The organism is Ramlibacter sp., from assembly GCF_013697775.1.
Classification (GTDB): Bacteria; Pseudomonadota; Gammaproteobacteria; order Burkholderiales; family Burkholderiaceae_C; genus Ramlibacter.
The window spans coordinates 1-50,989 of record NZ_JACCWG010000360.1; the positions used below are offsets into that span (position 1 = coordinate 1).

53 protein-coding genes and 1 tRNA gene are annotated in these 50,989 nt (G+C 67.2%); 33 read left to right on the forward strand and 21 right to left on the reverse strand.

What is annotated here, in order from left to right; all coding sequences use genetic code 11:
* Positions 1-194 precede the first annotated feature (194 nt).
* From mobC to H0U68_RS18125, 15 genes are all read left to right on the forward strand, one after another.
* Positions 195-542, forward strand: a complete 348-nt coding sequence (mobC, locus tag H0U68_RS18055; protein ID WP_296358106.1) for a plasmid mobilization relaxosome protein MobC — start codon at positions 195-197, stop codon at positions 540-542.
* Positions 539-1,921: a relaxase/mobilization nuclease domain-containing protein gene (locus tag H0U68_RS18060; protein ID WP_296358107.1), complete on the forward strand. Its 1,383-nt coding sequence runs from the start codon at positions 539-541 to the stop codon at positions 1,919-1,921. The genes mobC and H0U68_RS18060 overlap by 4 nt, the downstream gene beginning before the upstream one ends.
* Before the next feature lie 37 nt (positions 1,922-1,958).
* On the forward strand, positions 1,959-2,969 hold the full coding sequence (locus tag H0U68_RS18065; protein ID WP_296358108.1) for a hypothetical protein: 1,011 nt from the start codon (positions 1,959-1,961) through the stop codon (positions 2,967-2,969).
* Positions 2,970-3,012: 43 nt separating this feature from the next.
* Positions 3,013-3,981 (forward strand): zincin-like metallopeptidase domain-containing protein, encoded by a 969-nt coding sequence (locus H0U68_RS18070; protein WP_296358110.1) that lies wholly within the window; start codon positions 3,013-3,015, stop codon positions 3,979-3,981.
* Between the two features lie 278 nt (positions 3,982-4,259).
* The gene (locus H0U68_RS18075) at positions 4,260-4,385 is read left to right on the forward strand and encodes a hypothetical protein (protein WP_296358111.1); all 126 of its coding nucleotides are present in this window, start codon (positions 4,260-4,262) and stop codon (positions 4,383-4,385) included.
* A gap of 29 nt (positions 4,386-4,414) precedes the next feature.
* Positions 4,415-5,431, forward strand: a complete 1,017-nt coding sequence (locus H0U68_RS18080) for a site-specific DNA-methyltransferase (RefSeq protein ID WP_296358113.1) — start codon at positions 4,415-4,417, stop codon at positions 5,429-5,431.
* On the forward strand, positions 5,428-5,886 hold the full coding sequence (locus H0U68_RS18085; RefSeq protein ID WP_296358115.1) for a BglII/BstYI family type II restriction endonuclease: 459 nt from the start codon (positions 5,428-5,430) through the stop codon (positions 5,884-5,886). The genes H0U68_RS18080 and H0U68_RS18085 overlap by 4 nt, the downstream gene beginning before the upstream one ends.
* A gap of 1 nt (position 5,887) precedes the next feature.
* Positions 5,888-7,192, forward strand: coding sequence for a hypothetical protein (locus H0U68_RS18090; protein ID WP_296358117.1), 1,305 nt, complete (start codon positions 5,888-5,890; stop codon positions 7,190-7,192).
* A complete protein-coding gene (locus tag H0U68_RS18095) occupies positions 7,192-9,018 on the forward strand; it encodes a DEAD/DEAH box helicase (protein ID WP_296358119.1) in 1,827 nt (608 codons plus the stop codon). The genes H0U68_RS18090 and H0U68_RS18095 overlap by 1 nt, the downstream gene beginning before the upstream one ends.
* On the forward strand, positions 9,015-9,872 hold the full coding sequence (locus H0U68_RS18100) for a DUF3883 domain-containing protein (protein ID WP_296358121.1): 858 nt from the start codon (positions 9,015-9,017) through the stop codon (positions 9,870-9,872). The genes H0U68_RS18095 and H0U68_RS18100 overlap by 4 nt, the downstream gene beginning before the upstream one ends.
* 2 nt (positions 9,873-9,874) lie before the next feature.
* The gene (locus H0U68_RS18105; RefSeq protein WP_296358123.1) at positions 9,875-11,434 is read left to right on the forward strand and encodes an SH3 domain-containing protein; all 1,560 of its coding nucleotides are present in this window, start codon (positions 9,875-9,877) and stop codon (positions 11,432-11,434) included.
* The gene (locus tag H0U68_RS18110) at positions 11,431-11,967 is read left to right on the forward strand and encodes a hypothetical protein (protein ID WP_296358124.1); all 537 of its coding nucleotides are present in this window, start codon (positions 11,431-11,433) and stop codon (positions 11,965-11,967) included. Before H0U68_RS18105 ends, H0U68_RS18110 begins: the two co-directional genes overlap by 4 nt.
* 109 nt (positions 11,968-12,076) lie before the next feature.
* On the forward strand, positions 12,077-12,550 hold the full coding sequence (locus tag H0U68_RS18115) for a hypothetical protein (RefSeq protein WP_296358126.1): 474 nt from the start codon (positions 12,077-12,079) through the stop codon (positions 12,548-12,550).
* Positions 12,551-12,552: 2 nt separating this feature from the next.
* Complete coding sequence (locus tag H0U68_RS18120) at positions 12,553-13,515, forward strand: hypothetical protein (RefSeq protein WP_296358127.1); 963 nt, start codon at positions 12,553-12,555, stop codon at positions 13,513-13,515.
* Between the two features lie 54 nt (positions 13,516-13,569).
* Positions 13,570-15,318 (forward strand): P-loop NTPase fold protein, encoded by a 1,749-nt coding sequence (locus tag H0U68_RS18125; RefSeq protein ID WP_296358129.1) that lies wholly within the window; start codon positions 13,570-13,572, stop codon positions 15,316-15,318.
* 233 nt (positions 15,319-15,551) lie between these two features.
* On the opposite strand, the gene H0U68_RS18130 is transcribed toward H0U68_RS18125, so the two are convergent.
* Positions 15,552-16,460, reverse strand: coding sequence for an inositol monophosphatase family protein (locus tag H0U68_RS18130; RefSeq protein WP_296358130.1), 909 nt, complete (start codon positions 16,458-16,460; stop codon positions 15,552-15,554).
* A gap of 123 nt (positions 16,461-16,583) precedes the next feature.
* Between H0U68_RS18130 and H0U68_RS18135 the strand changes: the two genes are divergently transcribed.
* Positions 16,584-17,339 carry an RNA methyltransferase gene (locus tag H0U68_RS18135; RefSeq protein WP_296358132.1) on the forward strand — a complete coding sequence of 252 codons (756 nt, stop codon included), beginning with the start codon at positions 16,584-16,586 and terminating at the stop codon, positions 17,337-17,339.
* A 32-nt stretch (positions 17,340-17,371) separates the two neighbouring features.
* Positions 17,372-18,142 (forward strand): serine O-acetyltransferase, encoded by a 771-nt coding sequence (gene cysE / locus H0U68_RS18140; protein WP_296358134.1) that lies wholly within the window; start codon positions 17,372-17,374, stop codon positions 18,140-18,142.
* A gap of 22 nt (positions 18,143-18,164) precedes the next feature.
* Here the strand turns inward: cysE and mog are convergent, their stop codons facing one another.
* Together mog and yjgA are read right to left on the reverse strand one after the other, a co-directional pair.
* Complete coding sequence (mog, locus tag H0U68_RS18145) at positions 18,165-18,770, reverse strand: molybdopterin adenylyltransferase (protein WP_296358204.1); 606 nt, start codon at positions 18,768-18,770, stop codon at positions 18,165-18,167.
* Positions 18,760-19,383, reverse strand: a complete 624-nt coding sequence (yjgA, locus tag H0U68_RS18150; protein WP_296358136.1) for a ribosome biogenesis factor YjgA — start codon at positions 19,381-19,383, stop codon at positions 18,760-18,762. Before yjgA ends, mog begins: the two co-directional genes overlap by 11 nt.
* Positions 19,384-19,441: 58 nt before the next feature.
* Between yjgA and pmbA the strand changes: the two genes are divergently transcribed.
* Entirely contained in the window at positions 19,442-20,821 is a 1,380-nt protein-coding gene (gene pmbA, locus H0U68_RS18155) for a metalloprotease PmbA (RefSeq protein WP_296358137.1), read from the forward strand.
* A 15-nt stretch (positions 20,822-20,836) separates the two neighbouring features.
* Here the strand turns inward: pmbA and H0U68_RS18160 are convergent, their stop codons facing one another.
* Together H0U68_RS18160 and rpsU are read right to left on the reverse strand one after the other, a co-directional pair.
* Positions 20,837-21,289 (reverse strand): GatB/YqeY domain-containing protein, encoded by a 453-nt coding sequence (locus tag H0U68_RS18160; protein WP_296358138.1) that lies wholly within the window; start codon positions 21,287-21,289, stop codon positions 20,837-20,839.
* A gap of 113 nt (positions 21,290-21,402) precedes the next feature.
* Entirely contained in the window at positions 21,403-21,615 is a 213-nt protein-coding gene (gene rpsU, locus H0U68_RS18165; protein ID WP_104301834.1) for a 30S ribosomal protein S21, read from the reverse strand.
* A 266-nt stretch (positions 21,616-21,881) separates the two neighbouring features.
* On the opposite strand from rpsU, the gene H0U68_RS18170 reads away from it, so the two are divergent.
* Positions 21,882-22,280, forward strand: a complete 399-nt coding sequence (locus tag H0U68_RS18170) for a response regulator (RefSeq protein WP_296358147.1) — start codon at positions 21,882-21,884, stop codon at positions 22,278-22,280.
* Positions 22,281-22,299: 19 nt separating this feature from the next.
* Here the strand turns inward: H0U68_RS18170 and H0U68_RS18175 are convergent, their stop codons facing one another.
* The 4 genes from H0U68_RS18175 to H0U68_RS18190 are packed head-to-tail and all read right to left on the reverse strand — an operon-like array spanning position 22,300 to position 24,526.
* The gene (locus H0U68_RS18175; protein ID WP_296358149.1) at positions 22,300-23,526 is read right to left on the reverse strand and encodes an NAD(P)/FAD-dependent oxidoreductase; all 1,227 of its coding nucleotides are present in this window, start codon (positions 23,524-23,526) and stop codon (positions 22,300-22,302) included.
* Positions 23,527-23,575: 49 nt separating this feature from the next.
* Positions 23,576-23,701 carry a hypothetical protein gene (locus H0U68_RS18180; protein WP_296358151.1) on the reverse strand — a complete coding sequence of 42 codons (126 nt, stop codon included), beginning with the start codon at positions 23,699-23,701 and terminating at the stop codon, positions 23,576-23,578.
* Positions 23,701-24,030: a hypothetical protein gene (locus H0U68_RS18185; RefSeq protein WP_296358152.1), complete on the reverse strand. Its 330-nt coding sequence runs from the start codon at positions 24,028-24,030 to the stop codon at positions 23,701-23,703. Before H0U68_RS18185 ends, H0U68_RS18180 begins: the two co-directional genes overlap by 1 nt.
* Positions 24,031-24,082: 52 nt before the next feature.
* Complete coding sequence (locus tag H0U68_RS18190; protein WP_296358154.1) at positions 24,083-24,526, reverse strand: VOC family protein; 444 nt, start codon at positions 24,524-24,526, stop codon at positions 24,083-24,085.
* A gap of 116 nt (positions 24,527-24,642) precedes the next feature.
* On the opposite strand from H0U68_RS18190, the gene H0U68_RS18195 reads away from it, so the two are divergent.
* A complete protein-coding gene (locus H0U68_RS18195) occupies positions 24,643-25,302 on the forward strand; it encodes a TetR/AcrR family transcriptional regulator (RefSeq protein ID WP_296358156.1) in 660 nt (219 codons plus the stop codon).
* Positions 25,303-25,315: 13 nt separating this feature from the next.
* Here the strand turns inward: H0U68_RS18195 and cobA are convergent, their stop codons facing one another.
* From cobA to H0U68_RS18245, 10 genes are all read right to left on the reverse strand, one after another.
* Positions 25,316-26,089 carry a uroporphyrinogen-III C-methyltransferase gene (cobA, locus tag H0U68_RS18200; protein WP_296358158.1) on the reverse strand — a complete coding sequence of 258 codons (774 nt, stop codon included), beginning with the start codon at positions 26,087-26,089 and terminating at the stop codon, positions 25,316-25,318.
* A gap of 5 nt (positions 26,090-26,094) precedes the next feature.
* A complete protein-coding gene (ybiB, locus tag H0U68_RS18205; protein ID WP_296358159.1) occupies positions 26,095-26,997 on the reverse strand; it encodes a DNA-binding protein YbiB in 903 nt (300 codons plus the stop codon).
* Between the two features lie 45 nt (positions 26,998-27,042).
* On the reverse strand, positions 27,043-29,829 hold the full coding sequence (locus H0U68_RS18210; protein ID WP_296358161.1) for a nitrate reductase: 2,787 nt from the start codon (positions 29,827-29,829) through the stop codon (positions 27,043-27,045).
* Complete coding sequence (gene nirD / locus H0U68_RS18215; protein WP_296358162.1) at positions 29,826-30,215, reverse strand: nitrite reductase small subunit NirD; 390 nt, start codon at positions 30,213-30,215, stop codon at positions 29,826-29,828. Before nirD ends, H0U68_RS18210 begins: the two co-directional genes overlap by 4 nt.
* Positions 30,212-31,000 (reverse strand): type IV pili methyl-accepting chemotaxis transducer N-terminal domain-containing protein, encoded by a 789-nt coding sequence (locus tag H0U68_RS18220; protein WP_296358164.1) that lies wholly within the window; start codon positions 30,998-31,000, stop codon positions 30,212-30,214. The genes nirD and H0U68_RS18220 overlap by 4 nt, the downstream gene beginning before the upstream one ends.
* 2 nt (positions 31,001-31,002) lie before the next feature.
* Positions 31,003-33,483 carry a nitrite reductase large subunit NirB gene (nirB, locus tag H0U68_RS18225; protein WP_296358166.1) on the reverse strand — a complete coding sequence of 827 codons (2,481 nt, stop codon included), beginning with the start codon at positions 33,481-33,483 and terminating at the stop codon, positions 31,003-31,005.
* Positions 33,480-34,289 carry an ABC transporter ATP-binding protein gene (locus H0U68_RS18230; RefSeq protein WP_296358168.1) on the reverse strand — a complete coding sequence of 270 codons (810 nt, stop codon included), beginning with the start codon at positions 34,287-34,289 and terminating at the stop codon, positions 33,480-33,482. The genes nirB and H0U68_RS18230 overlap by 4 nt, the downstream gene beginning before the upstream one ends.
* 14 nt (positions 34,290-34,303) lie before the next feature.
* Entirely contained in the window at positions 34,304-35,191 is an 888-nt protein-coding gene (ntrB, locus tag H0U68_RS18235; protein ID WP_296358170.1) for a nitrate ABC transporter permease, read from the reverse strand.
* 10 nt (positions 35,192-35,201) lie between these two features.
* Positions 35,202-36,449: a CmpA/NrtA family ABC transporter substrate-binding protein gene (locus tag H0U68_RS18240; protein ID WP_296358172.1), complete on the reverse strand. Its 1,248-nt coding sequence runs from the start codon at positions 36,447-36,449 to the stop codon at positions 35,202-35,204.
* Between the two features lie 258 nt (positions 36,450-36,707).
* Positions 36,708-37,340, reverse strand: a complete 633-nt coding sequence (locus tag H0U68_RS18245; RefSeq protein WP_296358174.1) for an ANTAR domain-containing protein — start codon at positions 37,338-37,340, stop codon at positions 36,708-36,710.
* 151 nt (positions 37,341-37,491) lie between these two features.
* Between H0U68_RS18245 and tsaD the strand changes: the two genes are divergently transcribed.
* Both tsaD and H0U68_RS18255 read left to right on the forward strand, forming a co-directional pair.
* Positions 37,492-38,538, forward strand: a complete 1,047-nt coding sequence (gene tsaD, locus H0U68_RS18250; protein ID WP_296358176.1) for a tRNA (adenosine(37)-N6)-threonylcarbamoyltransferase complex transferase subunit TsaD — start codon at positions 37,492-37,494, stop codon at positions 38,536-38,538.
* Between the two features lie 36 nt (positions 38,539-38,574).
* Positions 38,575-38,973: a DUF1294 domain-containing protein gene (locus H0U68_RS18255; protein WP_296358178.1), complete on the forward strand. Its 399-nt coding sequence runs from the start codon at positions 38,575-38,577 to the stop codon at positions 38,971-38,973.
* 51 nt (positions 38,974-39,024) lie between these two features.
* Here the strand turns inward: H0U68_RS18255 and H0U68_RS18260 are convergent, their stop codons facing one another.
* Positions 39,025-39,405 (reverse strand): Hsp20/alpha crystallin family protein, encoded by a 381-nt coding sequence (locus H0U68_RS18260; RefSeq protein ID WP_296358180.1) that lies wholly within the window; start codon positions 39,403-39,405, stop codon positions 39,025-39,027.
* 136 nt (positions 39,406-39,541) lie between these two features.
* Here H0U68_RS18260 and H0U68_RS18265 point away from each other — a divergent pair, with 136 nt between their 5' ends.
* Entirely contained in the window at positions 39,542-40,810 is a 1,269-nt protein-coding gene (locus H0U68_RS18265) for a branched-chain amino acid ABC transporter substrate-binding protein (RefSeq protein WP_296358182.1), read from the forward strand.
* Between the two features lie 9 nt (positions 40,811-40,819).
* Here the strand turns inward: H0U68_RS18265 and H0U68_RS18270 are convergent, their stop codons facing one another.
* Entirely contained in the window at positions 40,820-42,256 is a 1,437-nt protein-coding gene (locus H0U68_RS18270) for a PLP-dependent aminotransferase family protein (protein ID WP_296358184.1), read from the reverse strand.
* A gap of 102 nt (positions 42,257-42,358) precedes the next feature.
* On the opposite strand from H0U68_RS18270, the gene H0U68_RS18275 reads away from it, so the two are divergent.
* The 10 genes from H0U68_RS18275 to H0U68_RS18320 form a co-directional block, all read left to right on the forward strand.
* A complete protein-coding gene (locus H0U68_RS18275) occupies positions 42,359-43,495 on the forward strand; it encodes a pyridoxal phosphate-dependent aminotransferase (protein ID WP_296358186.1) in 1,137 nt (378 codons plus the stop codon).
* Positions 43,496-43,525: 30 nt separating this feature from the next.
* The gene (locus H0U68_RS18280) at positions 43,526-44,683 is read left to right on the forward strand and encodes a pyridoxal phosphate-dependent aminotransferase (RefSeq protein WP_296358188.1); all 1,158 of its coding nucleotides are present in this window, start codon (positions 43,526-43,528) and stop codon (positions 44,681-44,683) included.
* A 102-nt stretch (positions 44,684-44,785) separates the two neighbouring features.
* The gene (rpsO, locus tag H0U68_RS18285; RefSeq protein WP_296358190.1) at positions 44,786-45,049 is read left to right on the forward strand and encodes a 30S ribosomal protein S15; all 264 of its coding nucleotides are present in this window, start codon (positions 44,786-44,788) and stop codon (positions 45,047-45,049) included.
* A 187-nt stretch (positions 45,050-45,236) separates the two neighbouring features.
* A complete protein-coding gene (gene pnp, locus H0U68_RS18290; RefSeq protein WP_296358192.1) occupies positions 45,237-47,603 on the forward strand; it encodes a polyribonucleotide nucleotidyltransferase in 2,367 nt (788 codons plus the stop codon).
* 13 nt (positions 47,604-47,616) lie between these two features.
* Positions 47,617-48,603 carry an NAD(P)H-quinone oxidoreductase gene (locus H0U68_RS18295; RefSeq protein WP_296358194.1) on the forward strand — a complete coding sequence of 329 codons (987 nt, stop codon included), beginning with the start codon at positions 47,617-47,619 and terminating at the stop codon, positions 48,601-48,603.
* 13 nt (positions 48,604-48,616) lie between these two features.
* Positions 48,617-49,378 (forward strand): triose-phosphate isomerase, encoded by a 762-nt coding sequence (tpiA, locus tag H0U68_RS18300; RefSeq protein ID WP_296358196.1) that lies wholly within the window; start codon positions 48,617-48,619, stop codon positions 49,376-49,378.
* Positions 49,379-49,412: 34 nt separating this feature from the next.
* Positions 49,413-49,844 carry a preprotein translocase subunit SecG gene (secG, locus tag H0U68_RS18305; protein WP_296358198.1) on the forward strand — a complete coding sequence of 144 codons (432 nt, stop codon included), beginning with the start codon at positions 49,413-49,415 and terminating at the stop codon, positions 49,842-49,844.
* A 129-nt stretch (positions 49,845-49,973) separates the two neighbouring features.
* Positions 49,974-50,058: transfer RNA gene (locus tag H0U68_RS18310), tRNA-Leu, on the forward strand.
* A 62-nt stretch (positions 50,059-50,120) separates the two neighbouring features.
* Positions 50,121-50,492 (forward strand): NADH-quinone oxidoreductase subunit A, encoded by a 372-nt coding sequence (locus tag H0U68_RS18315; RefSeq protein WP_296358200.1) that lies wholly within the window; start codon positions 50,121-50,123, stop codon positions 50,490-50,492.
* Between the two features lie 30 nt (positions 50,493-50,522).
* Positions 50,523-50,989 (forward strand): NADH-quinone oxidoreductase subunit B (locus H0U68_RS18320; protein WP_296358202.1); only part of this gene is annotated, 467 nt, incomplete at its 3' end.

The following is a 50,989-nucleotide window of genomic DNA, read 5'->3' on the forward strand; positions in this document are numbered from 1 at the left end:
GCCCGAGGCAGTCGCCGCCTCTTTCGCTTGGCGCGCCCTATCGGGCAGGCCATCCGCATTTCACTTGGACCACTTGACATCAAGGCACGGCTTTGGGAGGAATGCTTGGGTGAGGTAAGCAGCAAGCTATGTTCTTCCCCCGTTTTCAACGGGCTCAGAACGCTTGGTCTGCCGACCACAGGAGAACCCAAGCCATGCCCCGTCCGCTCAAAGCCAGCCGCGAATTGCGGCAGCGGTTCGACCTCTACCTCGACGAGCGCGAGGTCGATCAAATCCGTGCCAGCGCCCAAGCCGCCCGCCTGCCCATGTCCACCTTCCTGCGGCGTGTGGCCCTGCGCCAGCAGATCACGGTGCCGCCATCGGCGGGAAACCTTGACCGCTGGCGCGAGCTGGCGCCTTTGGCCAACAACCTCAATCAGATTGCGCGCGCCTGCAACGCCGGCTTGCTGCCGGAGGGGATAGACCCGGTCGTCAGCCAGCTTGCCGAGCAGGTGCGCCTTTTGCGGTTGGAGCTGCTGGGCCTGCAAGGGGATCGACCGTGATCGGCAAGATTGCCGCCAAGGGGCGCAGCTTCCGAGGGCTGTCGGCCTACCTCCTGCGGCGCGGCAGGGGCCGCATTGTGGCCGGTGTGATGTCGGGACGCACACCCCGCGAGCTGGCCAGCGAGTTCGGCATATTGCGCCGCCTCAATCCCAAGCTGACAAAAGCAGTAGCTCACCTGATGCTCAGTCCCGCGCCAGACGATCCACCGCTCACAGACGAGCAGTGGCAGGCCATCGCCGAGCACTACATCGGCGCAATTGGCTTTTCCAATGCGCCATGGGTTGCCGTCGTCCACCAGGACACCGACCACCAGCACATGCACCTGATGGCCTGCCGCATCGGGTTCGACGGCAAGACCATCTCGGACGCCAACGACTTCCGCAAGTCCGAAGCCGTGGTGCGCCAGATCGAGGCGCAGTTCGGGCTGGCCGCCGTGCCGTCGCCCGATGGCTTCAAGCCCACACCGAGCAGGCGCGCCAAAGCGAACCAACAAGAAGCCACTACCCAAGGAGACAAACCGATGACCGACAGCGCCACCCCCCCCAACCCCTTCGATCCGGCGAACCCGCAACACGCGACGTGGCCGGAGCCCTTCGAGCCAGGCCGAGACCAGGCGGAGCTGGCGCTGGTCAACACCAGCCCCGGCATCGTGATGCCCGGTGCGAGTGCTGCCGAACCCCTAACCAAGAAGCAGACGCAGGCCATGCGCCGGTCCATCCTCGAAGACGACTACCAAGCAAGGATGCAAACCTTGCTGGGCGATGACCTGACCCGTGTTCACCCTCACGCCCAGGGTGCCACGCTATATTTCAAGCAGCAGGGCCGGATTGCCGACCAGGGCAGCAAGTTGACCGTGCTGGGCGGCATGGACCAGAAGCTCGCCGCGCAGCGCATCGTGGCCATGGGGATCGACCGTGGCTGGAAGTCGATCAAGTTCACCGGCAGCGGCAGCTTCATCGAGTTGGCCATGCGCGAGGCGCTGAGGCAGCAACTCACCATCGTGGCCAGCGACGACCGTCAACAGATCATCCTGGACAAGCTGATGGCAGAGCGCCGAGGCGGCATGGGCACCCTTGTCTTGCCGGTCGGGGCCGTTCCAGCCGGTGAGGACATCCCGGCGATCCTCGCCGAGTTGGATGACCTCCCGGCGCAGCCAGGGCCGATGCCGTCCCAGCCCGATCAATTCACTGAGCCCGTGGCTCCGCCACCGGCTGCCCCCGTTAATCCGATGGCGCCCAAGCGGCCGCAGGTTGGTGTCCTGCCCCGGTTTCTCAACCTGTCCGAGCGTCTGCATGACCGGCGTTCGCAGAGTCCCAGCGACGCGCCGGCCACGATGCCGGTCTCACCGGCCAGGCCACCGGGCCGGCCCGCCCCATGAACCGAACCACACAACCGTTAAATTAGAGGAGGACGACATGGACACGAGAAACAGATCGATCGCAAGGAAGGCAGCGCCCGCCGCAGCGCGGGATGCCTACATTAGCTTCAACAAGGACGAATGGGCCGGGCTGCAAGAGCTCGGCTTCCGGGAGCGCTGGGCTTACATGCAGTTGAAGTGGCTGGCCAATTTCAAGACCGGCATGGTGGGCAATTTCCGCAAGCAGCGCCTGACCTATCAGGACATCGCTAACCTCGTGACCGCGCCGGGAGTGCAGGGCAGGGGGATGGGCAACATCGACGACACCCAGGCGGCGGATTTTGTGGGCCGCTTAACTGGCGTGGGTCTGTTAGTGCAGCACCCCAACCGCGGCAACGGCGGGCTGCTGTTCGAGCTACCACTCTCCCCCATCAACCGCCAGGCGTCTGCATTACGGACGCCGGTTTCGATGCCGCAGGAGCAGGGCCGCGCCTCCGAGCAGATTTCCCCGGATTGGGGCACGCCGGAGCCGGTCTTTTCCCCGGGCGGCGACACGCCGCCATTTGACGATATCCCAATGGCTACGGGGCTTTCCGACGTGGTTGACCCCTCTCTATCAGTATTGGCTTTAACAAAGTTAAAGAACAATACTGACGCGGCGGGTGCGGCTAGCGCCGACGCCGCCCCGCCCAGCCGCGCCACCGACGCGGCTGCCGACCTGGAAAATCCCCGCAGGGAAGCATCGACAGGCGCGTCGCTGACCGCGCGCGACATCCAGGCAGTTATCGCCGGGGACTGGACCTTTACGCAAACCGACACCCCGGAAGCGAAGATGCTTTATGACTCGTGGGCGGGCGCGGGCATCACCTTGGACGACCTGTATGCGGCCATGGCGAGCCTAGAAGGCCACGACGGAAGCGCCGAACTGACCCCGGCAAGCCTGACACCCAGGCTCTGGCCTCGGGTGGTAGATGGCTGGGTTGGCCAGTTGGCAGCCTGCCCCAGCGAAATGACCAGCGGCCCGGACAGGCGGGCCGCGTTTTGCCAAGGTATCCAGATAGCCCGCTGACCGGAGGCACCGGCCGCTGTGGTGGGCAATTCGGGAGAGGGGCATGGGAGACATCAGGCAACAGGTGACCGACCAGATAGTGGCCCTAATGGACCAGGAAGGTGGCGTGCCGCCTTGGCGCAAAAGCTGGTCCTCTGCGTGTCTGCACTTCAATGCCAGCAGTGGGGCCACCTACAAAGGCATTAACCAGCTCATTTTGGCCATGGCAGCGCCAGGCGATGGGGACCCACGGTGGCTAACCTACAAGCAGGCCGAATACATGGGCTTGCAGGTGCGCAAAGGTGAGCGAGGCACCCACATCGTCAAGATGGTGGAGGTCAATCGCAGGCAGGCAGCGAAAGAGGCGGAGGCCGGAGGCGATGTGCTGGCGGAAGATGGCGCCAAGGCATTGGTCATGAAGGCTTACACGGTGTTTAACGCCAGCCAGATCGATGGGATGGCACCGATGCCCGCACGCAAATGCGACATCACCTGCGCCGACGCAGTGAAGCAGATCATCTTCGGCCTCCAAGGCACTGGTCTCAAAGTCAATTTGGGGCAGGGCTTCCAACCGGCCTACTACCCCCGCACGGATGAAGTCCGTATTCCACCGGCCATCGAGTTTTCCAGTTTGGAGGACTTCCACGCCACCCTTTTGCACGAGGCGGCCGGGCACGCAACGGGCCACCCGAAGCGTCTGGCTCGATTGCACATGGATGCGCGGTTTGGATCGCCGGAATATGCGCGCGAAGAACTTCGCGCCGAGCTTGTCAGCAGCATGATGCAAGGAGTTATTGGCCTGCCTCCCGGCCCCACAATGACTGCGCAGCATGCGGCGTATTTGGGCAGTTGGTTGCAAGCACTAAAAAACGACAAGAACGAGATTTTCAGGGCTGCCGCCGACGCCCAAAAGATTTGCGATTACGTGACCAAGCTGGCAGTCGAAGCACAACCGTTAGTAGTCAAAGAAAAGGCTGACGAGGCGCGGTCTGAGTTGGTGATCATGGCGCGACCTGCCGGCGTAACTCTGTGAAGTTGCGGACGGTGGTTCAAATCGCAAATGACTATTGAGGCGCCCTCTGCGTAGCGGCTTCCCTACGCGGTCGGTCTCCCAATGGCGCGGACGCGCCATCGGCAGGGAGAACCCGAAAGCATCCAGCATGAGAGCAGGACATAATCGTATTTCGGATGTAGTGCGCTATGCAGTTCCGACCCAGCATGCCCAGCCCAAAGTCCGCCCCGACGACGTTCCGCTTCCAGCCGGAGGTGCGGAGCGCTCTGGCCGTCATCGCCGAACGGCAGGGGCGGAGCATGGCGAACATGCTCGAGTGGTTGATCAAAAAGCACTGCGAGGCCGAGAAGCTTGGCTGGCCACCGGCCGAGGGCGCGACGACGCGGAGCAAAGCGCAGGCGGCCTCGAGCAGGCGGCGCGAATGAACACGGCGAACAGCCGGAGGAGAGGGCGGATGTCAGACGAGAAAGACGGGGGCGACGAGTCCGAGCAGCTAACGCTCGCGACCGAGGGGCCAGGCGCTCCGGCGGCGCGGCTGTTGCGAGCGCGGGAGAAAGCGAAGCCCGCGAACATCCTCACCGAGAGCCATGCGATCTGGCAGGGCGACGTGTTGGAGTTCTTGAAGGGCCTTCCGTCGACGCCGGTGTTCGACCTGATCGTCACCTCCCCGCCTTACAACATCGGCAAGTCCTACGAAACGCGCCAAGGCCTGGACGAATACATCGCCTGGCAGGAGACTATCGTCGACGAGCTCGTGCCGCGGTTGAAGCCGGGCGGCAGCCTTTGCTGGCAGGTCGGCAACTTCGTCGAGGACAACCAGATCCACCCGCTCGACATCGAGTTCGCGCCAATGTTCCGCAGGCACAAGCTCCAGATGCGCAACCGCATCGTCTGGACCTTCGGGCACGGGCTGCACACCCAGAAGCGGTTCTCCGGCCGCTACGAGGTGGTCCTTTGGTATACGAAGACTACCGGCAAGAAGGACCCCTACACCTTCAACCTCGACGAGGTGCGCGTGCCGGCCAAGTATCCCGGCAAGAAACACTTTAAGGGCCCCAACGCGGGCCAGCTCTCGGGCAACCCGCTGGGCAAGAACCCCGAGGACGTGTGGAACATCCCCAACGTCAAGAGCAACCACGTCGAGAAGACCGACCACCCATGCCAGTTCCCGGTGGGCCTGGTCGAGCGGCTCGTGATCGCCCTGAGCAACCCCGACGACCTGGTGTTCGACCCGTTCGCGGGCGTGGCATCGGCCGGCGTCGCGGCGGCGATCCACGGACGCAAGTTCTGGGGCTGCGAGCTCAAATCGAATTACGCCCGCACCGGGCAGGCCAGGGTCCAGGCCGCCCTGCAGGGTAGAGCCGTCTACCGCCCCCACGACAAGCCCATCTACGACCACACCAAGAGTCCGCTGTCGCGACCGCCTTGGCCATCGGCCTCCATCGATGGCGAAGACGGGGCGGCACGATGAAGCACTACACGCTCGACCACTGCGCGGGAGCCGCGGCGATCCCGGCCAGTCACCGCAAACAGATCGCAGACGCGATCTCCGCCGTCACATTGAAGCTCGGGCCTGGCAAGTCCACGTCGCTGCGCGGGCTGCTGATCACCCAGCTCAAAAGCCACGGGTGGGCCGACGAAGTGCGCCTGTCCGCCGACTCGGACATGACGATCACCTCCTGCAAGGACGACATCGGTCTCTGCTTGCAGACGGGGAATATGTCCAGGATTTACGCCGACCTGATGAAGCTGCAAGCCATGTATCTCGACGACAAGATCAAGGCGGCCGCGATCATCCTCCCCTCGCAAACGGCGGCGAAGCTCCTCGGGAGCAACGTCGCGCAAGCCAAGCGCCTCGAGCGCGAGCTGGCCATCTTCAAGAAGGCCTACCACGTCCCCACCGTCGTCTACGCCCTGGAAGCCTGACATGCCCGAAACCCAGATGCCCCTCGACCCCAAGCTCTCCCGGTTCGGGTGGACCAAGGCGATGCGCCAAGAGGAGTTCAAGAAGGCCCGCGAGCAGGCGCCCACGGCGCACTATCGTCTCGTGCTGCAAGGGCAGACGCTCGACCTCCCGATCGTCCGCGTCCACCAGAACTTGGCCAAATACCGGCTGGAGAACGGGCGGACAGCGTCGGCCCAGGTCCAGTTCCTGGCCGAGAACCCAGGCAAGCCCAAGGAGCTGTTCAGCGGCGACCCGGAGCTGTGGGAGGCGCAGGAGGCGCAGCACGACCTCCTGTTGAAGCTCGCCGAGAAAAGTGATCTGCGCAAGTATTTCGAGGAGGCCACCAACAAGCAGGTGGAGCCCATCATCCTCGACGAGAACGGGTTCGTCATCAACGGGAATCGGCGGCTCGCCACCTGGCGGGATCTGTTCCACCGCGACGGCGGCAAGTTCGGGCGATACGAATACATCGACGTGGTGGTTCTCCCGCACGTGGACGACAAGGCCATCGACCGGCTCGAGGCGTCGTTGCAGATCGAGAAGGACATCAAGGCCGACTACACCTGGGACGCGCAGGCCAACATGATGATGGCCAAGCGCAGCGAATACTCCGACAAGGAGCTCGCCGAGCTGTATGGGAAGAAGGACACGGAGATCGTCGAGTTGCTCGACATGCGTTCCTACGCGGACGAATGGCTCAAAACGCGCGGCAAGGAGAACATGTGGTCGCTGGTCTCCGGCGCCGAGCTCGCCTTCCGGCGCATCGTCACCAAGCGCAAGGACATCGGCGGCACCGGCCGCCAGCAGCTCTTGAAGCACTTCGCTTTCGCGATGATCGACAAGCCCGAGGAGGTGAAGGACAGCCTGCACGACGCCATCAACGTCCTGGCCAACCACATGGACGCGATCGTCGAGAAGTTCAAGGCGGAGTTCCCCATCGAGGACGCGAAACCCGACGCTGCGACGGAAGACCTCTTCGGGGGCGGGCCGCAACAAGGCGCGACGGAAGCCGTCGATCTCGCGTTGTCCAAAGAAATCGGGAAGGTCGAGCACGCCGACAAGTCGCGCAAGATCATCGTCGACTACATCGACGCGCAGAAGCAGTTGAAGCGCGACACGAAGACCGCCGAGAAGCTCTTGGATTGCTGCGCGAAGGCCAACTCCTTGCTCGAAGACGGCTTGAAGATCGGGCTCGGCGCCGACACGAAGACGGAAGGCGTCGAGAAGCAGCTCGAGCAGATCGTGCTCAAAGTCGAGAAGATCCGCGAGTTCCTCGCCAAGAAGTGATGCTCAGCATCGACTACCGCGCCTCGGACCTGTCGGCGGTGCTCGCGTGGGCACCTGAGGACGAGGGCCAGCCGTGGGCGCCGCTCCTGCGCCGCCTGGTTCTGGACCACACGCCCAACGCCAAGCAGGAGAGCGGCCACGCCATCTCGCTTCCCTGGTGGAACTTCGTGGCGCTGCGCGGCGGTTTGCAGAACATCTTCGCCACCTTCGAGCTCCGACTCGGCGTCGGATATCAGGTGGGCGACGCGGCGCGGGACTTGCTGCAACGCTCGCGGCGCGTGGCCAGCAGCTACGAGGACGCCCTCCGTGGCCAGGCGCTCGACGAGACCATGCTGCGCGGCTACCTGCGCGAGATCGGCTTCACGCGCGAACTCTCGCCCGAGCAGGCCCGCAACGTCAGGAAAATGGCGGCGCTCCCAGCCGCGGCTACGTTCTCCGTCCCCGGCGCTGGCAAGACGACCGAGGCGCTCGCCACCTTCTTCTACAAGGCCCGCGAGGCCGAACGTCTGCTCGTGATAGCCCCTAAAAACGCGTTCGCCGCGTGGGACGAGCAGATCAGGGACTGCATGCCGGCGCTTGGGGCGAGCTTCGTGCGGCTGCGGGGAGGCGACAAGATCGAGCGGCTGCTGGCCGATGACCCGCGCTTCATGCTCATTGGCTACCAGCAACTCGCCTTGGTCGGCGGAGTGATCGCGGCCCACTTGGCTCGCCGGTCGACATTCGTGTTCCTGGACGAGAGCCACCGCATCAAGAGCGGCAAAGCCAAGCAGACCGCCCGCGCGGTGCTCGGTCTCGCGCATCTCCCGGTTGGCAAGTTGATCATGTCCGGCACGCCCATGCCGCAGTCCGACGAGGACCTCATCCCCCAGTTCTCGTTCCTCTACCCCGAGATCGCCACGACGAAGGACGATGTGCTCGAGCGCGTCAAACCGATCTACGTGCGGACCAACAAGCGCGAGCTCGGACTGCCTCCCGTGACGCGGCACCGCGTGCGGCTTCAGATGGCACCCTTGCAGCGAGAGTTGTATCGCTTGATGAAGTTCGAGGTGGCGCGCGAGGCCCGCGCGGCGCTTCTCAACGCGCGCGGCAGGCAGGCGTTCCGCGCCCTCGGCCGCTCCGTGACTCGCCTGCTTCAATTCGTCTCCAACCCTTCGCTTCTGGGGTCGGAGCTGGCTTTCGCCAAGCCGGAGCTCCTCGCGGCCGTCCTGCAAGAAGGCGAAGGCCCGAAGCTCAAATACGTCCTGCGGCGCGCGAGGCAGCTCGCCGGGGAGAACAAGAAGGTCCTCATCTGGTCCTCTTACCGCAAGAACGTGGAATACATCGCCGACCGCCTGAGCGATCTCGGCGCGGTCTACATCCACGGCTCGGTCGAGGCCGGCGACGAGGACGACGACGACACGCGTGAAGGCAAGATCAGGCAGTTCCATCAGGACGCGCACACCATGGTGATGGTTGCCAATCCGGCAGCGGCGAGCGAAGGGATCAGCCTGCACCGCGTATGCCACCACGCCATCTACCTTGACCGCACGTTCAACGCGGCGCACTACCTTCAATCCGAGGACCGCATCCACAGGTTCGGACTGGCGCTCGACCAGGACACCACGATCGAAATCGTGGAGTGCGAGGAGACCGTCGACGAGACGGTGCTCGAGCGGCTCAATTACAAGATCGGCCGCATGGCCGAGGCCCTCGAAGACTCTTCGCTGCTCGTGGAGCCGATCGACCTGGACGAGGATGACATCGACGGCTACGACGAATACTCGGCGGGCCTGAGCTCCGATGACATCGAGGCGCTCCTGCGGGACTTCGACCGGGAGGCAGCTTGATCACCCTGTCGCCTGGCTTGGCCTCCGGGTGCTTCGTGCTGTTGGCGATGGCGCAGCGGCACCGCATGCCATTCGAGCGCATGCGAGCCGAGCTGCCGCGCTACGAGCGGATCGACGTGGCAAGGCTACTCGAAGTCTCCCAGCAGCTCGCATGGCTCCGCGCCAACGACTCCGGTCAGGCCGTTCTCACCCCTCGCGGAGAGCGCGTCCTGGCGGCTGCGACCGAGCCCCTGCGGCTGCGGCAAGCGTTGCTGGACTACGTGGAGATCGTCGCCCCTCCCTGGTTGAAGCTCGCGATCGATGGGCGGAAGAAGGTCCTCACGTTCGCCCCCAACGACATCCGGCAGTGTCTGGTGGAAGCCGAGCTCGCCGTGAGCTATGAGCCGCACGTCGTGAGGTTCTGGGACGAGCTCGCGTCCACCGCACGCGGCTTGCGCGGCGCCGAGCTCAACGAGATCGGCCGCGAGGGCGAGCGCCTGACCCTGGCTTACGAGAAGGCGCGCACCGGCCGGGATCCCAAATGGCGCTCGGTCGAGAGCAACAGCGACGGATATGACGTGCTCTCCGTCGCGGACCGCGACGACGGGCGCGCCGTTCAGATCGAAGTGAAGGCCTCGAGGGCCGGCGCGGGTGGCTCAATGCACGTGACGCGCAACGAGTGGGACGCCACCGAGCTCATGCCCCTGCACCGCTTCCACCTCTGGGACGTGTCAAAGCCGCAAGCCCGGCTAGCCGTGCTTCCCCGCGACGCCCTCGCCCCACACGCTCCGGTCGACTCTGGGTCCGGACGATGGGAAGTGTTCGAGCTTCCCTTCGCGGCGTTCGCCGCCCTCTTTCAACCCGTGGCCGTATAGACATGCAGAGCCCCTTCGACTCCCAGCTCTCCGCGCTCGCGCAAGCGAACTCGCTGGCCAAGATGCACCGCCTGGCGGGTCTCGATCAATCCGTTGCTTCGATGCTCCGTGACGTGAACGCGCTCACCGCGCACGGCGGCCTCGAGAGGCTTCGACAGCAGACGGAGAGCATCCTGGGCACGAAGGACTACTTGCTCCGCGAAGCCAGGAAGATCGCCAGCGCGATCGAGGACGCCGAGTCGGTGCGGAGACGCTACGCGAGCGTTTTCTCGGACGCCTTAGGGGACATGGAGCGATATCGACGCATGGTGGGCGACGCCGTGGGGCCCTTATCCGCGCTGCGGTCCGTCGCCCTATATGAGAGCGAAGCGGCGCGACTGGCCAGGCAATCGGGCGGGCTCCTGGGCGCCGCTGGCATCAAGAGCTACGCCGAGGCTTTCTCCGCTACCGAGCAGCTCCGCAAACAACAAGAATTGCTTGCCACGAACCTCGGCGAGTCCCTGGCTGGGCGCTGGCTTTCCTCGGCCCGCGACATCGCGCAACAGTTCGCGAGCGCCAAGGACATCATCGACAAGCAGGCAAAAGCGTGGCGCGACGCCACCGCTTTCGATCCGGCTCAGCTTGCGAGAGGCCTCGGGATGCCGGTGATGGACGCCGCCTCCTTCGCGGCGATCGCAAGATCCTCGGGCGTCGAAGGCTTGCTTTCTCAGTTGAAGTTGTTTGGCATCGATGAGGCGACGCTTCGCGCTGTTGCATCCACGGTGGCAGAGGACGAGGACGACATTGAGGAGCTGCTTCGAGACTCGGGTGAGACGGATGGAACGCCCCGCCGGCAACTGACTAAGGCGCAACTCGTCAGGCTGTGGAACATCGTTTTCATCCTCTATTCAGTGCTGTTCCCGCTTTACACCTGGTGGGACTCCAACCAAGCCGAAGCTCGAATCACGGGCGAGATGAAAGCCGCGGAGGCGCGCACGTCCGCGGAGATCGGAGCTTCCGAACAGCGCACCAGCGAGAAGCTCGGGGCCATGGCCAAGCTGATGGAGCAGGTTGTGGAGATCGCCGAGCAAGAGGTGCTCGCCGAGACGAACATGGTCGTTCGTGAGCGCGTGGCCACCATTAGGGCTGATCCGCGCCACGGAGCCGGCGTGGTCGCAGAGGCCTTCCCAAACCAAGTCGTTACGCTTCTGGAAGAACGCGGGAAGTGGATCAAAGTGGAGTATTACGACTGGCTTGCTCGTGATGAACGCACAGGTTGGGCGTTGAAGAAATATTTCGTCAGGGCGGAGCCAGCCTTCCGCGCTTCCCGCGGACACAGGCTCGGGTCGAGCGACCGGCGTCAGAGCGCGGGCGGCGCCAACAATGAGGATGCTGCAACGGCGGGGCAGGGCGACGCTGGATCAGTCTTTGTGGCTGAGGCCGAGCAAACGCTCGCTCGGCGCGGGGTCGAGGACCGCGGCACGCATCCGCTGCTGCTCATCGACAAGCCCCTCACTAAGGAGGAGGCCAAGGCTCGCATCCGCGCCATCAAGGCCTTGGCAAGAGAGGGAAAGCTGCGGTGAGCGAGGAGGAACTGGACGCGTTCGCGCCTCCCCTCATCCACATCCACGTCAAATTCGCCGATGGGTCGCTCGATGGACCATTTCTCGTGGACCTCATGAACATGGGCGACGACGAAGACGACGCATTGGCAGCTTGGCTGTCCGACCTTTCGCAAGGCAACACGCACCAGGGGCGGAACAAGCCCTCGTGGCTCTTGAATCAGGATGGCTCCCCAAGGGCAGGCACCTATCACAGCAACAAAATCTGGCATTACCACTGCGGACCGGCGTTTAAGGCGAATGCTGCGGCTACTCTGACCGCAGCGGACTTGCCGCACAACGAGAACGGCCTTACCTCAGGAACTTGCATCCACTATTCAAAGCTGGCGACACCGATGCTGGCTGAGCGGCGAGACCTCACGGTTCTCGGGTATTCGCGTGAACACGCGCCGTTCCTCAGAGATGACGACCGCAGCAATCCATTGCGCTCACGCGCGGCCAAGGTTGGCGACTCCGTTCCGGCCACGTCGGTCGGCTTGGGTCCAGCGGAGTAGTTCGAGCTAAAGTGTGCAACGGCGGGAGGGCGCCCTGAAGCACCACCGGTCACGCGTGCCGCAGCCCTTTTAGAGCCCGCTATCATGGCTCATCGGTAAAGGAGACCCGGTGGGCATCAAGCGGCTACTTCCTGAATTTCTCGTCGGCAAGGTGAGCCCCGAGCAATACGCTCGCTGGCTAGAGCGAAAGGCTGCCGCTCACGTCAAGCGCGATCGCAAACGCGATTTCGACGGGGCCGTAGGTGCGGCCTACCGTGACGCCATCCACCAGGCCGTCATCCTCAGCTCGGGTCGGGACGCCTACACCGGTGAAGACCTGCACTGGGAGCTTCTGAGCCAATACGACAACGAAAAGTCGAAGGCGGGCCGCAGCGTCTACAAAGCGAGCTTCGGTCTATTGCCGACCGTGGATCACCTGGACGCCAGCGCGAGCGCGATTTCGTTCCGCATCTGCGCTTGGCGCACCAACGACGCCAAGAACGATCTCACCCATGAGACCTTCCTTGATCTTTGCCACCGGGCGCTTCTGCATGCGGGCTACACCGTCGCCGCGCCCGGAAAACCAATAGCACGCGAGGAATAGAGATGCCCCGTCCGGAGAAAAGCTCCCCAAAGGAATACGCCACGCTGTTTCTGGCGCGTGCGATCTGCGAAGGCAGCCTGCCGATGGCCCGCGCCGCCATCGAGGCCGGAGCGGACCCAAATGCGTTCTGGATCGACGGCCGCACAAAGCTTGGGGAATTGGCTCGCCGGCGAGGCCTCGAGAAGCTCGACGCTTATTTCACGGAGCTTGCCGCGCCCGAGGTTTCAGGCGCGCTGCGGCCTTACGCGCGCTACGACGCGACTGGAAACGACCATGGTGTCTGGAGCTCCGACTTTGTGAAGTTTGTGGCCCGGCGCGGCTACGACTTTCGGACCTTTCCAGGACCGTTCGCAACAACGAACGAGCCGCCCATAAAGTCCGCGAAGTCCGGAGTGGATCTGATAATGAATCGGTGGCACATCGTGGAGAGCATCACGCCCGGCGACGAGGACGGCGAGAGCCATTGGGCGATCTCGTTCTCCACCAGCGTGCCGGACTCGCGGCTTCCGCGCCATTACATCGGCTTTCGGGTGCCGGCTACTGGGGTGGCTTTGCTTAGCCAGTTCAAAGACCCGTCTGAGTCTCAGGCTGCATCGAACGACCTGGATCCGATTTTTGACAAGCAGAAGGCGTGGGAAGGCCGGCATGTCATGGACTCAATGTTGGATCGGAGCTACACGCTAAACGACGTGGTCAGCCGTCTTCGCAAGGGCGGCAACCCGTTCTTTACGTGGAAGGGCGCCATGCTCGGCGATTTTTCCGGCGATCCGCCGGACATCATGGCGTTCATGTCTCGGGTGCGGGAGCTCTGCGCCCCCGAGCTTGGCTTCCACCGCCGCCTCGCGCCCTTGCTTGAAAAGAAGGCGCTCCTGGCGTTGATCGCGGCTTCAGATATCGAGATGGCCACTGGAACGGCGAAGGTCGGGCGCAAGACGCTGGCCGAGGGCCGCAAAGACACTCTGTGAGCCAGCTGCGCGCGGCGGCCCCGCCGAGAGTCCTGCAGAACGGAAGGATTGAGCATGTCGCTCGAGAAGACTAAACAGCAATTAGTCCGGCTGCTCGCTGAGCAGGACAGCAGCGTCATCGCGTTGTCAGGCAAGTGGGGCACCGGGAAGACGCACCTTTGGAACGAGGTCAAGGGCGCATCCGGCGACGAGAAGGTCAAGAAGGCCCTCTACGTGTCGTTGTTCGGCCTCTCGAGCGTCGACCAGGTGAAGCGCAAGCTGATCGAGTCGGCCATACCCGGCGTCGACTCCCACGGCGGCGTGTTCGACGGGATCAAGAGCCTGTTCAACGCCGGCGTGACTGCCGCCTCGCAGCACTTCAAAGCCATGGCGGCCCTCAAAGACCTCAACGTATTGTTGATGGCGCCTGTGGTGCTCCGAGACAAGCTGATCGTCATCGACGACATCGAGCGCAAGCACGCCAAGCTCGGCATCGACGAGGTTCTTGGGTTCATCGACGACTACTCCAAGCAGTTTCGGGTTAGGTTCGTTCTGGTGCTGAACGACGATCAACTCTCCACCGACGGCGACCAGGCGAAGTTGTGGGCGACCTTCCGGGAGAAGGTCATTGACGAAGAGATCAGGCTGTCGACGTCCCCGGAGGAGGCTTTCTCGATCGCCATCAAGCTGACGCCGTCGAAATACGAGCAGGCGCTCGAACGTGCGACAGCGGTCTGCGGACTCACCAACATCCGCATAGTCGGGAAGGTGGTGAAGACGGCCAACCAGATATTGGCCGGCCGAGACTTGGACCAGGCGATCCAATCGCGAGTGGTGCCGTCCATCGTCCTGTTCTCCGCGATCCACTACCGCGGCATCCCAGACGGGCCGGACTTTCAATTCGCCCTGAACGTGGCGAACCCGGATTGGATGCATTTCGGCCGGGACAAGAACGCCGAGCCGACCGAGCAGGAGAAGCGCGAGGACGCGTGGCGCTTGCTGATGCAGGAGCTGGGCGTTCACGGCTGCGACGAGTTCGAGAAGGTGCTGGTCGAATTCTTGGAGTCCGGGCTGTTCGACGCCGACCAGGTGCAGGCCATCATCGACCGGTTCGTGGCCGAGACGCAGGCGCTGCAAGCCAGGGAGGCGGCGCGCGACTTCTTGAAGCGGGCGTTCTGGGACCATCGCGTGAGCGAGGCCGATTTGCTGGCGGAGGCCGGTCAGTTCTCTGCCAGCGCCGGATTGCTGGATCCCTACGTGACCACCAATCTCTTCGACACTTTATCCGAGCTCCCCGGCGGGCAGGCTCTTGGCCAGGCGATCGTCGACGCGTGGATAGCCGCGTTCGCGGCTGGGGATCACCCCGACGTCGAGGACGACAACCCGTTCAACAATCCGATCCATCCGGACATCACGGCGGCGTTCGAGGCCGCCAAGGCGCGCGTCCAAGCGAGCGCCACGGTGGTCGACGCCTGTATCGACATCATCGACAACAGCGGGTGGGGCACGCTGCAGGAGGTGGCCATGAGGCGGGCGACGGCCGGGGATTTCGAAACCGCCATACGAGGCATGGACATCGACAAGCTGCGTCGATTCATGCGGCGGATGATCGAGATGCGGCTTCAACGAGCGACCTACGACGCTCACTTCGGCACGGCGACGCAGCACTTCATCGACGCCTGCCGCGCGATTTCGAACGACCCGAGTTCGCCGCGGCTAGCATCGTTGGTCAAAAAGCTCTTCGCCAGGACTGCCCTGGCTCCTGAGCTCAACCCACCAGCCGTGATTCATGCTGCCCAGCCCGCGCCGGCACACCAGGTATGAATTCCCTCAAGTGCCGCGCGCCGGCTGGGGATTAGCGGGGGACTGGCGGGGCAGGGGCCAGCCATCCTCCAGCGCCATAAATTGTCCCCGTGGTAGTGCTGCATCATGGGGGTGTGCTTGCTCAGGTCGGCCACCGGGGCCGCGACGGGGTTCTGGCTCATGCTGCGGCGATTATCCGCGCCGCCCGCGCGCCAGCTGCGCCACCAGCCACGGCTGCTGCCGCGACTGCTTGGTCACTCGCTGGCGTCGGGAACCGGGTCGTCCTGCGGGCCGATGGACAAGGGCTCCACCAGGTTGGGCGTGGTGGCGCTCAGCTCGGTCTTCTCTTCCACGGTGGCGAACTTGCTGTACTTGCGCAGGATGCTGACCAGCTGGCCGTAGATGCGCGGGTTGCCGGCCAGGCATTCGCGCTGCTCCAGGAAATCGGAGTCGCCGGTGAAGTTGCCGATCAGGCCGCCGGCCTCGGTCACCAGCAGCGAGCCCGCGCCCACGTCCCACGGCGACAGGCCGGTTTCGAAGAAGCCGTCGGTGAAGCCGGCCGCCACGTAGGCCAGGTCCAGCGCGGCGGCGCCGGGGCGGCGCAGGCCGGCGGTGATCTTCATCACGTCGGCCATCATGCGCAGGTAGTGGTTGAAGTTGTCGCCCGGGCGGAACGGAAAGCCGGTGGACACCAGGCACTGCTTGAGCATGGTGCGCTTGCTCACGCGGATGCGCCGGTCGTTCAGGTAGGCGCCGCGGCCGCGCGTGGAAGTGAACAGGTCGTTGCGGGTGGGGTCGTAGACCACCGCCTGCTCCACGCGCCCCTTGACCAGCAGTGCGATGCTCACGCAATAGACCGGGAAGCCGTGGATGAAGTTGGTGGTGCCGTCCAGTGGGTCGATCAGCCACACATGGTCGGCCGCCGGGTTGCCGTGTTCGCGCCCCGATTCCTCGGCCCAGATGCCGTGGTGCGGGTAGGCCCCCAGCAGGGTCTCGATGATGACGTTTTCGCTGGCGTGGTCGACTTCGGTGACGAAATCGTTGACCTGCTTTTGCGAGATGCGGACCGACTCCACGTCGAGCGCGGCCCGGTTGATGATCGCGCCGGCGGCGCGGGCGGCCTTGACGGCCATGTTGAGCATGGGGTGCTGGTTGGGCGACATGGATTGTTCCGACGGGAAGAAGCGGGGCTGCAAACGCCCGCCACGGCCGTCCGAAAGAGCTGTGCTCGAAAGCGGAACCGCCCGGACGATGCGGGCGGCGACAATGGCGGCGATTTTACCCAGATGCGTACCCGCTTCATCCTCATCCAACCCAGCCACGCCGGCAACGTGGGCGCCGCGGCGCGCGCCATCAAGGTCATGGGCTTCGACGACCTGGTGCTGGTGGCGCCGCGCTGGCCCGACGTGCTCTCGCGCCCCGAGGCCATCGAGCGCGCCAGCGGCGCGACCGACGTGCTGCGCCGCGCGCGCGCCGTCGCCACGCTGGAAGAGGCGCTGGACGGCGTGGGCTACCTCTGCGCCACGGTGATGACCCCGCGCGACTTCGGCCCGCCCACGCACGCGCCGCGCGCGCACCTGACCACGCTGGCTGCGGCACAGGAGAGCGTGGCCTTCCTGTTCGGGTCCGAGCGCTACGGCATGCGCAACGAGGACGTGTACCGCTGCCACGCCGCGCTGCGCATCCCCACCGACCCGGACTACGGCTCGCTGAACCTGGCGGCGGCGCTGCAGGTGATCGCGTACGAGTGGCGGACATGCCTGACAGACACCACCCCCGTTCGGGCTGAGCCTGTCGAAGCCGGCCCTTCGACAGGCTCAGGGCGAACGGAGGCGGCCGACGCCCAGTCCGTCGCCCGCATGCTGTCCCACTGGGAACAATCCCTGGTGGACATCGGCTTCCTCGACCCCGCCGCGCCCAAGAAGCTCATGCCGCGGCTGAACCAGCTGTTCAACCGGGCGCAGCCCACGCCCGAAGAGGTGCACATCCTGCGCGGCATCGCCAAAGCGATGTCCCAAGCGGGACGCAAGCCAAAGCTTTAGACTGTCCGGGCATCAGCTTATTGCCCTGGTACATGTTCAGCCGACTTCGCACCGACATCCAATGCATCCTCGACCGCGACCCTGCCGCGCGCAGCACCTGGGAGGTGCTCACCTGTTATCCGGGGCTGCACGCGGTGCTGATGCACCGGCTGTCGCACTGGTGCTGGGTCCGCGGCATGAAGTGGCTGGGCCGCTTCATCTCCATGTTCGCGCGCTGGCTCACCGGCATCGAGATCCATCCGGGCGCCACCATCGGCACCGGCGTGTTCTTCGACCACGCCATGGGCGTGGTGGTCGGTGAAACCGCCGAAATCGGCGACGGCTGCACCATCTACCAGGGCGTGACCCTGGGCGGCACCTCGCTCTACAAAGGCGCCAAGCGGCACCCCACCTTGGGGCGCAACGTGGTGGTCAGCGCCGGCGCCAAGGTGCTGGGCGGCTTCACCGTGGGCGACGGCGCCAAGATCGGCAGCAACGCGGTGGTGATCAAGCCGGTGCCAGCGGGCGCCACGGCGGTCGGTATCCCGGCGCGCATCATCCTGGCTGAAGACAGCGTGGCCAGCGGCCAGGCGGCCGGCCAGGTGAACTTCAGCGCCTACGGCATCACCGAGCAGGACGATCCGCTGACCCAGGCCATGAAGAGCCTGATCGGCACCGCGTCTTCGCAGGAGCACCAGATCACCATGCTGTGGCAGGCCATTGAAAAGCTCTCGCGCGAGCGCGAAGCCGACTGCGTGCCCGGCGACGCCCACACCAAGGAAGACTTCCAGGCCGACAAGCTCACCCAGATGGTGGGCAAGTAGGGCTGGCCAGGAAGGCCGCGGCTCAGGCCGCCGGCTTGGGCGCGCGGACCGCGTTCTTCGGCCGGAAGGCCTTGCACACCGCGTCGTGGGTTTCCAGGTAGGGCCCGCCGATCAGGTCGATGCAATACGGCACGGCCGCGAAGATGCCGGGCACGACCTGCTTGCCGTCGGCATCCTTCAGGCCTTCCAGCGTCTCCTGGATCGACTTCGGCTGGCCCGGCAGGTTGATCACCAGGCTGGTGCCGCGGATCACCGCCACCTGCCGCGAGAGGATCGCCGTCGGCACGAAGCGCAGGCCGATCTGCCGCATCTGCTCGCCGAAGCCGGGCATTTCCTTGGTGGCGATGGCCAGCGTGGCCTCCGGCGTCACGTCGCGCGGGGCCGGGCCGGTGCCGCCGGTGGTGAGCACCAGCGCGCAGCCGACGCTGTCCACCAGGTCGATCAGCGTCTCGCTGATGCGCGCCTGTTCGTCGGGGATCAGGCGCGGCTCGAAGGTGACGGGGTTCTTCAGCGCGCGGGTGAGCCAGTCTTTCAGCGCGGGCAGGCCCTTGTCCTCGTACACGCCGGTGGAAGCACGGTCGCTGATGGACACGATGCCGATCGCCACGGGCTCGAAGTCATTCGGCATCGTCGTCATCGTTCAACTGCTCCTTGACCAGCTGGAAGATGTCGCGAAAGGCACGGCCGTGGCGTGGCGGCTGGCCTTTGGACACCTCGTCGGCCGTGGCCTGGCGGTCCTTGCGTGCCTGGCGAATGAGTGCGCGCAGCTGCTGCACGTCGGTGTCGGGGTGCTGCTCGATCCATTGCGCCAGCGCTTCGTCGCCCGCGACCAGGTCGTCGCGCCAGCGCTCGGCCGCGTGCAGCGCCAGCGTCTGCTGGGCCGAGCCGGAGTGCTGCTCCTGCACGGCATCGCGCACCGCCTGGCGGCTTTCTTCGTCGAGCGCGCGCATCAGCTTGCCGACGTACTGCGACTGGCGGCGGCGGCCTTCGAAATTCGTGATGCGGCGCAGCTGGTCCAGCGCGTCGACCAGCTTTTCGGGCAGCGCGAGTTTGTCCATCAGGGGCGCGGGGAGCGTGAGCAGGGCTTCGCCAAGCTTTTGCAGCTCTTCGCTTTCGCGCTTGAGGTCGGTCTTGCTCGGCTCGTCCAGGCCGCGTTCGGCCTGCAGCAGCAAGTCGAGATCGCTGCCTTCGGGGACGAACTGGCCGCGCACGAAATAGCCTTTGGGGGGTTTGCGGGACATGGGGGTGTTGTGAGGCGCGCCACGGCTGTGTTGCGGCGCGCAAGTATCATAGCCCGCCATGAAGAACGACTCCCCCGCGCGCCCCGCCACCGGCTTCAGCTACAGCCGGCCCCAATTCGAAGAACTGGTGGACCAGGCCCTGGCGCACGCGCGCAAGCTCGGTGCCACCGATGCGGCGGCGGAGGCTTCGGAAGGCTGCGGCCTGAGCGTGTCGGTGCGCATGGGCGAGCTGGAGAACGTCGAGCGCAACCGCGACAAGTCGCTGGGCGTCACGGTCTACATCGGCAAGCGGCGCGGCAACGCCAGCACTTCTGATTTCTCCGGCGCCGCCATCCAGCAGACCGTGCAGGCCGCCTACGACATCGCGCGCTTCACGGCCGAAGACCCGGTGGCCGGCCTGCCGGATGCCGACGACATCGCCCGCCCGGACGCGCAGCCGGACCTGGACCTGTTCCATCCCTGGGACGTCACCAGCGAGCAGGCGGCCGAGCTGGCGCTGCGCTGCGAGCACGCCGCCTTCGCCACCGACAAGCGCATCGGCAACAGCGAAGGCGCCGGCGTGTCGGCGCAGCAAAGCCACTTCTTCAGCGCCCACACGCGCGGCTTTCGCGGCGGCTACGCGAGTTCGCGCCATTCGATCTCGGTGGCGCCGATCGCCGGCAAGGGCGACGCGATGCAGCGCGACGCCTGGTACAGCTCGATGCGCTCGCACAAGGAGATGGCTTCCCCCGAAAAAGTGGGCCAATACGCCGCCGAGCGCGCGCTGTCGCGCCTGAAGTCGCGCAAAATCAGCACGCGCGAATGCCCGGTGCTGTTCGAGTCGCCGCTGGCGGCCGGCCTGCTGGGCTCCTACGTGCAGGCCACCAGTGGCGGCGCGCTGTACCGCCGCAGCACCTTCCTGCTGGATTCGCTGGGCAAGCCGCTGTTTCCCGATCACATCGACGTGCTGGAAGATCCGTTCGTGAAGCGCGGCAAGGGCAGCTCGCCCTTCGACGAGGAGGGCGTGCGCACGCAGCCGCGCAAGGTGGTCGACGCCGGCCGTGTGGGCGGCTATTTCCTCAGCAGCTATTCGGCGCGCAAGCTGGGCATGAAGACCACCGGCAACGCGGGCGGCTCGCACAACCTCACACTGACGTCGCGGCTGACCAAGCCAGAGGACGACCTGCCCGCCATGCTGCGCAAGCTGGGCACCGGCCTGTTCGTGATCGAGCTGATGGGGCAGGGCGTGAACTACGTGACCGGCGACTATTCGCGCGGGGCCAGCGGCTTCTGGGTGGAGAACGGCGAGATCGTCTATCCCGTGCAGGAGATCACCATCGCGGGCAACCTGCCCGAGATGTTCTCCGGCATCCAGGCGGTGGGCGCCGATGTCTACAACTACGGCGCCAAGACCGTGGGATCGATTCTCCTGGGCCGCATGAAGGTGGCCGGCTCCTGAACCGCCCCCAGGGCATCAGGCTCCTGACAGCGCCGCCTTCACCGCGGCGCTCACCTGGCCCATGTCGGCCTTGCCCGCCAGGCGCTGCTTGGCGGGCCCCATGACCTTGCCCATGTCTGCGGGTCCGGTGGCTCCCACCTCGGCCACGATGGCCTTCACCGCGGCGGCGACTTCGTCGGCCGACATCCGCACCGGCAGGTAAGCCGACAGGATCTTCAGCTCAGAGGCTTCCTTGTCCGCCAAATCCTGGCGGGCGGCCTTCTCAAAGGCCTCGATGCTGTCCTTGCGCTGCTTGATGAGCTTGTCGACGATGGCAACCACGGCCGTGTCGTCCAGCTCGATGCGCTCGTCCACTTCCTTTTGCTTGATGGCCGCGGTCAGCAGGCGGATGGCGCCCAGGCACTCCGCTTCCTTGGCACGCATGGCGGCCTTCATGTCCTCGGTGATGCGTTCCTTCAGCGTCGTCATGGCGGCTTTCGAAATGGCAGAAAAGAAAAAGGGAAGTGGAAAAAGGGAAGTGGAAAAAAAGAAAGGCTCGCGCGGGCGTCCCCGGGCGAGCCTTGCAGCTGGAGCGTAAAAGCTCAGTAAAGCTTTTTGGGCAGCTGCATGCTGCGCACACGCTTGAAGTGCCGCTTGACGGCGGCTGCCTTCTTGCGCTTGCGCTCGGCGGTGGGCTTTTCGTAGAACTCGCGGGCGCGCAGTTCGGTCAGCAGGCCGAGCTTCTCGATGGTGCGCTTGAAGCGGCGCAGCGCCACGTCGAACGGTTCGTTTTCCTTGACACGGATGGTCGTCATGACTTTCAGTTCTATTGTGTCGGATGAGATCGAGGCATCCGACGAGGGGTCCCCTGATTGGATGATCAGGCCGGTAGGGGTTGCCAGCAAAGCCGATCATTATAGCCGTCCCGTGACGCCCGGCAAAATCGCTTGCGCACTGCCGAGTTCATCGTGCAAAGCGCAGGCAAAGCCCCCAACCCGGTTTTGCGAAATCCGCGAAAATCGGCGCGTTGGCCTGTTCGTAGCCGCTTGCCTTTCTTCTTCGCATCCCCATTTTCAGCCCCATGCCCGAATCCATCGAAACCACCGGCACCACCGGCGGCCTGCGCGTCCTGATCGTCGACGACAACACCGACGCGTCCGAAACCCTGGCCGAGCTGCTGCGCATCGACGGTTTCGACGCGCAGTGCGCGCCCGACGGCGAAGCGGCGCTGGCCCTGTTGCAGAACTACACGCCGCAGGTCGCGCTGCTGGACATCGGCCTGCCCGGCATGGACGGCTACCAGCTGGCCGAGGCGATCCGCGCCACGCCGCAGGGCGCTGGCATCCGCCTGGTCGCGCTCACCGGCTACGGCCGCGACAACGACCGGGCCCGCGCCATGTCTGCGCGCTTCGACGAACACCTGGTCAAGCCGGTGTCGCCCGACCGGCTGCTGCAGGTGCTGCAGCGCTTCGGCGGCTGATTGCCCGGCGCCTGATTCGTCAGCGCCCGAATACGGCGGCCATCGCCAGCGCGCAGGCCTGCCCGCTGGCCCAGGCCCACTGGAAGTTGTAGCCGCCCAGCCAGCCGGTCACGTCCACCACCTCGCCGATGAAGTACAGCCCCGGCTGCTTAGACGCCTCCATGGTCTGCGAGGACAGCTCGCGCGTGTCCACGCCGCCGGCCGTGACTTCGGCCTTGCGGTAGCCCTCGGTGCCGCTGGGCCGCAGCTCCCAGCGCTGCAGCCGCTCGGCAAGCTTGTGCAGCGCCTTGTCGCTGGCATCGTTCACGGGGCGCTGCCACGCGGCGTCCTGCCGCGCCCAGGCGTCCGCCAGGCGCGCGGGCACGAAGGCGGCGAGCTCGTTGGCAATCAGCTTGCGCGAGGCGCGCGCCTTGGCCTGTAGGAGCGCCTGCGCTACGTCGGCACCGGGCGCCAGGTCGATGCGCAGCGCCATGCCCTCGCGCCAGTAGCTGGAGATCTGCAGCACCGCAGGGCCGCTCAGGCCGCGGTGGGTGAACAGCAGGTCTTCGTGGAACGCCATGCGCTCCTTCTTCTCGCCCACGGCGATCTCCACCGGCAGCGACAGGCCCGCGAGTTCGGCAAACGGCGCCCATTCGTCGCCGTGGAACGTCAGCGGCACCAGCGCCGGCCGCGGCTCCACCAGGCGCAGGCCGAACTGCCGCGCGATGCGGTGGCCGAAATCGCTGGCGCCGATCTGCGGGATCGACAGCCCGCCGGTGGCGATGGCGAGCAGGCGCGTGCGCACCGGCCCGCGGTCCGTCTGCAGCACGTAGCCGCCGTCGCCCGGATGCTCCACGCGCTCCACCTTGCAGGGCTGCCAGCGCGTGACGTTGCCGGCCTCGCACTCGGCCAGCAGCATGCGGATGAAGTCTTCGGAGGAGCGGTCGCCGAACAGCTGGCCCTTGTGCTTTTCGTGGAACGCGATGCCGTGCTTTTGCACCAGCGCGATGAAGTCGTTCGGCGTGCAGCGCGCCAGCGCCGAGCGGCAGAACTGCGCGTTGGCGCCGATAAAATACTTCTGCGGCGCGCGCGGGTCGAGGTCGCGGTTGGTGAAGTTGCAGCGCCCGCCGCCGGAGATGCGGATCTTCTCCGCCACCTTGGCCGCGTGGTCGACCAGCAGCACCTTCAGGCCGCGCTGGCCCGCGACCGCCGCGCAAAACAGGCCGGCCGCACCGGCGCCGATCACCACCGCATCGAATGAATCCATCGGCGAAAGTGTAGGCGCGGCGCCAGCCGCGCCGCGCGTGCCGTTGGCGCTATTGCCGCCCGAACGCGGCGGCCAGGCCCATGAGGGGGAGCTGCGGCTGCGCCTTGCCAAGCGAACCGGTCAGCAGGAGCGCGGCGACGTAGCCTTGCAAGTTGAAGCCGGTGAGGCGGCCCATCACCACGCCGGTGCGGGCGTGGTGGTCCTCGCCGAGGATGTAGTAGCCGCGCGCCAGCTGGAACTGCGCCGAACGGTTGCCGGGAACTGCAGCAGGTAGCGCTCCAGCGCCAGCACGCCTTCGCCCGGCGCGCCGGTATTCAGCGCGGCGATGCCGAAGTAGAAATCGAAGGCCGGCTCGCCCAGCTGCGCGGGCGCCGAGCGGCCCAGTTCGTAGGCCTGCTTGTCCTTGCCTTGCAGCAGCAGGTTCTTGATGTCATCGGCGGGCGCCGCCAAGGCACACATGGCCATGGACAGCAGCCCGAGCGCGACGGGCGCCTTGATCTTCATCCCACCTCCGGTTTTTTCCCGGAGGCTAGCACAGCCGCGCGCGGGCGCGCAATCAGCCTTTTTCCGGGACCTCGCGCTGGCCGCCGTTCACCATCCACGAGATGCCGAAACGGTCCTTCAGCATGCCGAAGCCGTCAGCCCAGAAGGTCGGGGCATAGGGCATCTGGACCTGAGCGCCTTCGGACAGCGCCTCGAACACCTTGCGGCCCTTCTCGGCCTCGTCGAACATCAGGTTGACGGAGATGCCGCCCACAGGCTCGACCATCTTCGAATTGGGCGCGTCGGAGCACATGATGAAGCCGCCGTCGAAAGTGAGGCAGGCGTGCATGACGCGCTGCGTGTCGGTGACCTCGCAGCCGGGCGGCGGCGGCTCGTTCGAAGGCGGGCCGTCGGCGTAGCGCAGCATCTTCAGTTCGCCGCCGAGCACGCGCTCGTAGGTGCGCATGGCTTCTGCGGCATTGCCGTCGAAATAGAGGTAGGGGGAACACGTGGGCATGGGGAGTCCTTTTTGGAAGAAAGAGTTGAGTGATCGGAGAGTAGGGTCGCCGTTGATGTGTACAGCGTCCACAAACGATATCAGACAAAATGGACGCTGTCCACATTTCCAAAAAGATGAGCCGCTCCCCCGCCAAGACTTCCCGCGCCACCTACCGGCATGGCGACCTGCGCCATGCCCTGCTGGATGCTGGCATCGCCCTGGCGCGCGAGGGCGGTCCGTTGGCGGTGGTACTGCGCGAAGCCACGCGGCGCGCCGGCGTGGTGCCCAACGCGGCCTACCGCCATTTCGCCAACCACGCGGAGTTGCTGCAGGCGGTGCGCGCGGCGGCGCTATCGCTGGTGGCGCAGTCGATGGAGGCCGAACTGGAGGCGGTGCCCGCCGCCGAAGGCCGCGTCACGAAGGCTGCGGCCGCGGCACGGGCGCGTGCCCGGGTCGGCGCCGTCGGCCGCGGCTACATGCGCTTCGCGCTGCGCGAACCCGGGCTGTTCCGCATTGCTTTCCTGCAGCCGCTGGCCGCCGAGACCGACAGGAACCCGGAGAACGCCGGCCACAGCGGGCTGAACCCGTTCGAGCTGCTGGGCGCCGCGCTCGACGGCATGGTGGAGGCCGGCGTGCTGCCGCCGGAACGCCGGCCCGGCGCGGAATACGTGGCGTGGTCGGCGGTGCACGGGCTCGCCATCCTGGCCATCGACGGCCCGCTGCACGGCATGCCGCTGGCCCGCCTGGAGGCGCTGGGCGAGCGCGTGCTGGAGATGGTGGAAGTCGGCCTGTAGCGCCGCGTGCGCGTCAAGCGGTGCGCGCGCGCACCGCCGGCGCGGCGGCCGCCGCCACGCCGCAGATCACGTCGCCCACCACGATCACCGACGGGCTGGCCAGGCCGTCGCGCGCGATGGTGGCCTGCAATTGGCCCAGCGTGGTCACCGCATGCCGCTGTTCGGGCAGCGAGACATGCTGGATCACCGCCACCGGCGTCGATGCCGGCAGGCCGCCCGCCAGCAGTTCGCTTTCGATGCGTCCAGCGCCGCGCACGCCCATGTAGATCACCAGCGTGAGCCGCGCGTCGCGCGCGGTCGCGGCGAGCTGCTTCCAGTCGGGGCCGGTGGCGCCGGGCTGCGCATGGCCGGTGACGAACACCACGCCGTGCGCATGCTCGCGGTGCGTGAGCGGCACGCCCAGCGAGGTGGCCGCGGCCAGCCCCGAGGTGATGCCGTTGACCACCTCCACCGCGATGCCGGTCGCGCGCAGGCGCTCCACTTCCTCGCCGCCGCGGCCGAAGATGAACGGGTCGCCGCCTTTCAGCCGCACCACGTTCTCGCCCTCGCTGGCCGCCATCAGCATCAGTTTTTCGATGAAGGCCTGCGGCGTGCTCTTGCAGCCGCCGCGCTTGCCCACGTGGACCACGCGCGCATCGGGCTGCGCATACGCCAGCACCTCGGCGCTGACCAGGTCGTCGACCAGCAGCACGGTGGCCGCGCGGATGGCCTTCACCGCCTTGAGCGTGAGCAGGTCCGGGTCGCCCGGACCGGCGCCCACGAGAGTGACTTTTCCTGGGTTGTTCATGTCCATCATGCCGCTGCAAGTCGCAAGATGTGTTCCACCTGCGCGCCGATGGCGTCGGGCACTGGCTTGCGTCCCTGTAGGACGTCCCGGATGTAGCCGGCGGCTGTCGCGGCGTCGATCTCGCGCGGCAGGTCGGGCATGTCGGTGACAGTGCCGGGGCGGCCTTCCTCCAGCGGCAGGCGCTGCCCGGCGACGAAGCCTTCCATGCGCGGCATGCGGCGCGCATCGGCCACTGGCTCGCCTTCGGTGCCGCGCAGCAGCATCGCCGTCGCGCCCATCAGGCAGAAGGTGTCGGCCATCGACACCGCGTATTCCGGGTGGGTGTAACTGCCCACGATGACGGCCTTGCCGGCGCCGGGGTTCATCAGCTTCACCACGCTGTGCGCGCTGTTGCGCACGCCGACCACGCGGCGCACGTCCAGCAGGCGCTTCAGCCCGGCGCAAAGCAGCTCGGTCGGCGCATAGGCAACGGCGCCGTCGGCCACGGACACCACGGTCTGCATCGGTGCGATGTCGAGTGCGCGCAGCACGTCGGCCACGAACACGCGGGTGGACTCGGTGGAAGCGCCGTGGATCAGCACCGGCAGGCCACGCCGCGCGCACAGCAGCGCCAGCAGCGGCGTCAAGAGGGGCAGGCGGCGCGCCCCGTTGTAGCTGGGCAGCACGACCAAAGGCTGTGCGCCGGCCGGCACGCGCTGCAGGCGCTGGTGCGTGGCGTCCAGGAAGCCGGCCATTTCCTCGGGCGTTTCGCCCTTGATGCGCATGGCCAGGCAGAAGGCGCCGATCTCCAGGTCGGTGACGGTGTCGTCGAGCACCTGGCCGAACAGGTCGGCCGCCTGCGCCCGGTCGAGCGCACGCGCGCCCTGCTTGCCGCGGCCGATGTCTTTGATGAAGTGGCTGATGCTCATGGATGTCCGAACCGTGGATTGTCCCAGAGCACTGATGACTCGCAGCTATATGCCGATTGACGGCACCGCCTGCTCGACCGGGCGCGTTTCGCGCACCATGCGCTTGAGTTCGGGCAGGCAGGAGCCGCAGTTGGTGCCGCAACGCAGCTTTGCTTGCAGCACCTGCAGGCGTTCCCCGTCGGTGTCATCACAGGTTTGCAACTGCGCATGGATCTGCAGGTCCGTCACGTTGAAGCAGCTGCACACCTGCCGTCCGGCGCTGCGCAGCGCCACCGGCGGCTTGCTGCCGGGCGCCAGCAGCAATCGGCCGTACGGCTGCGCCGGCAGTTCGTCCTGCAGCAGGGTGCGCACCCAGCGCTCTGCCGTGGTGTCGCCGGCGAGCACGAAGGCTTCCAACCGCAGCTCGCCTTGCGCCCGCACCAGCCGCATGGCGCGGCGCTGGCCCTTGCGCGCGTCGGCATAGCGCAGCGTATCGGGTCCGTCCAGGGACAGCATCTGTTCGATGCGCTGCAGCCATTCGTGCGGCGGGGCCTCGTGCGCCGCCGCGCGGAACAGCACACCGGCGCGCTCGCGGCCGAACGGCACGCAGGAGGCGAAGGGGAACAGCGCCATCATCTCGCGCAGGATGGTGCGGGCATGCAGCGCATCGCTGTCCGGCAGCCAGGCCGCGGCCAGCAGCGACCACGGCAGCTCCGCCTTCAGGATCTTCACCGCCGCGTGCTTGAGCTCCGGCTGCTTGGAGGTGGGGCAGAAGGCCGGCATGGTGAGCGCGTTGACACCCGCCAGCCGCGTGCCGGTGCTGGAAGAGCCGCTCAGGAATTCCGAGCCCCAGTGCATCGGAATGCAGGCCTGGTTGATGGCGAGTTCGGCGCTGGTCTGCACCGGCACCACGATGGAGCCGCGGCGCGAGGTCACGTGCACCAGGTCGCCTTCGGCGACGCCGATGCGGGCCATGTCGCGCGCGTGCATCTGGACCGCCGGCTCGGGCGCGTGGCCGAACAGGCGGCCCAGCGTGCCGGTGCGGCTCATGCCGTGCCACTGGTCGCGCAGCCGCGTGGTGGTCAGCGAGAACGGCCAGCGTGCCTCGCGCGGCTCGGCCACCGGCCTGTACGCCACGCCAGCGAACTGCGCGCGGCCGTCGGCGGTGGGGTACAAGCCGTCGGCGTACAGCCGTGCCTGGCCCTCGGCAGCGCCTTCCGGCATGGGCCATTGCAGCGGTGCGCGCTCCAGCCCGGGGTAGCTCATGCCGGTGATGTCGAGGTCGCGCCCGCGCGTCGATGCGCGGTGCTCGTTCCATACGGCTTCGGGCGTGTCGTAGGGGAACAGGGTAGGGCGTCCGGGCGCGATGCGTTGTTCCAGCCGCCGCGCGAACTCCACCGCGATGCGCCAGTCGTGCCGCGTGTCGCCGGGTGCGGCCACCGCCGGGCGCACACGGCTGATGCGCCGTTCGCTGTTGGTGACGGTGCCGTCCTTCTCGCCCCAGGTGGTGGCGGGCAGCAGCAGGTCGGCGTAATCGCAGGTGGCGGTGGTGGCGAAAGCTTCCTGCACCACCACGAACTCCGCGCGCTCCAGCGCGCGCCGCACCGTCGCCTGGTCGGGCAGCGACTGCGCGGGGTTGGTGCAGGCAATCCACAGCGCCTTGATCTCGCCGTCGGCGGCGGCCTGGAACATCTCCACCGCCGTCTTGCCGGGCTTTTCCGGTACCGATTCCACGCCCCACAGCGCGGCGACTTCGGCGCGGTGACGCGGGTCCGCGAGGTCGCGATGCCCCGACAGCAGGTTGGCCATGCCGCCCACTTCGCGCCCGCCCATGGCGTTGGGCTGGCCTGTGAGCGAGAACGGCCCCGCGCCGGGCCGGCCGATCTGCGCGGTGGCCAGGTGCAGGTTGATCAGCGCCGCATTCTTGTCGGTGCCGCTGGACGATTGGTTCAGGCCCTGGCAGTACAGGCTGAGCGTGGCGGGCGACGTGGCGAACCATTTCGCCGCGGTGACGATGTCGTCCTTCGGAATGCCGCAGACCTGCGCGGCGGCCTCCGGCGTGCACTCGCGCACCGCTGCCTTCAGCGCGTCGAAGCCGCCCGTGTGCGCGGCGATCCACGCCGGCTGCGTCCAGCCTTCCCACAGCATCACGTGCAGCATGGCGTTGAACAGCATCACGTCGGTGCCGGGCTGGATCGGCAGGAACAGGTCGGCGATCTCGGCGGTGTCGGTGCGGCGCGGGTCGCACACGATGATTTTCATGCCGGGCCGTGCGGCCTTGGCGTCCTCGATGCGCCGGAACAGGATGGGATGCGCCCAGGCCGTGTTGCTGCCGGCGATGAACAGGCAGTCGGCGTGGTGCACGTCGTCGTAGCAGGCGGGCGGCGCATCCGCGCCCAGCGTGCGCTTGTAGCCCGCCACGGCGCTGCTCATGCACAGGCGCGAGTTGCTGTCGATGTTGTTGGTGCCGATCAGGCCCTTGGCCAGCTTGTTGAAGACGTAGTAGTCCTCGGTGAGCAGCTGGCCCGAGATGTAGAAGCCGACCGCATCGGGGCCCGATTCGCCGATGATCTGCGCGAAGCTTTCGGTGGCGAGGTCGAGCGCGGTGTCCCAGCCGATGCGTTTCGGCGCCTCGCCGCGGTGCTTGCGCCGCATCGGATGCAGCAGCCGCGCCTGGCGCGTGATGGGCGCGGCGGCGCTCAGGTGCAGTGTCGCGCCCTTGGTGCACAGCCGCCCGAAGTTGGCCGGATGGTCCGGGTCGCCGCGCACGCCGGTGATCTGCGCGCCGTCGGATTCGATGATGACCCCGCAGCCGACGCCGCAGTAGGGGCAGGTGGACTTCGTTTCTTTCATGCACCCGTTCTGTGGTGAACCGGCCCGGCCACCGGCCGTTCCACATCCAGCCCCACGCCCGCCAGCTCCACCGCGTTCAAATAGACCGCCCCGTCCTCCACCTTCACGCTGAACTTCGGCGTGCAGCCTTCATCGGGCTGCTTCGCGCAGCCGTCGTCCAGGCCGATGGTCCAGTTGTGCAGCGGGCAGGCCACGCTGGTGCCGAACACGATGCCCTGCGACAGCGGGCCGCCTTTGTGCGGGCAGCGGTCCAGCAGCGCGAACACCTCGCCGTCGCCGTTGCGGAACACCGCAACGTCCATGCCGCGCGGACGCGCGACGCGGCGCGCGCCCAGCACCGGGATCTCGTCCACCCGGCAGACTTGCTGCCAATTCGTCTGGTTCATGTTTTCAACTCCGCGTAGAGGCCGGTGACGCGGTCCATCACCTGCAACAGGTTCTCGCTGGCGACAAAGACCTCCGACAGCGGCCGCACCGAACCGGCCGGCGCCGTCCTGCGCAGCGCACTGTCGAACAGCACCCACTGCGCGTCGCCCAGCTGCAGCTGCTCCCTGATGCGCACCGTGGCTTCCGGCGCGTTGCGCAGCAGCTCCAGCGCCGCCACGAATTCCGCGCGTGCCTTGGCGATCTCCTGGCGCGCGCCCGCCGGGTCGATCGGCAGCACGGAAGCGAGATAGAAGGCGGCCATGCGCTGCGACAGCATGCGCTGCCGTCCGGCCAGGTTGACCAGCTTGCCGATCGGCTTGTCCAGCAGCGTTTCGTACTGCACGGTCCCCTTGTGGGCCAGCGCCAGCACGCGGCCAGCGTTGGCCATCACGGCCGGCGCGTCGGCGCGCACGGGCGGCGCGCCGACGAGCGCACCTTTGTACTCGCCCCATGCCGCCTCCAGCGCGTCATAGATGCCGCGCAGCTCGCCGGCCGGCGCGAAAGCCTTCAGCTCCACCAGCTGCCGGTCGAACAGCGCGATCGACTTGTCCAGTGCCTGTTGCGCCAGCGTTCTCTCCACGTTCTGCACCAGCGCCAGGTAGGCCTTGCTCATGCGCTGCGACAGCATGCGCTGGCGCCCCGCCTTGTTGATCGCGTCGCCCAGGTCGAGCACCTGCGCGCGCAGCGACGGCGGCAGCCCAAGCGCGGCCAGGCCGGCCGAGCCGATCAAGGTTCTGCGGCACATCCTCATTTCGCGGTCGCCTCCACCGGGCGGTCCTGCGCCGCCGCCGCGAGCGGCTGGAACTGCCGCACGTCCACCTGAGCCTTGCTTGCCTCGAACCAGGGATCGGGCTCGCCGTCCAGGCTGAACTGCAGGCGTTCCCACAGCGCCTTGCGGCCCTCCGCATCGTCCAGCACGCGCTTCTTCACGTGGTCCAGGCCGACGCGCGACACGTAGTGCACGGTACGCTCCAGGTACCAGCCTTCCTCGCGGTACAGCTGCAGGAAGGCGCCGCTGTACTCCATCACCTCGCCAGCGGTCTTCACCTTGACGAGAAACTGCGCCACTTCGGTCTTGATGCCGCCGTTGCCGGCCACGTAGATCTCCCAGCCGGAATCGACGCCGATCACGCCCACGTCCTTGATGCCGGACTCGGCGCAGTTGCGCGGGCAGCCGGACACCGCCAGCTTCACCTTGTGCGGCGCGTACATGCGCCACAACGCCCGCTCCAGGTCCTTGCCCATCTGCGTGCTGTCCTGCGTGCCGAAGCGGCACCACTCCGACCCCACGCAGGTCTTCACCGTGCGCAGCGCCTTGGCATAGGCGTGGCCCGACGGCATGCCTATCTCCTGCCACACGTTGTGCAGGTCTTCCTTCTTCACGCCCAGCAGGTCGATGCGCTGGCCGCCGGTGACCTTCACCGTCGGGATCTTGTACTTGTCCACCACGTCGGCGATGCGGCGCAGCTCGGCGGCCGTGGTCTCGCCGGCCCACATGCGCGGGATCACCGAGTAGGTGCCGTCCTTCTGGATGTTGGCGTGGCTGCGTTCGTTGATGTAGCGCGACTGCGGGTCGTCCACCGCCTCCTTCGGCCAGGTGGACAGCAGGTAGTAGTTGATGGCCGGGCGGCAGGTGGCGCAGCCGTTGGGCGTGCGCCATTCCATGAAGCGCATGGTGTCGCCCACCGCCAGCAGCTTGTTGGCGCGGATGGCATCGCGCACCTCCTGGTGCGAATGGTCGGTGCAGCCGCACAGTGCCTTCTTCTTCGGCGCCGCGGAATAGTCCCCGCCGGCGGTGAACATCAGGATCTGCTCCACCAGGCCGGTGCAGGAGCCGCAGGACGCGCTGGCCTTGGTGTGTTTGCGCACCTCGTCCAGCGTGAACAGCCCCTTGTCCTTGATGGCCTTGCAGATCGCGCCCTTGCTCACGCCGTTGCAGCCGCAGACCTCGGCGGCGTCGGGCATGCCGGCGGCGCGGCTGTGGCCCTCGTGGCCGGTGTCGCCGATGTTGGATTCGCCGAACATCAGCTTGTCGCGGATGTCGCCGATGGCGCGGCCTTCGCGCAGCAGCTTGAAGTACCAGCTCGCGTCCACCGTGTCGCCGTACAGGCAGGCGCCCACCAGCCTGTCGTCCTTGAGCACCAGCTTCTTGTAGACGCCGCCCACCGGGTCGGACAGCAGGATTTCCTCGGTGCCTTCGCCACCGGTGAATTCGCCGCAGGAGAACAGGTCGATGCCGGTCACCTTCAGCTTGGTGGAAGTCAGCGAGCCGGTGTAGCGGCCGATGCCGAACTGCGCCAGGTGGTTGGCCGCCACCTTGGCCTGCTCGAACAGCGGCGCCACCAGCCCGTAGGCGATGCCACGGTGGCTCACGCATTCGCCCACCGCGTAGATGCGCGCGTCGGTCACCGTCTGCATGGTGTCGTTGACCACGATGCCGCGGTTGCAGTGCAGCCGCATCGATTCCGCCAGCGCGGTGTTGGGGCGGATGCCCACGGCCATCACCACCAGCTCGGCGTCCGCCGCGCTGCCGTCCTTGAACAGCACCTGCTTCACGCGCCCGTCAGCGCCGGCGACCAGTTCCTGCGTGTGCGCGCCCATGCGGAACTTCAGGCCGCGCTCTTCCAGGGACGCCTGCAGCAGCTTGCCCGCGGTCTCGTCCAGCTGGCGCTCCATCAGCCAGGGCATGACGTGCACCACCGTCACGTCCATGCCGCGCCGCTTCAGTCCGTTGGCCGCTTCCAGGCCGAGCAGGCCGCCGCCGATCACCACCGCGCTTTTGTGCACCTTGGCGGCCTCGATCATGGCGTTGGTGTCTGCGATGTCGCGGTAGGCGATCACGCCTTCCAAATCCTTGCCGGGCACCGGCAGGATGAACGGGTTGGAGCCGGTGGCCAGCAGCAGCCGGTCATAGGGCTCTTCCGTGGTGCCGCCCTCGGCATCCACGGCGCGCGCGACGCGGCGCACGCGGTCGATCTCCACCACCTTCTTGCCGGCGTGCAGCCGGATGCCGTTCTCGGCATACCACTCCCACGAATTCAGCACGATCTCGTCGAGCGTCTGTTCGCCGGCCAGCACCGGGGACAGCAGGATGCGGTTGTAGTTCGGGTGCGGCTCGGCGCCGAACACCGCGATGTCGTACAGCTCGGGCGCAAGCTTCAGCAGTTCCTCGACGGCGCGCACGCCGGCCATGCCGTTGCCCACCACCACCAGCCTGGACTTCTTCATGCCGCCTCCACCGCCGCCTGGCGCGTGTACAGGAAATCGATCACAGCCTTGCGGCAGCGCAGGTAGGCCGCGCTTTCGGCCAGCGCCACGCGGCTGCGCGGGCGCGGCAGGTCCACCGCCAGGATGTCGCCGATGGTGGCGGCCGGCCCGTTGGTCATCATCACGATGCGGTCGGACAGCAGAACGGCCTCGTCCACGTCGTGCGTGACCATCACCACGGTGTTGCGCGTCTTGGCCACGATCTGCAGCAGCTCGTCCTGCAGCCGGGCGCGGGTCAGCGCGTCCAGCGCGCCGAAGGGCTCGTCCATCAGCAGCACCTTGGGCTCCATCGACAGCGCGCGGGCGATGCCCACCCGCTGCTTCATGCCGCCGGAGATCTCGCCGGGCCGCTTGGCCGCGGCGGGCGTCAGGCCGACCAGGGCCAGCGCCGCGTCGGTGCGGGCCTTCAGCTGCGCCTTGGTCTCGGTGGCACCGAACACGCGCTCCACGGCCAGGTGCACGTTCTCGAAGCAGGTGAACCAGGGCAGCAGCGAATGGTTCTGGAACACCACGCCGCGGTCGGGCCCCGGGCCGGCGATCTCGCGGTTGGCGCACAGCAGGCTGCCGCGCGTGGGCCGCGTGAGCCCGGCGATCAGGTTCAGCAAGGTGGACTTGCCGCAGCCCGAATGGCCGATCAGCGCCACGAACTCGCCCTTGGCGACCGTGAGGTTGATGTCGCGCAGCGCGGGGAAGGCGCCCTTGGGCGTGGCGAAGGTCTGTTCGACGTCCATGACGTCGATGTACCTGGCGTCGGAAGAAGTGCTCATGGTGTGTTCGCTCCTCAGGACTTCACGTCGTCGTAGGTGCAGGCGCTGGCGATGCGCACCAGCGCGTACTCCAGCAGCAGGCCGACCATGCCGATGGTGAAGATCGCCACGATGATGTTCTTCACGTTCAGGTTGTTCCACTCGTCCCACACCCAGAAGCCGATGCCGACGCCGCCGGTCAGCATCTCGGCCGCCACGATCACCAGCCAGGCGGTGCCCACGGCCAGGCGCACGCCGGTGAGCGTGTAGGGCAGCACGGCGGGCAGCAGGATGCGGGTGACGATCTTCCACTCGGACAGATTGAGCACGCGCGCCACGTTCATGTAGTCGCTGGGCACGCGCTGCACGCCGACGGCGGTGTTGATGACCATCGGCCAGATCGAGCAGATGAAGATGGTCCAGATGGCCGCCGGGTTGGCGCCCTTGAACACCATCAGCCCGATCGGCAGCCAGGCCAGCGGGGACACCGGGCGCAGCAGGCTGATCAGCGGGTTGAACATGCGCGACAGGAACGTGAAGCGCCCGATCAAAAAGCCCAGCGGAATGCCGACCGCCGCCGCCAGGCCGAAGCCAACGGCCACGCGCTGCAGCGACATCAGCACGTTCCAGCCGATGCCCTGGTCGTTGGGACCCTTGCGGTAGAACGGGTCGCCGAACACGGTGATCGCCTGCTTGAACGTGTCGGCCGGCGAGGGGAAGGTGCTGCCGCTGCCCAGCGACACCAGCGCCCACACGCCGACCAGCAGCCCGAGGCCGAGGATCGGCGGCAGCACGCGCAGCCACAGCGCGCGCCAGTCGAACGGCGGCCTGCGGACTTTGACTTTCTCCCTCGCCCCGCCCTCTCCCGCGTGCGGGAGAGGGAGTGAAGAAGACTGCGGCGAATGGAACACGGCACTGACCATCGTCATCTCCTCAGGCATGCACCTTGAAACCGTCGGCGTACTTCTTCGGGTCCTTCGGGTCCCACACCACGCCGTCGATCAGCTTGGCGCTGCGCATGACGTCCTTGGGCAGCGGCGTCTTGGTCGCGGCGGCCGCGTCCTTGTAGATGTCGACGTGGTTGATCTGCTTGGCGATCGCCAGGTAATCCGGGTGTTCCTTGATCAGGTTCCAGCGCTTGTGCTGCGTGAGGAACCACATGCCGTCGGACAGGAACGGGAAGGTCGCCTGGCCGTCGTTGTAGAACTTCATGTGATTGGGGTCGTCCCAGGTCTTGCCCAGGCCGTTCTGGTAGCGGCCCAGGATGCGCTGGTTGATGGCGTCCACGCCGGTGTTGACGTAGCTCTTGTCGGCCACCGTCTCGGCCATCTTCATCTTGTTCTGCAGGCCGGCGTCGATCCACTTGCCCGCTTCCAGGATGGCGGACACCACCGCGCGGCAGGTGTTGGGGTACTTCTTCGCGAACTCCGCCGTGGTGCCCAGCGCTTTTTCCGGGTGGTCGCGCCAGATGTCCTGCGTGGTCACCGCGGTGACGCCGATGCCGTCCATGATGGCGCGGTGGCCCCAGGGCTCGCCCACGCAGAAGCCGTCCATGTTGCCCACCCGCATGTTGGCCACCATCTGCGGCGGCGGCACGGTGATGGCCTTCACGTCCTTCATCGGATTGATGCCGTAGGCCGCCAGCCAGTAGTACAGCCACATGGCGTGGGTGCCGGTGGGGAAGGTCTGCGCGAATGTGTAGTCGCGCTTCTCGGCGGCCATGGCCTTGGCCAGCGAGGCGCCGTCCACCGCGCCCTTGTCGGCCAGCTTCTTCGACAGCGTGATCGCCTGGCCGTTGTTGTTCAGGCTCATCAGCACGGCCATGTCCTTCTTCGGGCCGGCCGTGCCCATGTGCACGCCGTACACCAGGCCGTACAGCACGTGCGCCATGTCCAGCTCGCCGTTGACCAGCTTGTCGCGCACGCCGGCCCAGCTGGCCTCCTTGCTCGGCACGATCTTCACGCCGTACTTCTTGTCCAGGCCCAGCACCGAGGCCATCACCACGCTGGCGCAGTCGGTCAGCGGGATGAAGCCGATCTTCACCTCCTCCTTTTCCGGCTTGTCGGAGCCGGCGGCGTACACCGCGCTGCGCAGCGCGGGGGTCAGGCCCGCGGCGGCGGCGGTGGCGGCTTGCAGCACGGTGCGGCGGGTCATGGGAATCTCCAGGGGCTTGGGCGTCATCGCGTCGGGGCTCCACAAAACAGGAAAGCAAAAACAAAAAGGCGTCCGCACGAACACACCAGGTGTTGTGGGGACGCCTTCGTCCGGAGCCGCACATGCATCGCCGTTGACGCGCATGCGGCCGAAAAACCATCGTTGGTTACGCAGGAAATTCAGCAACAAGCGTGCCAGCACTTGGCGGCATGTTTCCGGGCTTCAGCGGCGCCGGCGCACCCGTTTTGTGCAGTGCGTCATGCACGCGCACCCAAGGCGGTGCGGTCAGCCCAGGAGATCGGCCACGTCCAGGATGCGCTGCGCCACGTCGGCCAGCCGCAGGCCGCGGTCCATTGCCGTCTTGCGCAGCTTTTCGTAGGCCTGCGGTTCGGTCAGGCCCTGGCGCTGCATCAAGAGGCCCTTGGCGCGCTCGATGGTCTTGCGCTCGCGCAGTTCCGACTTCGCATCGGCCAGTTCGCGCCGTAGCGCCTGCTCATGCTGGAAGCGCGCCATCGCCACGTCCAGGATGGGGCGGATGCGCTCGGGCGCGAGGCCCGCCACGATGTATGCCGTGACGCCGGCAGCCACCGCGTCCTTCACGTGCGTTGTGTCGCCATCGTTGGTGAACAGCACGATCGGACGCCGTTCGTCGCGCGTGGCCATCACCACGTGCTCCAGCGTGTCGCGCGCGCCGCTCTCCGCGTCCACGATGATCATGTCGGGCTGCAGCTGCGCCAGCCGGTCGGGCAGGAACGGGTCGGTCGGCAGCACGGCGATCACGTTGTAGCCGTTTTCCAGCAGGCCGATGCGCAGCGCGCGCGACCGCTCGGCCAGGTCCATTGCTTCGGTGTCCGAGGCGTCGGGGGACAGCGAGTCCGGCGCGATCACGACCAGCCGCAGGGCATGCGAAGGTGTCATTGCCGGATCACGCTGCAAAAAGCGCGCCACCGGCACCGTTCGCTGCCCCAAACACCGTGCGTGCCATCAACATCGTTCGGGCTGAGCCTGTCGAAGCCCCGTGCCTTGCCGTCGAACCGTGGCCTGGAGGCGCTTCCCCTACACTCGCCCGATGCGCATCCTGGGCATCGAAACCTCCTGCGATGAAACCGGCGTGGCGCTGGTGGAAACCGCCGACGGCAGCGCCGGCGCGCTGCCGGTGCTGCGCGCGCACGCGCTGCACAGCCAGATCGAAATGCACCAGGCCTACGGCGGCGTGGTGCCCGAACTCGCCAGCCGCGACCACATCCGCCGCGTGCTGCCGTTGGCGCACACGGTGCTCACCGAAGCCGGCTGTGCGCTGCAAGACGTGGACCTGGTCGCCTACACGCGCGGGCCCGGCCTGGCCGGCGCGCTGCTGGTCGGCGCCGGCATCGCCTGCGCGCTGGGCGCCGCGCTGGACAAGCCGGTGCTGGGCGTGCACCACCTGGAAGGGCACCTGCTGTCGCCTTTCCTGAGCGCCGACCCGCCGCAGTTTCCCTTCGTGGCGCTGCTGGTGTCGGGCGGCCACACGCAGCTGATGCAGGTGGAAGAGGTCGGCCGCTACGAACTGCTGGGCGAAACCATCGACGACGCCGCTGGTGAGGCCTTCGACAAGTCGGCCAAATTGATGGGCCTGGGCTATCCGGGCGGCCCCGCGCTGGCGGGCCTGGCGCAGCACGGCAACGCGCACGCCTTCAAGCTGCCGCGCCCGCTGCTGCACAGCGGCAACCTGGACTTCTCGTTCGCAGGTCTGAAGACGGCGGTGCTGACGCAGGCCACCAAACTCGGCCCCGACCTGCAGGACCGCAAGGCCGACCTGGCCGCCAGCACGCAGGCGGCCATCGTTGAAGTGCTGGTGAAGAAATCGCTGATGGCGCTGCAGCGCACCGGGCTGAACCGGCTGGTAGTCGCCGGCGGCGTCGGCGCCAACCGCCAGCTGCGCGCGCAGCTGGACGCCGCCTGCGCCGAACGCGGCGTGCGCGTGCACTACCCAGAGCTGCACCTGTGCACCGACAACGGCGCCATGATCGCCATGGCGGCGGCCATGCGCGTGGATGCCGGCATCGCGCTGCCGAACAGGGACTACGCGTTCGACGTCAAGCCGAGGTGGCCGCTGGGGGCGGCTGCGGAAGCCTGACAGGGGCGTGGAGGAGAGATGCGGCGAGAAGACAGGGTGATCCGGCCACGCCGCGAAGAGGCGCAGGCCTCGTCCTCCAAAGCCCGTCCCTTCGCGCGCGTCTTGCCGCTGGTGATCGGCTACTACGGGCTGATGGCGTGGGCAGTTCGGGCCGGGCTGCTGCCCGGGTGGGTGCTGCCGGCATCGCTGGCGCTGAACCTGCTGACATTCCTCGCCTATGCGGTGGACAAGAGCGCCGCCGTGCGCGGGCGCTGGCGCACCAAGGAAGACACGCTTCATGCCTTGAGCCTTGCCGGCGGCTGGGCCGGCGCAGGGCTCGCGCAGCAGTTGCTGCGCCACAAGTCCAGCAAGCAGTCGTTCCGCACCGCCTACTGGCTCACGCTTGCGGCGCATTGCGCGGTCTTGGGCGCGCTGCTCTGGGTGCGCCGCGGCTGAGGCCCAAAGAAAACGCCCTCCGGAGAGGGCGTTTTCGATCGGAAATCCTGCTTACTTGACTTCGATCTGCCGCGCGCTGGACACGGGCTTCTTCTTGCCCAGCACCAGCGTCAGCACGCCGTGTTCCAGCTTGGCGCTGGTGGCTTCGGCGTCGATGTCTTCCGGCAGCTCGTAGGCGGCCTTGAAGGCGCGCTTGGCGTCGGCCTTGGTGGCGATGCGGACCACGGTGCCTTCGACGTCGATGGCCAGGTCTTCACGCGGCACGCCGGGCAGGTCCAGCGTGACGGTCCAGGACTGCTCGTCCTGCTCGAACTTCAGGCCGCTCCAGGACGCAGGCGTGAAGGTGTCGTTGATGAAACGCTCGAACGAGCGGTCGGTGCCGCGGGTGGCGGGAACGTAGGCGCGGGTGCGCACGGCGGGGGCGAAATACATGTGGATCTCCTTGGCGTCAAAAGCGATGCGGCTGGCACGAATGCGTACCACCCACCTCGTAAACTTCGCAGCTCTCGGCGAGCGCCGCATGGACCACAGGTGCGCGCATCGCCGTGTTTTTCAAGGAAAAAATCAGATGAAAAATTCCCGGCGCCGGCTCTTGAAAGCGGCCGCGGCAACGCTATCTGCTCCCGCCCTCGCGTGGGCGCAGGCACCCGCGGCGCCGGTGAAACTGGCAATGGTCGAAGGCCTGTCGGGCGGCAACGCCAACGGCGGCGAGGCGGTGTTCCGCAACCTGGTGTGGGCCGTGGAGCGCGTCAACCAGCGCGGCGGCGTGAAAACGCGCCAGGGCGCACGGCCGCTGCAGCTGGATCGCTACGACAGCAAGGGCCAGGTGGAGGAGGCGCTGTCGGCGCTGCGCTCGGCCATTGACGACGGCGCGCGCGTCATCCTGCAGGGCAATTCGTCCTCGGTCGCGGCGGCGCTGATCGACGCGATCGACAAGCACAACGAACGCGAGCCACAGCGCCGCGTGGTGTTCCTCAACTACTCCGCGGTGGATCCGATCCTCACCAACGAGAAATGCAGCTTCTGGCATTTCCGCTTCGACGCGCATGCCGACATGCGCATGGCGGCGCTGATGGCGGTGATGCGCGAGGACAAGGCGCTGAAGTCCGCCTACCTGTTCGGCCAGGACTACAGCTTCGGCCAGGCGGTGCTGCGCGAGGCCAGGCGCCAGCTCACCGCGCAGCGGCCCGACGTGCGCATCGTGGGCGAGGAGCTGCATCCGCTGCTGCGCATCAAGGACTTCGCGCCCTATGCCGCCAAGATCAAGGCGAGCGGCGCGCAGGCGGTGGTCACCGGCAACTTCAGCAACGACCTCACGCTGCTGGTGAAGGCCGCGCGCGAAATCGGCTACGACGGCAAGTTCTACACCTTCTACGGCAACGCGCTGGGCGCGCCGGCCGCCATCGGCGAAGGCGGCGTGGGCCGCGTGATCGCGGTGGCCGACTGGCTGCCCAACGTGCCCACGCGCGAGAGCGAAGCCTTCTACCAGGCCTTCCGCCAGCGCTTTCCGAATCCGGCCGACGACTACGTGCACATGCGCATGCACCTGATGGTCGAGGCGCTGGCGCAGGCGATCGACAAGGCCGGCAGCACCGACGCGGTGGCGCTCGCGAATGCCCTGGAAGGCGCGCGCGTCGGCCTGGGCGGCCAGGGCGGTGCGATGCGCGCCGCCGACCACCAGTTCCAGCAGCCGCTGGTAGTGGGCGTGATGGACAAGCAGGGCGCGCCCGGGGTGAAATTCGACGTGGAAGGCTCGGGCTACGGTTTCAGGGTCATCAAGGCGCTGTCCCCCGCGCAGGCGGAGATGTCCACCAGCTGCAGGATGGTGCGGCCGTAGCGCGCTGCTTCAGCTCCTGGCGCAGGACAGCGCACCCAGCGTGCGCAGGCCCTGCTCGATGCGCGTGTCCCAGCCCTGGCCGCAGCTCAGGCGCATGCAGTGCGCATAGCGGCGGCCGGCGGCGAACACGTCGCCCGGCGCGAAGCAGATGCCCTGCGCCAGCGCCGCGTCGAGCAGCTCGCGCGTCTTGATCCGCCGGGGCAGCTCCACCCACAGCACGAAGCCGCCTTCGGGCTGCGAGATGCGCGTGCCCTCCGGGAAAACTTCGGCGACCACGTCGCTCATGCGCGCCAGGCCATCGGCGAACGCGCGGCGCATGCGGCGCAGGTGGTTGTCGTAGCCGCCCGAGGACAGGAAGTCGGCGAAGGCCGATTGCGGCAGCGACGCGCCGCACAAGGTCATGGCGAACTTGCGGTCCAGCACCGTGCGCATGTGGCGCCCGGGCACCAGCCAGCCCAGCCGCCAGCCGGGTGCCACCGTTTTCGAGAACGAACTGCAATACAGCGTGTTGCCGGCGCGGTCCAGTGCGGCGAAGGGCCGCGGGCGCACCGGGCCGAAGTGCAGGTCGCCGTAGATGTCGTCCTCGATCAACGGGATCCGGTGCCGCGCAAGCAGGGCCAGGATGCTGCGCTTCTTCGCTTCGTCCATGGCGAAGCCCAGCGGATTGTTGAAGCTCGAGGCCAGCAGGCAGGCGTGCACCGGCTGCGCGTTCAAGGCCTCTTCCATCGCGGGAAGGTCGATGCCGGTGGCGGCGTCGGTGGGCAGCTCCAGCGCCTTCAGCTGAAGTGCCTCCAGCGCATGCAGCAGGCCGAAGTAGGTGGGCGACTCCACCGCCACGGTGTCGCCCGGCTTGCACACGGCGGCCAGCGCCAGCGCCACGGCTTCAGTGCAGCCCGAGGTGATGACGATGTCTTCCGGCGCCAGCGCCTGGCCCCAGCGCATGGCGCGGCGGGCGATCTCCTGGCGCAGGCGGGCGTCGCCGCGCGGTTCGGTGTAGGTGTTGTGCTCCGGCCCGTGCATGCGGATGGCGCGCGCCAGGAAACGATCGAGGTGGGCGGTGGCCAGCAGCTCGGCGCTGGGCACCGCGCAGCCCAGGGGCACCAGGCTCGGGTCGGCCGCATGGGCCAGCAGCTGCACCACGAAGCCCGAGACGGCGACGTCGATGGCGCGCGGGGCGTGGCGCGACATCGCCGGCCGCTGCGGCCGCGTGCCGGCTGCGGCGGCCACGTAATAGCCCGAACGCGGGCGGGCCTGCAGCACGCCGCGGTCTTCCAGCAAGCGGTAGGCCTGCAGCGCGGTGGACAGGCTCACGCGCTGCTGGCGGCTCACTTCGCGCAGCGAGGGCGCCCGCGCGCCGGCGGCCAGGGTGCCGCGCTCGGCCAGTCCGGCGACGTAGGCGGCGACTTCCTGGTAGCGGTGGCTGTCCTGCGCGGTGTCTTCTTTCATCGCGCCAGCATAACTGTGCTGGGAACAATTACGGAAATCTGTGGCTGTTCCGGTCCGATTGTTCTGGATACGCTGGCCACTCTTTCCGAACAAGAGGACCGCATGCCCCGCTCTCCCCGTTTTCCCGACAACGACATCATTTCCCTGATCGGCACCGCGCCGCGCCATGAACTCGGCGAAAGCGTGGGGCCGGACCTGCGCCTGGGCGAACTGTTCGACGAGGGCGATCTCGGCGCGCTGGCGCAGCTGCCGCTGGCCTACGGCACGGCGCCGGGCGACGCGCGGCTGCGCGCCGCCATCGCCGCGCGGCACGGCGTCGAGGCGGACGAGGTGCTCACCACCGTCGGCGGCATCCATGCGCTGTTCCTGCTGGCCTTCGTGCTGTGCGAGCCGGGCGACGAGGCGGTGGTCCCCGCGCCGCTGTTTCCGCCCGCGCGCGACGCACTGGCGGCGTGCGGCGCCAAGGTGCACACGCCAGCGCTGCGCTTCGACGAGGGCTACCGCCTCGACCTGCAGGCGTTTGAGCAGGTGCTGAACGCGCGCACCCGCATCGTGTCGCTGGCCACGCCGCAAAACCCGGCGGGTGTGGCGTTCCCGCCGGAGGCACTGCGCGCACTGCTGGCGGTGATGGCGCGCAAGTGCCCAGACGCCTGGCTGGTCGTGGACGAGACCTACCGGGAAGCCGTGTACGGCAGCGATATGCCCGCGCCCACGGCACTCAGCCTGGGCGGCCGCGTGATCGTGGTGGCGTCGCTCTCCAAATGCCACGGCGCGCCGGGCCTGCGCCTGGGCTGGCTCATCACGCGCGACGCGCAGCTGCGCCAGCAGCTCACGCAGGCCAAGTTCAACACCGTGATCTCCTGCTCGCCGGTGGACGAGGCATTGGCGCTGCGGGTGCTGCAGCGCCACGACACCATCATCGGCGCGCGGCGCGAGGGCCTGGCGGCCGGCAAACGCACCACGGCGCAGTGGGTGCAGGACAACGCCGCCTTCGTCGAGTGGGTGCCGCCCGATGCCGGCGCGCTGTGCTGCGTGCGCTTGCGCCACAAGGCCTTCGACGACGCGGCCGTGCAGCGCTTCTATGCCGCCATGGCCGAGGAGGACGCGCGGGTGGGCCCCGGCAACTGGTTCGGCGAAGAGGCGCGCGTATTTCGGCTAGGCTTCGGGTTCCTTCCGGCACCGCAGTTGCAGGCCGCGCTGGCAGCCGCCACCCGCGCCCTGCGCCGCGCCGCCGGATAAGCCGATCCACCGCCGCCGAAAGCCGTGTCCATGCGCCAAGCCATCGCCAACCTCGAAGAATCCAAGATCCGTGAAGTCGCCAACGCGGGCATGGGGCGCGCAGACGTGCTGGCCTTCTGGTTCGGCGAGAGCGACGAGGTCACGCCCGACTTCATCCGCGAGGCGGGCATCGAATCCATCCGTCGGGGCGAGACCTTCTATTCGCACAACCTGGGCCTGCCCGAGCTGCGCGAGGCGATCGCCGCCTACGCCACGGCGCTGCACGGCAACATCGGCAGCGAGCGCATCGCCGTCACGTCCAGCGGCGTCAGCGCGCTGATGCTGGCCATGCAGGCGCTGCTCGACGCCGGCGACGAGGTGGTGGCGATCACGCCCGTGTGGCCCAACCTCACCGCGCAGCCGCTGATCCTGGGCGCCAAGCTCAAGCGCGTGTCGCTGCGGCCGCAGGGCGGCGCCTGGCAGCTGGACATGGCCGAGTTGCTGGCGGCCGTGACGCCGACCACCAAACTGCTGATCCTGAACGCGCCCAACAACCCGACCGGCTGGACGCTCACGCGCGAAGAGCAGCAGACGATCCTGGACCATTGCCGCAACACCGGCACCTGGATCCTGGCCGACGAGGTGTACGAGCGGCTGTACTTCGAGGACACGCCGAACCGCTGCGCGCCCAGTTTCCTGGACGTCGCGTCGCCCGACGACCGGCTGGTGGTGGTGCACAGTTTTTCCAAGAGCTTTCTCATGACCGGCTGGCGGCTGGGCTGGATGGTGATGCCGGCCAGCCTCACGCGGCAGGTGGGCAAGCTGATCGAATTCAACACCTCCTGCGCCAGCGTGTTCACCCAGCGCGCCGGCCTGGTGGCGGTGCAGCGCACCGAAGAAGTCACGCCGCGCGTGGTGGCACACCTCAAGGCTTGCCGCGACATGCTGGTGCCGCTGCTGCAGGCGGTGCCGGGCGTACAGGTGGCGCCGGCCAGGGGCGGCATGTACGCATTCTTCAAGCTCGACGGTTTCGACGACTCGCTCGACGTCGCCAAGCGCCTGGTGCTGGAAGCCGGGCTCGGCTTGGCGCCCGGCAATGCCTTCGCACCCGAAGCCCAGGGCTGGCTGCGCTGGTGCTTCGCCAGCAAGGACCTGGGGCGGCTGCGCCAGGGCGTGGAGCGGCTGCAGGGCTGGCTGGCGAGCCGATGAGCCGCCGCTGACCGGCCCCGGGCTATAATCCCGAGGCTTTGCTCCACGCAGAGCGCACGCTGGTGCGACTTCCCGCGCTAGCGCAAGTACCCAAGGAATCACATGACCAACCTGAACAAGGCCGAGATCGTGCAAGCGCACGCTCGCGCTCCCAATGACACCGGCAGCCCGGAAGTGCAAGTCGCACTGCTGACCGCCCGTATCAACGAACTCACCCCGCACTTCAAGACGCACGCCAAGGACCACCACGGCCGCCGCGGCCTGCTGCGCATGGTGAACAGCCGCAAGCGCCTGCTGTCCTACCTGAAGAACACGAACGCCGAGCGCTACACGGCCCTGATCGGCAAGCTGGGCCTGCGCAAGTAAGCGCGATTGAAAACACGAAGCGCCTGGGTTAGTTCAAGCTAGCTCAGGCGTTTTGCACTTCGACGGACGGGAAACGAATACGCGCTGTGTCATTCCACGAGAAGCCTGAAAGCGCAGGCTGCTGCTGGAATGGCATCGTGTTCCGCCCCTCGTCCTCCATCCCTCCAAGACAAGAGAGAGCGACAACATGAGCATCTTCAACAAAGTCACCAAGACCTTTACCTGGGGTTCAAACCAGGTCACGCTGGAAACCGGCGAAATCGCCCGCCAGGCCGGCGGCGCCGTGCTGGTGGACATCGACGGCACCGTGGTGCTGGCCACCGTGGTCGGCTCCAAGACCGCCAAGCCGGGCCAGGACTTCTTCCCGCTGACCGTCGACTACATCGAGAAGACCTACGCCGCGGGCAAGATCCCCGGCAGCTTCTTCAAGCGTGAAGCCAAGCCCAGCGAGCACGAGACGCTGACCAGCCGCCTGATCGACCGCCCGATCCGCCCGCTGTTCCCGGACGGCTTCTACAACGAAGTGCACGTGGTCATCCACACCGTGTCGCTCAACCCGGAAGTTGACGCCGACATCGCCGCCATGATCGGCGTGTCCGCCGCGCTGTCGATCTCCGGCATCCCGTTCAATGGCCCGATCGGCGCCGCCCGCGTGGGCTACGTCAACGGTGAATACGTTCTCAACCCCGGCCCCACCGTGCGCAAGACGTCTGCCCTGGACCTGATCGTCGCGGGCACCGAGTCGGCCGTGCTGATGGTCGAGTCCGAGGCGCAGCAGCTGTCCGAGGAAGTGATGCTGGGCGCCGTGGTGTTCGGCCACGAGCAGGGCAAGGCGGCCATCAACGCCATCCACGAGCTGGTGCGCGAAGCCGGCAAGCCGGTGTGGGACTGGCAGCCGCCGGCCAAGGACGAGGCTTTCATCGCCACCGTCACCAGCCTGGCCGAAGAGAAGATCCGCGCCGCCTACGGCATCCGCAGCAAGCAGGCCCGCACCCAGGCCCTGCGCGACGCCACCGCCTCGCTGCACGCCGCGCTGAAGGAGCAGGGCACGGCGTTCGACCCGATCAAGGTCGACGGCCTGCTGTTCGACATCGAGGCGCGCGTCGTGCGCAGCCAGATCCTCTCCGGCGAGCCGCGCATCGACGGCCGCGACACGCGCACCGTGCGCCCGATCGAAATCCGCACCGGCGTGCTGCCGCGCACCCACGGCTCGGCGCTGTTCACCCGCGGCGAGACGCAGGCGCTGGTGATCAGCACCCTGGGCACCGAGCAGGACGCGCAGCGCATCGACGCGCTGGCCGGCGAATACCACGACCGCTTCCTGTTCCACTACAACATGCCTCCCTTCGCCACTGGCGAAACCGGCCGCATGGGTTCCACCAAGCGCCGCGAAGTGGGCCACGGCCGCCTGGCCAAGCGCGCGCTGATCCCGCTGCTGCCGTCCAAGGAAGAGTTCCCGTACGTGATGCGCGTGGTCTCCGAGATCACCGAATCCAACGGCTCTTCCTCCATGGCTTCGGTGTGCGGCGGCTGCCTGGCGCTGATGGACGCCGGCGTGCCGATGAAGGCGCACGTGGCCGGCATCGCCATGGGCCTGATCAAGGAAGCCAACCGCTTCGCCGTGCTGACCGACATCCTGGGCGATGAAGATCACCTGGGCGACATGGACTTCAAGGTGGCTGGCACCACCAACGGCATCACCGCGCTGCAGATGGACATCAAGATCCAGGGCATCACCAAGGAAATCATGCAGGTCGCCCTGGCCCAGGCCAAGGAAGCGCGCATGCACATCCTGGGCAAGATGCAGGAAGCGCTGGGCACGGCCAAGGCCGAGGTCAGCAACTTCGCGCCGCGCCTGTTCACGATGAAGATCAACCCCGACAAGATCCGCGACGTGATCGGCAAGGGCGGCTCGGTGATCCGCGCGCTGACCGAAGAGACCGGCACGCAGATCGACATCGGCGAAGACGGTACCATCACCATCGCCTCCACCGACCCGGCGAAGGCCGAAGAGGCGAAGAAGCGCATCGAGCAGATCACCGCGGAAGTGGAGATCGGCAAGATCTACGAAGGCCCGATCACCAAGATCCTGGACTTCGGCGCGCTGGTCAACCTGCTGCCCGGCAAGGACGGCCTGCTGCATATCAGCCAGATCGCGCACGAGCGCGTGGAGAAGGTCACCGACTACCTGTCGGAAGGCCAGATCGTGCGCGTGAAGGTGCTGGAGACCGACGAGAAGGGCCGCGTCAAGCTGTCCATGAAGGCGCTGTCCGACCGTCCCGAAGGCATGCCCGAGCGCGAGCCGCGTGAACCGCGTGGCGACCGTCCCCCGCGCGGCGAAGGCCGTGGCGACTACCGCGGTGGCGAGCGCCGTGACGACCGCCGCGGCGAAAGCCGTGGCGAGCGCCAGGAACGCCCGGCGCCGCAGCAGCCCGCCGAGGGCTCCTCGCTGACCGAAGCGCAGCCGCAGAACAGCAACGGCGGCGGCAACTTCGGTGGTCATGGCGGCGGAAACGCTGGCGGCAACGGCGGCACGGAGCCGGGCCAGCAGTAACGCGGGCCGCGCCTTGAAAGCCATCGAGATCAGCCAGTACGGCGGGCCGGAGGTGCTGCGCGCGGCCGAACGGCCCGCGCCCACCGCCGGCGCGGGCGAGGTGCTCATTCGCGTGCGCGCCAGCGGCGTGAACCGCCCCGACGTGCTGCAGCGAACCGGCAATTACCCGGTGCCGCCCGGCGCGTCCGACATTCCCGGCCTGGAAGTCGCCGGCGAAATCATCGACGGCGATGCCCAGGCCATGGCCGCGGCCGGCCTGGAAATGGGCGACCGCGTGTGCGCGCTGGTGGCCGGTGGCGGCTACGCCGAGCTGTGCGTCGCGCCGCTGGGCCAATGCCTGCCGGTGCTGCGCGGCATGAGCGACACCGAAGCGGCTTCGCTGCCCGAGACGTTCTTCACCGTCTGGAGCAACGTGTTCGACCGCGGCCACCTGCAGGCCGGGGAAACCCTGCTGATCCAGGGCGGCACCAGCGGCATCGGCGTCACCGCGATCCAGATGGCCAAGGCCATGGGCGCGAACGTCATTGCCACGGCGGGCAGCGACGACAAGTGCAAGGCCTGCATCGCCATCGGCGCGGACCATGCCGTCAACTACAAGACGCAGGACTTTGCCGAGGAAGCGAAGAAGCTCACCGGCGGCAAGGGCGTCGACGTGATCCTGGACATGGTGGCCGGCGACTACATCGCACGCGAAGTGGAATGCCTGGCCGAGGACGGCCGCCTGGTCGTCATCGCGGTGCAGGGCGGAACCCAGGCGCAAGTGAATGCGGGGCTGGTGCTGCGCCGCCGGCTGACCATCACGGGCTCCACGTTGCGGGCGCGCCCGGTCGCGTTCAAAACGGCGATCGCCGCGGCGCTGAAGGCGAAGGTCTGGCCGCTGCTGGAAGCCGGCAAGATCAAGCCCATCATCCACAGCACCTTCGCCGCGGCGGATGCCGCCCGGGCGCATGCGCTGATGGAATCGAACCAGCACATTGGAAAGATCGTCCTGACCTGGTGAAGGCGCAGCTGAGATGACCAAACACAAACTCATCGCCGGCAACTGGAAGATGAATGGCGCGCTGCAGGCCAACGAGGCCCTGGTGCGCGACATCGCTGCCGGCTTGAACAATGCGGCCTGCACGGTCGCCGTGTGCGTGCCCGCGCCGTACCTGGCGCAGGTGCGGGCGCTGGCCCAGGGCTCGGCGCTGGCGCTCGGCGCGCAGGACGTGTCGCGGCATGCGCAGGGCGCCTACACCGGCGAGGTGTCGGCCGCCATGCTGTGCGAGTTCGGCGTGCGCTTTTGCCTTGCCGGCCACTCTGAGCGTCGCCAGTACCACGGCGAGACCGATGCGCTCGTCGCGGAAAAAGCCAAGACCGCGCTGGCGGTGGGCATCACGCCCATCGTCTGCGTGGGCGAGACGCTGGCCGAACGCGAAGCCGGCCAGACGGAAGAGGTCGTCAAGCGGCAGCTGGCCGCGGTGATCCACGTCAACGGCCACTGCATCAGCGAAATCGTGGTCGCGTACGAGCCGGTGTGGGCCATCGGCACCGGCCGCACCGCCAGCCCGGAACAGGCGCAGCAGGTGCATGCGCTGCTGCGCCGCCAGCTGGCCGCGGCCACGCCGCACCCGGAGCGCGTGCCTCTTCTCTACGGCGGCAGCATGAACGCGGCCAATGCCGCTTCGCTGCTGGCCCAGGCCGACATCGACGGCGGGCTGATTGGCGGCGCGTCGCTCAAGGCCGCGGATTTCCTGCAGATCGTCGCCGCCGCTGGCGCGGCGGTTGCGGGCTGAGTTGAACAAAAGATAAAGAACCAGGAGTGATTGAATGAACGTTCTGTTGACCATCGTGCTGGCGGTGCAGATGCTGACCGCGCTGGGCATGATCGGCCTGATCCTGCTGCAGCACGGCAAGGGCGCGGACATGGGCGCGGCCTTCGGCGGCGGCGCATCCGGCAGCCTGTTCGGCGCCACCGGCAGCGCCAACTTCCTGTCGCGCACCACCGCTGTGCTGGCGGGCGTGTTTTTCGCCTGCACGCTACTGCTGGCCTACTTCGGCAACCTGCGTCCGACAGAGTCGGGCGGCAGCGTGCTGGAGCGCGCCGGTGCGCCGGCCGCGGCACCTGCCGCGTCGGGTGCGGCTGCGCAGATCCCGGCCACGCCGGCACCGGTACCGGCCAACCAGGCGTCGGCCACCTTGCCGAGGCCCGCGGCACCGGCTGCGCCGGCCTCCGGCGCAGGCCAGATTCCGGCCCGGTAAATTCGCTTCGCGGGGTTTGCTGCGCTGCAGTAAGCCCTCCGATTCGGAGTACACTTAGCGGTTGTCCGGATAGCCGCGCTCAGCTCTGTGGAGCGCACGCCTCATGCCCGTCCGGGCGCAAAGCAAAACGCCGTCGTGGTGAAATTGGTAGACACGCTATCTTGAGGGGGTAGTGGCGAAAGCTGTGCGAGTTCGAGTCTCGCCGACGGCACCACATAAAAAAAGAGGTCGCAGGGCTGCGCCTTGCGGCTTGAAGCGCCGGACGAGAGCCCCTAGATGAACCTCGAACAGTACCTCCCCGTCTTTTTGTTCATCCTGGTCGGCATCGGTGTCGGTGTCGCGCCCCAGGCCCTCGGCTGGGGCATCGCGAAATTCATCGGCGTGCACAAGCCCGATGCCGCGAAGAACTCCCCCTACGAGTGCGGCTTCGAGGCCTTCGAGGACGCGCGCATGAAGTTCGACGTGCGCTACTACCTGGTGGCCATCCTCTTCATCCTGTTCGACCTGGAAATCGCGTTCCTCTTCCCCTGGGCCGTCGCCCTGAAGGAAATCGGCGCGGTCGGCTTCTGGGCGATGATGATTTTCCTGGCCATCCTGGTGGTCGGCTTCGTCTACGAGTGGAAGAAAGGCGCGCTGGACTGGGAGTGATCCCGCACGCGTCCCTCAAGGATTTTCACTATGGCCAATGAAGGCATTCTCGACAAAGGTGTCGTGACCACGACCGTGGACTCGGTCATCAACTGGGCCAAGACCGGCTCGCTGTGGCCGATGACGTTCGGCCTGGCCTGCTGCGCCGTGGAGATGATGCACGCGGGCGCCGCGCGCTATGACATCGACCGCTTCGGCATGCTGTTCCGTCCCAGCCCGCGCCAGTCCGACCTGATGATCGTGGCCGGCACGCTGTGCAACAAGATGGCGCCGGCGCTGCGCAAGGTATACGACCAGATGGCCGAGCCTCGCTGGGTTATCTCCATGGGTTCGTGCGCCAACGGCGGCGGCTATTACCACTACAGCTATTCGGTCGTCCGCGGTTGCGATCGCATCGTGCCGGTCGACGTCTATGTGCCCGGCTGCCCGCCAACGGCGGAGGCGCTGCTCTACGGCGTGCTTCAGCTGCAGGCGAAGATCCGCCGCGAGAACACCAT

Bases quoted from the DNA above. Each gene is read 5' to 3' on its own strand.
- mobC (WP_296358106.1), top strand. From the start codon at position 195: ATGCCCCGTCCGCTCAAAGCCAGCCGCGAATTGCGGCAGCGGTTCGAC.
- H0U68_RS18065 (WP_296358108.1), top strand. From the start codon at position 1,959: ATGGACACGAGAAACAGATCGATCGCAAGGAAGGCAGCGCCCGCCGCA.
- H0U68_RS18070 (WP_296358110.1), top strand. From the start codon at position 3,013: ATGGGAGACATCAGGCAACAGGTGACCGACCAGATAGTGGCCCTAATG.
- H0U68_RS18075 (WP_296358111.1), top strand. From the start codon at position 4,260: ATGGCGAACATGCTCGAGTGGTTGATCAAAAAGCACTGCGAGGCCGAG.
- H0U68_RS18080 (WP_296358113.1), top strand. From the start codon at position 4,415: ATGTCAGACGAGAAAGACGGGGGCGACGAGTCCGAGCAGCTAACGCTC.
- H0U68_RS18085 (WP_296358115.1), top strand. From the start codon at position 5,428: ATGAAGCACTACACGCTCGACCACTGCGCGGGAGCCGCGGCGATCCCG.
- H0U68_RS18090 (WP_296358117.1), top strand. From the start codon at position 5,888: ATGCCCGAAACCCAGATGCCCCTCGACCCCAAGCTCTCCCGGTTCGGG.
- H0U68_RS18095 (WP_296358119.1), top strand. From the start codon at position 7,192: ATGCTCAGCATCGACTACCGCGCCTCGGACCTGTCGGCGGTGCTCGCG.
- H0U68_RS18105 (WP_296358123.1), top strand. From the start codon at position 9,875: ATGCAGAGCCCCTTCGACTCCCAGCTCTCCGCGCTCGCGCAAGCGAAC.
- H0U68_RS18120 (WP_296358127.1), top strand. From the start codon at position 12,553: ATGCCCCGTCCGGAGAAAAGCTCCCCAAAGGAATACGCCACGCTGTTT.
- H0U68_RS18125 (WP_296358129.1), top strand. From the start codon at position 13,570: ATGTCGCTCGAGAAGACTAAACAGCAATTAGTCCGGCTGCTCGCTGAG.
- H0U68_RS18130 (WP_296358130.1), bottom strand. From the start codon at position 16,460: ATGTCGCCCAACCAGCACCCCATGCTCAACATGGCCGTCAAGGCCGCC.
- H0U68_RS18135 (WP_296358132.1), top strand. From the start codon at position 16,584: ATGCGTACCCGCTTCATCCTCATCCAACCCAGCCACGCCGGCAACGTG.
- cysE (WP_296358134.1), top strand. From the start codon at position 17,372: ATGTTCAGCCGACTTCGCACCGACATCCAATGCATCCTCGACCGCGAC.
- mog (WP_296358204.1), bottom strand. From the start codon at position 18,770: ATGCCGAATGACTTCGAGCCCGTGGCGATCGGCATCGTGTCCATCAGC.
- yjgA (WP_296358136.1), bottom strand. From the start codon at position 19,383: ATGTCCCGCAAACCCCCCAAAGGCTATTTCGTGCGCGGCCAGTTCGTC.
- pmbA (WP_296358137.1), top strand. From the start codon at position 19,442: ATGAAGAACGACTCCCCCGCGCGCCCCGCCACCGGCTTCAGCTACAGC.
- H0U68_RS18160 (WP_296358138.1), bottom strand. From the start codon at position 21,289: ATGACGACGCTGAAGGAACGCATCACCGAGGACATGAAGGCCGCCATG.
- rpsU (WP_104301834.1), bottom strand. From the start codon at position 21,615: ATGACGACCATCCGTGTCAAGGAAAACGAACCGTTCGACGTGGCGCTG.
- H0U68_RS18170 (WP_296358147.1), top strand. From the start codon at position 21,882: ATGCCCGAATCCATCGAAACCACCGGCACCACCGGCGGCCTGCGCGTC.
- H0U68_RS18175 (WP_296358149.1), bottom strand. From the start codon at position 23,526: ATGGATTCATTCGATGCGGTGGTGATCGGCGCCGGTGCGGCCGGCCTG.
- H0U68_RS18180 (WP_296358151.1), bottom strand. From the start codon at position 23,701: ATGGGCCGCCTCACCGGCTTCAACTTGCAAGGCTACGTCGCCGCGCTC.
- H0U68_RS18185 (WP_296358152.1), bottom strand. From the start codon at position 24,030: ATGAAGATCAAGGCGCCCGTCGCGCTCGGGCTGCTGTCCATGGCCATG.
- H0U68_RS18190 (WP_296358154.1), bottom strand. From the start codon at position 24,526: ATGCCCACGTGTTCCCCCTACCTCTATTTCGACGGCAATGCCGCAGAA.
- H0U68_RS18195 (WP_296358156.1), top strand. From the start codon at position 24,643: ATGAGCCGCTCCCCCGCCAAGACTTCCCGCGCCACCTACCGGCATGGC.
- cobA (WP_296358158.1), bottom strand. From the start codon at position 26,089: ATGAACAACCCAGGAAAAGTCACTCTCGTGGGCGCCGGTCCGGGCGAC.
- ybiB (WP_296358159.1), bottom strand. From the start codon at position 26,997: ATGAGCATCAGCCACTTCATCAAAGACATCGGCCGCGGCAAGCAGGGC.
- H0U68_RS18210 (WP_296358161.1), bottom strand. From the start codon at position 29,829: ATGAAAGAAACGAAGTCCACCTGCCCCTACTGCGGCGTCGGCTGCGGG.
- nirD (WP_296358162.1), bottom strand. From the start codon at position 30,215: ATGAACCAGACGAATTGGCAGCAAGTCTGCCGGGTGGACGAGATCCCG.
- H0U68_RS18220 (WP_296358164.1), bottom strand. From the start codon at position 31,000: ATGTGCCGCAGAACCTTGATCGGCTCGGCCGGCCTGGCCGCGCTTGGG.
- nirB (WP_296358166.1), bottom strand. From the start codon at position 33,483: ATGAAGAAGTCCAGGCTGGTGGTGGTGGGCAACGGCATGGCCGGCGTG.
- H0U68_RS18230 (WP_296358168.1), bottom strand. From the start codon at position 34,289: ATGAGCACTTCTTCCGACGCCAGGTACATCGACGTCATGGACGTCGAA.
- ntrB (WP_296358170.1), bottom strand. From the start codon at position 35,191: ATGGTCAGTGCCGTGTTCCATTCGCCGCAGTCTTCTTCACTCCCTCTC.
- H0U68_RS18240 (WP_296358172.1), bottom strand. From the start codon at position 36,449: ATGACGCCCAAGCCCCTGGAGATTCCCATGACCCGCCGCACCGTGCTG.
- H0U68_RS18245 (WP_296358174.1), bottom strand. From the start codon at position 37,340: ATGACACCTTCGCATGCCCTGCGGCTGGTCGTGATCGCGCCGGACTCG.
- tsaD (WP_296358176.1), top strand. From the start codon at position 37,492: ATGCGCATCCTGGGCATCGAAACCTCCTGCGATGAAACCGGCGTGGCG.
- H0U68_RS18260 (WP_296358180.1), bottom strand. From the start codon at position 39,405: ATGTATTTCGCCCCCGCCGTGCGCACCCGCGCCTACGTTCCCGCCACC.
- H0U68_RS18265 (WP_296358182.1), top strand. From the start codon at position 39,542: ATGAAAAATTCCCGGCGCCGGCTCTTGAAAGCGGCCGCGGCAACGCTA.
- H0U68_RS18270 (WP_296358184.1), bottom strand. From the start codon at position 42,256: ATGAAAGAAGACACCGCGCAGGACAGCCACCGCTACCAGGAAGTCGCC.
- H0U68_RS18275 (WP_296358186.1), top strand. From the start codon at position 42,359: ATGCCCCGCTCTCCCCGTTTTCCCGACAACGACATCATTTCCCTGATC.
- H0U68_RS18280 (WP_296358188.1), top strand. From the start codon at position 43,526: ATGCGCCAAGCCATCGCCAACCTCGAAGAATCCAAGATCCGTGAAGTC.
- rpsO (WP_296358190.1), top strand. From the start codon at position 44,786: ATGACCAACCTGAACAAGGCCGAGATCGTGCAAGCGCACGCTCGCGCT.
- pnp (WP_296358192.1), top strand. From the start codon at position 45,237: ATGAGCATCTTCAACAAAGTCACCAAGACCTTTACCTGGGGTTCAAAC.
- tpiA (WP_296358196.1), top strand. From the start codon at position 48,617: ATGACCAAACACAAACTCATCGCCGGCAACTGGAAGATGAATGGCGCG.
- secG (WP_296358198.1), top strand. From the start codon at position 49,413: ATGAACGTTCTGTTGACCATCGTGCTGGCGGTGCAGATGCTGACCGCG.
- H0U68_RS18315 (WP_296358200.1), top strand. From the start codon at position 50,121: ATGAACCTCGAACAGTACCTCCCCGTCTTTTTGTTCATCCTGGTCGGC.